A 57,671-nucleotide genomic window follows, 5' to 3' on the forward strand; every position below is an offset into this window, starting at 1 on the left:
GAAAATCACCAGCCTGCCAACCAACGGCACCCTGCTGTTCAACGGCGTGGCCGTGACTCAAGGCCAGCTGATCAGCAAGGCCGACATCGACGCCAACAAGCTGACCTTCAAGCCGGCCGACAACGCCAATGGCGACCACTACGCAACCATCGGCTTCCAGCCAAGCGATGGCGGCGCGACCCTGGGCAACGCGGCCAGCGTCGTGATCAACGTCAACCCGGTCAACGATGCGCCGACCGCAGTCGGCGGCAGCAGCACTGGCGACGAAGACACCACCCAGACCCTGAACTGGAGCAAATTCGGTGTCACCGACATCGACTCGCCAGACAGCGCCCTGGGTGTGAAGATCACCAGCCTGCCAACCAACGGCACCCTGCTGTTCAACGGCGTGGCCGTGACTCAAGGCCAGCTGATCAGCAAGGCTGACATCGACGCCAACAAGCTGACCTTCAAGCCGGCTGACGACGCAAACGGCAACAACTACGCAACCATCGGCTTCCAGCCAAGCGATGGCGGCGCGACCCTGGGCAACACCGCCAACGTCGTGATCAACGTCAACCCGGTCAACGATGCACCCGTTGCCGTGAACGACAACCCCGTAGCAGTCATCGGCTCCTTGCAGGGCAACTACTACGGCTACGTGGAAGGCACCAATGGTGGCAACCTCGGCACCGTTGACCAGGCGCTGAAGTTCATCGCCTCGCACACGGCCGATGCAACGTTCACCTCGAGTTCCATCAACTACGGCGGCACCAGTCTGTTCAGCGACGACCTGGGCAAATCGGGCAACTTGACCAAGTTCCTGGGCAGCGACGACAGCAAAACGCTGAGCTGGGCTTCCGGCAACAAGCAGACCACCACCTCCGACGCCATCGTCGAGCTGGCGGGCAAGGTCAGCATGGCGGCTGGTAACTACACGCTGCGCGTCACCGCGGACGATGGTTACATTGTGTTCATCGATGGCAAGCAAGTAGCAGTCGTCAACCAGAACCAGTCGACCACCACCAACACGTTCAACTTCTCGGTAGCCGGTTCCGACGCCCACGACATCCAGGTGGTGTACTGGGATCAGGGCGGTTACGCTCAGCTGAAGATCGAAGTGGCGGCCGCTGGCAGCAACACGTACTCGGTGTTGGGCACTGCCGGTTCGACATTCGCCCACAGCACCCTGACCACTCTGGAAGACCAGCCTCTGGTCATCAAGGCTGCAGCGCTGCTGGCCAACGACTCTGACGTCGACACCGACCACTCGCTGCTGAGCATCAAAAACGTGCAGATGAGCGACGGCACCAAAGGCACCGTGTCGCTGGACAGCTTTGGTAACGTGGTCTTCACCCCGGCCAAGGACTTCAACGGCCAGGCGACGTTCACCTACACCATCACCGACGGCAAGCTGGACTCCAACCCGGCGACCGTGACGGTCAACGTCACGCCGGTCAACGATGCTCCGGTCGCGGCCGACAGCAGCAAGACGGTCGCAGAGGACGCAACGACGAACAACGGCGGCCAGCTGACGGCGACCGACGTCGATACCGGCGACACCCTGACCTACGCCGTGACCGGCACCACTGCCAGCACCAGCGGCGCAACCACCGGCAACGTGCCGACCGGTTTCGTCCTGAACCCGGCTACCGGCGCATGGACCATCGACACCAGCAGCCAGGTTTATCAGAAGCTCGCCGTTGGCCAGTCGATCACCTTCGACGTCGCCTTCAACGCGACCGACAAGGCAGGTGCGGTCAGCAACACCGGTCACCTGACGCTGACCATCACCGGCACCAACGATGCACCGGTGGTCACCAACAGCTCGCAGACCGTCGCTGAAGACGACGTTGCACCGAAAAACAGCGGCCAACTGCTGGCGACCGACATCGACAATGGCGACGTGTTGACCTACGCCGTGACCGGCACCAAGACCACGGCCTCGGACGCTGTCTCCGGCAACGCCCCGACCGGCTTCGTACTGGATCCGAACACCGGCAAGTGGACCATCGACACCAGCAGCGCGGTTTACCAGAAACTCGGGGCTGGCGATTCGATCTACTTCGACATCACCTTCACCGCAACCGACAAGGCTGGCGTCGCCACCCCCGGCCACCTGACCCTGACCGTCACCGGCACCAACGATGCTCCGGTCGTCGGCAACGCTGCCGCCACCGGCACCGAGGACACCCCACTGGTGTTCAAGTGGGCTGACTTCGGCATCAGCGACGTCGATACCGCAACGTCGGCACTGGGTATCAAGATCACCGCACTGCCAGCAGGCGGCGACCTGAAGTACCTGGCCGCCAATGGCACCTGGGTCACCATGACCAGCAGCGACATCGGCAAGACCTTCACCTACGACGACATCAAGGCAGGCAAGCTGGAGTTCGTACCGGACGCCAACAAGTCCGGCAGCAGCGACTACAGCAGCACAGGCGTGGGCGATCAGAAGTCCGTCTACAGCCAGCTGCAATTCAGCGCCACTGACGGCGGCACCGTTGCCACCCCGGGCACCCTGAACATCAGCATCCGTCCTGTGGTCGACCAGCCGACTGTTTCCCTGGGCAACAGCGTGGTCACCTCGACCGGCCTGAACAAGGACGTGTGGGTCGGTACGCTGACCGGCATGGGCACCGACGGCAATGGCGCCAGCGAGTCGACGATCAAGAATGGCTTCAACACCACGACTGCGCCGACCAGCCACAGCACCGCAACCGATGCCCAGAACACTGACGTAGCCGCGGGCACCGGTACCAAGCTGTCTGGCCTGATCTACCTGGAAGCGGGTCATACCTACAACTTCGCGGGCAAGGGCGACGACAGCCTGCTGATCACCATCGGCGGCACCACCGTGGCCAAGGCCACCTACGGCAGCAACGGCGGTACCATTTCGTCGACTGGCTACACCCCGTCGGTGTCTGGCTACTACACGCTGGACATCTACCACTACAACCAGGCAGGTCCGGGCAACTACAACATCAGCCTGACCGATACCGTAGGCGGCAAGACCACGACCACTGCGCTCAACAGCACCAACGAGCAGCTGTACACCTCGGTCGATGATCTGAAAGCCTCGGGCCTGAACGGCGTGGAGTTGCATCAGACCTCCGGCGCGGCTACCGGCGAGGGCTACTACACTGCGTACGACCTGAACCACGGCACCGAAAACAACCCGATCAAGCTCAGCTCGATCAACGCGGTCTACACCGACAACGACGGTTCGGAAACCCACGTCACCACCATCAGTGGTGCACCGGCGGGCTCCATCCTGACTGACGGTTCGGGCCACAGCGTGACCATCGCCGCCTCCGGCACCCCGGTGGACGTGAGCAACTTCGACCTGACCAGCCTGGTCATCAAGACGCCTCAGTACTACTCGGGCAACTTCAGCCTGACCGTCACCGCAACAAGCACGGAAACGGCGCTGATTGGCAAGGCGGGTGCTACCGCGACGGCGACCACCTCGATTCCGGTCGTGGTCGATGCGGGCACCTACAAGGCCAGCGAAGGCACGGCGGGCGACAGCACCGTTACCGGTACAGCGTCCAACGACGTGGTGGTGGCTGACGTAACGGCGATGAAGCTGGTTGCCGGTCAGAACTACGACATCGCCTTCATGATCGACACTTCGGGCAGCATGAAGAACCAGTTGGCCGAGATGAAAAATCAACTGATCTCCACGCTGCAGGACCTTGCCAGCGCGGCCAGCTCCGAGCACTCGGGCGCGGTGAAGGTCTACCTGACCAGCTTCGGTAGCAACGCCAATGCGGGCAACGCCTACGACATCTCCACCACGACCGGCCTGGCAAACGCCATCGCCTTCGTGAAGGGGCTGAGCACTGGCGGCAACACCAACTATGAGTCGGTGTTCAACCAGACCGCAGGCTGGTTCAACGGCAGCACCATCGCCTCCGATGGTGCCCAGAAGCTGTCGTTCTTCATCACCGACGGTGAGCCGAACCGCTTCGACTCCAGCATCAAAGGTGTCGGCACCACGCTCGAATCGCACACCACTGCCGCTTACAACAAGCTGGCGGCACTGACTGCGATCGAAGCGATCGGTATCAACACCTCGGCGCTGGACCAGTACGACACCAACGGCCACTCGCAGAACGTGATCAACGTCAGCACGCTGAAACAGGCGATCCTGAGCACCGAAACCCTCGTCGGCCCAGGCAGCGACACGGTGAGCGGTGGTGACGGCAACGACATCCTGTTCGGCGACATGATCAGCTACGGCAGCTACGAAGGCACCGCAGCACTGAAGGCATTCGCTGCCGACACGCTGAAAGTCAACGTCTCGACCATCGACGACAAGACGCTGCACTCGTTCATCAGCAGCCATGTCGACGACGTCGCTCACCTGGCCAATGCATCGAACACCTACGAGGCCAAGTACACCCTGCTGCAGGACGGTAACGACAGCCTGCTGGGCGGCAATGGCGATGACATCCTGTTCGGTCAGGGTGGCAACGACATCCTCAACGGTGGCAACGGCAACGATCTGCTGATCGGTGGTAAAGGCAACGACACCCTCTTCGGGGGCGCCGGCGCCGATACCTTCGCCTGGAAAGCAGGCGACACCAACAGCGGCGGCTTCGACGTGATCAAGGACTTCAATGCGAAGGAAGGCGACAAGATCGATCTGAGCGACCTGCTGCAAGGCGAGAACGGCAACGATCTGTCGAACATCGCCAAGTACCTGCAGATCTCCACCGATGGCAAGGACACCACCCTGGAGATCAGCAGCACCGGCAAGTTCACCACTTCGACCACCGCAGCGAATGCCAACAGCACCGCTGATGTTCACATCAAGGTGGAAGGTGTGCAGTGGAACAACGACATGCTCAAGTCGCTGATCATCGACACTCACACCATCAAGGTCGATTCGCACTGATAGCTCCATCGCGTGAGCTGATGTACTGTGCTGGCAACCGTTAACTGCGGTTGCCAGCCGTTGCATTCAATGAGGAATGAGCCATGTTTTACGTTCAGCGCGATGCAGAAGGAGTGCTTGTTCGTGTGGAGGCGGCCGCGTTCGCCGAAGCGACCGACCAGCTACCGGCTGACGATCACGAGATCCAGGCCTGGTACGCCAATGAAATAGTGGAAAAGAGCCTGAACCGGCTGAAGTTGAGCGACACGGACATGATCCGGGTACTCGACGACCTGATTCAGGTGCTGACCAGCAAAGGCATCCTCAACATCACCGACCTGCCCCCGGCAGCCCAGGCGAAGTTGATGGACCGCACCCAGGCCCGTGAAAGCCTGGGTGGCCTGAGCGATCTGATCAATGATGATGAAACGCGGTTGATCTGACTTCAAATCCGCGATCAGGTCATACGCAACACCGTGAACAACCCAAACCCGTAGCAGCACGGCTTGCCGGCAGGGGCGCTCTTGAATACGCCCCCGCCGGCAAGCCGTGCTGCTACGGGTTTGTTGTTTTCATCGCGCCGTAGTTGCCACGACGCCGCCTCCCAATCCTGCAATCGACGCCTCCACCAGCGCCTTCGCCGCTTCGATCTGATGCACGACCGCTCTGGCCAGCGGCCGGAATTCGGCGGTGCTGTTGTCCGCCGATTCGTACGCCGTGGCGACGGCGCAGGTCAGGTACTCGCAAGCCAGAACGAGCGCGTCTTCAACCCGGACTTCGGGCTGGACGCGGAAGATGTCCAGGTTGCCCAGACTCACGCCAAACGGTGTGGCATGGGTGACGGGTATTTCTGGCGGATGGGGTGTGGATCGGATCATGGTGACGCTCCTGACGTGATGGAGCCGACACGCTTCGCGACTAAACGAACGGGTGGCGGCTGTACGCGGGTTAGTCGACCGGGACGTCAGGCACCCGGCGCACACGAATGTGCCCCAACGTACAGCCACCATAACGAGACCAGCCAGCGTCGAAGACGTCGGCATGGGTTATGAGGGCGCTACGCACCTGACATTGCTCGGGCGACTAAACCCGGTCGTTCATTCCAACGACAAGCGGCACGTTAGTCGCGGCATCAGGTGCCTTCAAGCGGTCGGGGAGCATATCGGCAAAATTCGGAAAGGTCCTACACGACAGTCTTCAACTTTGTGCAGGGATGTGTCGGAAAACAACAAACCCGTAGCAGCACGGCTTGCCGGCGGGGCGTACTCAAGATCGCCCCGCCGGCAAGCCGTGCTGCTACGGGTTTGTTGTTTTCGCCATGCCCGGTGCCGAACCGATCGTATGAACGCTCGCTCAAAGACGCTTCTGCCCGCAGGGCGTGGGAGCCCAGCTTGCTGGCGATCTGCCGCGCAGCGGCAGCAAATCCAGACGACCTGGCCGTGTCAGAAAAACCGCGGACACAGGTCTTACTGCCGCTTCGCGCCAGATCGTCAGCAAGCTGGACTCCCACGGCCTGCGGCCAGAATCAAAACCTGACCAACACCACACCCCCCGTAGCAGCACGGCTTGCCGGCGGGGCGTTCTCAAGATCGCCACCGCCGACAAGCCGTGCTGTTACGGGTTTGTGTCGTTTATCCGTGTGTTACTTCCAAGGCGCCGGATCACCCACCAGCCGCCCCTGCACCCCTTCAATGCCCATCTCGACAATCACCTGACGCTCGCCCTCGGTCTCGACCCGTTCGGCGATCAACGGCAAATCGATACTGTGCGCCGCGCGCTGCACCGCCTCGATGAACAGGCGCTTGTGGCTTTCTTCGTCGATGGCGCGGATGTAGCTGCCGTCGATCTTCAGGTACGCCAGGCCCAGGTGCGCCAGGTTGCCGATCATGCTGAACCGCCCGCCGAACCGCTGCAGCGCCAGGGAGAACCCGGCCGACTTGAGCCGGCGCGCGAGTTTTTCCAGCACGGCCTGCTCCGGCAGCTGCTCCTCGCCGATCTCGAAGGTCAAGCGCGAGCCGACTTTCGGATGCTGACGCAACTGCTCGAAGATCAGATCCAGCGCCTGCGCATCGGCCAGCGTCGGTGCCGAGAGGTTCAGCGCCAGAGACTGAACGTGCGTCTCCAGATGCGCCAACACCAGCCTGAGCATCATCCGGTCCAGCCGGGTCGCCCAGCCAAAACGCTCGATCCACGGCAGGAAACGCCCCGCCGCCACCGCCTCGCCCTGCTCGTTGAGCAGCCGCGACAGCACCTTGTAATGCAGCACCTGGCCCGAATCCCGGGCATCGACCACCGGCTGGAAGAACAGCTCGAAACGCCCTTCGCTCAGCGCCTGATCCAGCACGCGATGCCAGGTGTGCTGATCGTCGCCCACGCTTTCCACATGGCCATTCTCGGCGTAACTCCAGGTCTGCTCGCCCTGGGTCTCAGCCAGCGACAGCGCCTGGTCCGCCAGCCCCAGCAGGGTCAAGGGCGCTTCACCCGGGGTGTAGGCTGCCATGCCCATATGGGCCACCGGCGACAGATCCGAAGCACCCGACGCGCCCAGCACCTTGAGCGCCTGCTCGACGTCATGCACCAGCGCCAGCGCCTCTTCGCGCTCCATGCCCGGTGCGAGCACGGCAAACTCGCCACCGCGGGAGCGGCTGATGAGGTTGCGGATTTTCGGGTACTTGTCGCACAGATTGACCAACACCTGCCCCACCGCGATCAGCAAGGCGTCGGTGCGCTTGCCGCCCAGACGCAGGTTCAGGCCGGCCAGATCCTGCACCCGCAGCAACAGCAAATGCCCGGCGCGATGCTCTTCCTGGCTGCTGACATGGGCCTTGAGCTGCATGTCGAAATACCGCCGGTTGTGCAGGCCGGTCAGGCTGTCCTGATACGACTCCACCCGCAGCTTCTCGCTGCGTTCGGTGCTTTCCTTGAACAGCGCCTTGAGCTTCTCGACCATCTGGTTCATCGCCTGCACCACCCGGCGCAGCTCAGGCGTACGCGGCAGATCAGGCAAGGTCAGAAACTCCCGGCGACCAATGGCCTGGGACTGCTCGACCATGTAATCCAGCGGCTTGAGCTGGCGACGCAGCAACATCGCCCCGAGAATCGCACTGACGATCCCGCACAGCACCAGCCAGCCCAGGCTGCCCAGCGCGCTCTGCCACAGCTTGGCCAGGGCGAACATCGGATGGCTGACCACCTCGACCCGCGCCGCCTGCTCCCAGCCGCGGCTGACAATCGCCTCGCCGCCCGCCGGCTCAAGGCCAATGGCATTGATGAACCACTGCGGCACGCCCTGGTTGTCCGGCGTGGCGCTGCGCTCGACGATGGTCGCGTTGGTCGCCAGGTCCACCACGCGGATGCTCGCGTAATAGCCGCTGTCGAAAATCGACGTGGTCATCAGCTCGACCATCGCCGGATCATCGACATGCGCCGTCAGCGACAGGGCCAGCGAAGTCGCCGCGTCCTGCGCATGGGAGCGCAACTGATTGACGTACTGGGCCCGCGAGCTTTCCAGGCTGACAACGAAGCTGCCCGCGAACGCGACCACCAGAAACAGACAGATAGCGATCAACAGCTGTTTGAACAGAGACATCAGAGCTCCTAATTCTCAGGCTCGGCCGGGAAGCCTTCGGCGGCCATCTTCTTCAACACGTCCTGCCAGCGGGACAGACGCTTGGTATCGCTGACTTTCTTGTTGCCTTGCGCACCCGGCAGCCACAGACCTTCAGCATTGAAGGAATACACAGGCAACAGATCCTGGCGCTGGTTGGCGGGTTTGATTTCATCGATCAGGCTGTCGAGCACCAACGGCATCGCATTGGGGCTCGAATAATAGGTCAGCACCATGTGCGCCCGGTTCAGACGCAGCGCTTTAACGTACGTGATCAGCAGCTTCTCGCTGGGCACACCCAGGCGGCGCAGGCTGAAATACTTGGCAATGGCATAGTCTTCACAGTCACCCGCGCCCTTGATCAGCGACTCCACGGGCGTGGCCCAGTAATCGACCTCGTGCCACAGATCGATGTCCTCTTCATAGCGCATCTGCTTGTTGAAGAACTGGTTGACCACCTTCAGCTTGTCCATCTCGCTGATCTGCTTCTCGGTCGACAGCAGATTCTGCCAGGCATCGATCCGCTGCTTGCCAGCCCCCAACGGCCCATACAACGCCTCGGCCCGCCGGCTGATCAGCGAAAAGTCCCAATCGGCACTCAAATAGCTCGCACACGCCGTGCACGTCAGTGCAAGCGCAAGCAATAGCCAGAACCCGGGACGCTGGTGAGCGGAACGTAAGGCCAATTCGTCTAGTCCATTAGGCAAATGGATAACTGGGTAGAGATGGTGAGGGGTTGGCGCGGGAAAGGCAATGGCGTGGTGAGATCATCTGCTTTCACAGTACTCCCGCCCAAAAAAAATGAGCCGAACCCGGCGCCGCCTTAATAAAGCACAATGCGAAGCCGGATTTGATTGACTGAAGCTCGACAGCCTAATCGATATGTCACATAACCCCGGCGCGTAGCAAGTCTTGGAGGTTAAAGGCCCCAACTGGGCGATCATTCTCGTCGACCACAATCAACGAACTAATCTTGTAGTCCTCCATGATTTTCAACGCTTCGGCAGCGAGCATATCAGTGCGCACTGTTTTTGCGCACGTGGTCATCACGTCATCAATAATAGCTGAACGGATATCAATTGGACGGTCAAGCGTGCGTCGCAAATCGCCGTCGGTGAAAATCCCTGCCAGATATCCATCAATACTGGTCACTACTGTCATACCCAGTCCTTTACGGGTCATTTCCACTAGCGAATTACGCAATGGAGTACCGACGGTGACTAATGGTAGCTCATTCTCACAATGCATCACATTCTCCACCTTCAAAAGCAAACGACGGCCCAGCGCGCCGCCTGGATGAGAAAATGCGAAGTCCTCAGCTGTGAAGCCTCTAGCGTCGAGTAAGGCGACCGCCAATGCATCCCCCATCACTAGCGCCGCAGTAGTTGAAGCTGTCGGAGCCAGATTGAGCGGGCAAGCCTCATGCTCGACTTTTACGTTGAGATTAAAATCAGCTGCATTCGCCAGCGGTGATTTTGGATTGCCGGTCAAACTAATTACCTTGATGCCCAAGCGTTTGATGAGCGGAAGCAAGGTCACGATTTCAGATGTAGTGCCAGAGTTAGAAAGCGCCAGCATGATGTCATTAGACGTGATCATTCCCATATCACCGTGACTGGCTTCAGCAGGATGTACAAAGAATGCTGGCGTACCAGTGCTCGCTAGAGTCGCGGCAATCTTCCTGCCAATATGCCCCGACTTCCCCATTCCTACCACCACCACGCGGCCCTTGCTTTCAAGGATCATCTTGCAGGCAGCGACGAAGTCAGCATCGATATTCGCAAGCAGATCTGAAACTGCTTCCACTTCATGGCGGATTGTGCGTTGTGCTGATTGAATCAGGTTATTCGCGAGAGTCATGTCTAGAATTTCGGTCCATGGAAAGACGGGAATTATAACGGCAATGAAGATTTTTTTTCAAAGCCTCGCTCTAGAGGATTGTGCCGAGCCCATCCAAACGCTACGGTAACCCTCGCAACAGTCAACCATCGCATATAGTCTCAAACTGTAACTTATACCGGACCGCAAGACGATCTGATGGATGGAATAAAAAACCCGCACACCCAATAGCAAAATGGAAGCACACAAAAACTATGATAAGAATTTAAACGCGACCAAAATCAACGACCATTAATCCTTACTGAATCCCGGACGGTATTTTAGCACCTTAGCTGGTACTCCACCAACTATAGCACCACACCCCACTGATTTATTAACGACAGCGCCAGCAGCAAGAATTGCGCCATCATCAACTTTAACTCCATCTAAGATGCGGCATCCGGCCCCAACCCAAATATCGCTGCCTAGTTCGATTCCGAGTCGGCTAAGTCCCTGCTTTGCGATGACGACGTTTGGGTCTTCGTAAATGTGGTTGGCAGGAATAATCACCGTATGAGCAGCGATGCGCACATAATCTCCAGTTTTTAATCCCCCATGCCCATAAATAACACAGTATGGATTTACCGAGTTGGACCTTCCCAACTCAATCCGACCGCCGGGGCCGGTTTCAAGGATAGCACCATACTGAATTATACTCCCATCACCGATCACAATGCGCGAACTGGAGTTGGTGCATATTAAACGCGCACCTGGCTTAATAACAACTCGTTTACCAATTACAATATTTTCAACGCACCCCTCGAAGGAGGCGTCTGTAGCGATCTGAGCCCCTTCACCCTGCGAGAAAGTAGGCACCTGCGGCCGGGTTGAAAACAGTACAAACAAACGACGAATTGCCGAAGTGAAGGCCATGATTAATATTTCACTATGTACGCTTTAGTCCTATTGGGGGCGTCATCTCCATAGCGAAGCTGCGCAAGCTTTTCCGGCTTATCATTAAAAAAAAGATCAATAGACTTTCCAGCCATTGGGAAGTTTACCGAATTATAGTCATCAAAAAATATAACCCCTCCCTTAACCATGCGCGGATAAAAATACTCAAGACACTCAATGTGAGGTTCGAAGAGATCACAGTCTATGTTGACAAAATGGTATTTCTGTTCCTTAAGAAGAGGTATCGAGTCACTAAAAAGCCCCTGTTTAAGCACGACGCTGGATCCAAGTCCACTCTCATCTACTCGTGCCTGCACACCCGCTAGCGATGTATCCGTGAACAAGGTCTCATTGAGATAAGGAGCGTCCGCAGGCGCAAAAAGCTTATCCTGTTCAGAGAGAGCGGGCAGGCCGCTAAAGGTATCCAATCCAAACATATTAAGCGCTATCCCGCTCTCCTTAGCATACTTACCACATGCAACAAGGCTACTCCCTGTAAAGACACCACACTCGACAGCGTTGAAGCTAGACATTTTGTGAAAGCCCAAACGCCCTAACAACCTGCCTATCGATGTGGCTCTTCCCCGCGTTCGCTCATCACGAAGATAGTTAGCAATCGCAATCTGAAAGCAGTGCAAAACAGGAACGCGCTCAAAGAAAACATCAGAAAAAGGTGGAATGTGCGAAAACTCAAGTGACGCATTAAATTTAAGCTTTTTTGACTTGACTGATTTATTCTGAGACATATTTAAACCTTTGAACTTGAAAGGGCCAAGCCGAGATTGACGATGCCTGTCTGCCCCGCAATTGAAGCGACGTCAAAATTGAAAAAATTTTGCGACATTTCTAGAGGAATTGAAGCATCACCAACGACCTCATTGATGATATAGCTCAAAAAATAGCGTCCACCCAGCAAGTGATGATCGAACGAGAAAGTTAAATTATACTCTTCCCCCTCAAGCACATCATTGATGTAAGGTCCCACCTCGCCTCCATTTATGGCACAAACAGTGATTCCTGAACTATTCCTGATACCAAAATTGAAAGCAATACAGCGGAAAGCTTTAGGCGCCCGAAACACTCCACCAAACATATACTTATTAACCTTTGCGTCATAAACCAACGAAAAGTTTGAAATCATGCGCACATCAAGGGAGGGATCTTCGGGAGCGGATTTTCCAATTTTTTGAGAAGGGGGCTTATGCTCGGTCCGAAGGCTTTTGTAAACTTCAATAGCTTCAAATACTGAGCCATCGTGAATCTTCTTTCCGCCTTCGATAACTATCGCTCGCGTGCAGAAATTTGCTAGCAAATTCTGGTTATGAGTAACTAAAAGAAAGGTCTGCCCCGAATCGCGCATATCTCTGATACGATCGTAACATTTCATACGGAAGCTCGCATCACCTACCGCAAGCGTCTCATCAATAATAATGAGATCCGCATCCACATGTACGGCACAGGCGAACGCGAGGCGAGACTGCATACCCGACGAGTAAGTACGCAGTGGCTGATCGAAGTACTCACCTAGGTCAGCAAAGTTTATAATGTCGGCCATCCTAAGATCGGCGCCCGCTTTGTCAATGCCTTGAATACTGCAAAACAAATAAGCATTTTCCCGCCCAGTGAAACTCATATTGAAGCCTGCAGTCAGACCCAACAATGTAGCGATGCGTCCAAACCGACTAACCTTTCCATCAGTCGGTTCAATAACATTGCCCAGAATCCCCAAAAGCGTCGACTTACCAGCACCGTTTCGTCCGATGATCCCTACCGTCTCGCCACTTCGAACGTGCAAGTCGACACCATCCAGCACTTTTTTAGTACCAATTGCTGCTGTTGGACGCTTAAATAGTGCGTTCAAGAAAATCCTAGCAGGTCGTAGTGAACTCGAGTAACGCTTGCTGATACCAGAAGCCTCGAGAAGCACGTGTTCTGGTTTCAAGTCAGACGACATCAGCAACGACCCCCTTCACTCGATTGAATAACCACACGGCAATTACACTTAAGAGAATTGTAATACTCAACAGCGCACCAACCACAATTAGCGACGGACCTTTTCCAAAAACCAATGCTTCCCTGAGCGGCTCTACTATCAGTGTGAGAGGATTTAACCATAACAGAAAACGGTAGGATTCGGGAGCGAGGCTAACCGGATATGAGATAGGGGCTGCGTAAAATAAAACTCTCATCGATAACCGCACAGCCTCAGAAACATCACCAATGAAGGGTCCAATGACAGAAAGCATTAATGACAGCGATGAAATCAGCGCCAAGGAAACCCCCAAAATTAGCCCCCCCCACAAGGCGCCGCCGACGCTTAAAGCCGAAAACCAAAAACAAAGAGCCACAATCATAATCAAATATATAAAGCCATGGACATAACCTCTCATTAAATTAGCAAGCCACAACACCCACAATGGAAAAGGAGACTTCACAACATAAGTTCGCTTACTAGAATACAACACGGTTGAAGAATTAACGACATCCGACACTAGCAAATAGACAGACAAACCAATAAAAAAAGGCAATACAAACCCTACCGCCACTCCAGATCCCGGTTCATGCCAACTGACTTTCAATATCCCGCCAAAAACTACTGTATAGACACACAACAAACACAGCGGTGTCAGCAGCATCCAAAAAGCTCCCAACAGAGATCGCTTATACTTCGCCTGCAAATCGCGCCTAGCCAAATCCCACGCCAGCCTGAAACATTCAGTGACTTTCATATCCACCCCAAATCGTATTATAAGCAGTCACTTAGATACCTTAAGGCGTCGGATTATAGGGATACAGCGTCAGAAAAGCGAGCTATGCCTCCACCACCCTAGCTGTTTCATTGTGTGTCTTAGCGCTTTGCCCACTCTACTCACCATCAGAAGGATCGGGCACAGGCCAAAGCAGCGCCTGTGAAACCACGCATTCTGGCACAGAAGGTCGCCGGGGCTTATCTAGTCTTAGAAACGAATGTCATCGAAGGGACGCTCAGCGTACAGCTGAACGCTCAACTCGCGACCGCGAAGGCGGCCAGGCGCGGCTTCCCCGACCCAGTCGTAACGTATCGAACGTTCATCTGCGTGATGCCGAAATGCCAGTGATGATATTTTTGCTTACGTCGTCCAATGCGTTGTTATACGATCACGTAAAATCCGGCTGAGATACCGTCTCAGACGTGAACGAAAGAGCCAGCAAGCAACGCCCTAGACCCAAAAGGCTTTAGATATGAATTTATTTGATATGGCTAGCCGTAAAGATCCTGCTCTGACTACGTCTGGTCAAGTGAGCCTCGCGAAGCTCAAACTATCCAATGGGGAACAATGGCGTACGCTTCGGATACAGCATGAACACACTCCACAACTATTGATTTCAGAAATAACAAGCTACTACCCATTTTCTACTCGCCCAGAGACGGTCGGCTGGTATGCGCGAACTCATAAAGGTGAGGCCAGGGTCAAAATTCAACTAACGTCTGGGGTAAGCATTGTCAGCGAAGTCAAAATATCAATTGACCAAACACCAAAGCCCATATCAATCCCGTGGCCTCTGTTACGAACAAACTTCACCCCGGACATAACCCTGAGCATCCACTTCGAGCTTGCAAAAGACCAGCTTGCGGATCTAATGATCAACCGAAGCCTCGACCGCACTGAACTTATAGCATTAGCGCGCGGAAATGGGATAGAAGTAGGACCCGGCCCGAAGCCACAAATAATTAACAGCCAGGACGTCCGTGTCAAATATGTAGAAGAGATGTCGGCTGGCGAATGGAAGAATCTTTACGATAAAGATGGGCAATACGAATCCGAACAATCGGACTGGTCAAATCACCTCGTGGGGAAAGCATGTAGCCTCCCCTGCGAGGACGAATCTCTTGACTTTATTTTTTCAAGCCACGTTTTTGAACACTTGTCGAACCCCATCGGCCATTTAGAACACTGGGCGTCCAAGCTGAAGTCTGGGGGCACCATATTAGCTGTGATACCGGACATCGCAGGAACTAAGGACTATCGTCACAAGCCGAGTACTCTCGACGAAATGCGTGAGGAGTATGTAAATGAGACTTGGCATCCAACTCCGGCACACTACAGGCGATGGGCCAGCACTCGCCGCGGATGGGCAGACAAAGTAGACGAAGCTATTGCCGAGAAACGCTCCATTCATGTCCATTTCTACACTCGTGAGAACATGGCTAGCCTGCTGGAATACGCAATCTGCCATCTGCCGTTCACGTCCTACCATTTAAGACACACACCAAATCACCGGGACTTTTATTGCGTGCTTATAAAAAGATGACACCTCCCTTTTCTCCTGTTGCGTCGCAGTACTGACTGTGACGCCGAGAGAAATGAAGCCGAAAGGCCCAGCACGCGCTCGTGAGGTTGAGATTTATTAGGTGAAGGACGGGCGCGGAAAATATATGCCGAGAAAGGTGATTCATTGCATTTTTGGAGCTTGCGCCCGCTCGGGTGCTACCTTCACCGGCTTGCACCCCACAGGTTGATGCCCAGGTGAAAATTCTTGATCTAGGGCAAAGCACGAGCGTATGGACTGAGAGGACAATTGTACGGAACGGGTAGAATGAGGCACGTTTGGGGAAAACAGCGATTTTTTTGTGGGATGCTAAGCTGGCCAATCGACATCCCTCATTGTAGCGCCCCCTTCGAGTCAGAGTAATCGGTGATCGTCCTCTGGTACTATGGCGTCGATCGCAAACGACCTCTCGCGACCAATGAAGAAGCATAGCCACGAATCTAATAGAAATGAAGACAGACACTGAAGGCAGGAATAATACAAGGATGGATAACCTTCTCAATGAGAGGCCGCTGGTCTTAGGTTGGTGCGTATCATCCCTATCTCTCAATGTGGCAAGCGTGAGGTACCGCGCGCTATTGCCAATCAATGCACTGGAGGCAGCGGGCCATACATGCCACATATTTACTAGTTCCACACCTATCGACCTTCAGCTTCTAGATGCACTAATCGTTGTTAAAGATTTCAGCATTGAAACGTATCGACTTGTTCAACAAGCAAAGTCATCAGGAATTCCGGTAATATTCGATCTATGCGACAACATATTCGTTAAAGGATACGGTAAAAACTCCACAAACATTCCCAGCGAAATATTGTTGGCCATGTCATCACTTCTCGACGGAGTTGTCGTAACGACTAGCCCATTGGCCGAAGTTGTTGGAAGCAAAGCTCCCAACGTCAATATAAAAGTTATTCCGGATGGGGTCATAAATGACGACTGCCAAATCAAACTGGAAAAACGTCTAGCGATCGCTCTTGAAAGAGTGAAGTTGATACCACGCAACCCGCTTAACGCCAAGATAAAGCAAATCAGGCATATAGTTCGGGTATACAGCAGCGCCTCATCAATCGGCTTAGCAAAAAAACTTGCGGGCAAAATAATAAGACTCCTTAAAAAGTCTGCAACCAAAGCTTCTCGACTGTTTACATTGGGATTTTGGCAGCGACGTGCAATCAAGTTACGTAGTATTATTTCATCAACAGCACCAAATAATGCTCGACATAGTCAACCGGCGCCTCTCATCCTTGCCACTAATCCAGAGGATGATCAGCCGACAACCAGCGCCGCTAAGTTGCTTTGGTTTGGAAACCATGGAGCTGAGTATGCCGACTTCGGCATACTAGATTTATTAATAATAAAAGACGCTTTGGAGACAATTGCCAATAGCTTTGAAGTTGAACTAGTAATCGTTAGCAACAATCGCCAAAAGTATCAAAAATTCATACAACCTCTTGCAATCACCTCACGATATGTGGAGTGGTCACCTTCATCTCTTGAGCAAGAGATGCGAAGAGCCACAATGGTATTAATTCCGAATTCGCTGGATCCTTTTAGCATTTGCAAATCAGCCAATCGATCTGTACATGCCTTAATTCATAACTTACCAGTGGTAGCAACTAACACTCCAAGCTTGGCTCCCCTTCTAACTAGCTTATCGGTTGACAACTTTGCTGACGGCATTAGACGTTATCTTTTATCACCACAAGATGCTGCTGAAGACGTGATCACAGGTAAATCCTTGGCTACGACGCATTTTGGCCCTGAGGTCATCTGCCGCGAATGGCTAAGCTTCATAAATACGACAGTATGCAAATCAAGTGTCGAAAAGAAAATTTCTCCTACAATAATAGTCGTCCTAAATCTGATCCAAGATTTTGAACTCGCACTTCCAATTATAGCTGAAGCACAGCGACGCAATCTTCACATAGAAGTATGGGGGAGCTCTGCACTCTTCAAGAAGCACCCACATCTTATTACCACTTTTAAAGAAATTAACATTTCTCCGGTCGTCATCCTCGAAAGTGAAGCGTATCGCGCACCTGCATTTAAGACCGACACGCAAGCACTGCTCACGGTCACTGAAACGAACCTGGCTCCTCATTCAATCACTCGTACCTTGACTGAGCGCGCTAATAAGGCAGGCTTGATAACAGCGACCTTACAACATGGCTTTGACAACGTTGGATTAACCTACAGCGACGACATTCACCACATTCGCAAAGTAAACTTTGCTTCGCAAAGAATTTATATATGGGGACCTACTGATACGCTGCACCCTCAAGTACGCGCCAGTACAGTATCCAAGTGCATTTCCGTGGGATGCACAAAGTTAGTCGCTAACGACATGGTCAATCTGGATCATTTGATCCCCTCGGCGGCGACTGTTATCGGCATTTTTGAAAATCTCCATTGGCACCGTTACAGCGAAGAATACCGAAGTTTTTTCATTCAAGGCGTCAAAAAACTCGCTAAAAATTTTCCGGATCTCGTATTCTTGATCAAACCACATAATGCTGGTCTCTGGTTGACAAAGCGCTATCAGGGTGAAAAGCCGATGGCGCCAAATTTGATGATCGTGGATCCCGATAATGCTGCTTGGCGGAAGTTTACAACAGACCAATTGCTCAGCAGACTCTCTGCAGTGATTACGTCACCGTCGACGGTCGCACTTGATGCTGCACGCAAGGGTCTTAGCGTTGCAGTAGTCGCCCATGACCTCGAGCTAGACCGGTACGCCCCCCTCTCCATTATCCGAGAATCTGACGATTGGTCGGATTTCGTCAATCTAGTGGGGGCAGGCTCTGGATTTCACGAACAATCGCTTAGCTTTGTCAGACGCAACGTGGTAGATGGGTCTGCTGCTTCTAATATTTTGAACAATTTGATTACGTAACTGCAGACGTCAGAGTAGTAACTTAGTTGGCAACATGTAGAGCGGACTAAGCCTGACGCTATAAAGGCGCATCGCCCGCCTCACCATACGGTACGATACGCTAAGATACTTGCTAGAGGAGAAATGGAATGTCCAATAACGAAATCATCCGGGTCTACGTAGGCGTTGATCGGTCCCAACTGTTGGCTGTTCCCGTGCTGGAGTATTCCATTAAACGCCATACGACGGCCCGCGTTGAAGTAATCCCGATGCTGGATTTGCCGGTACCTGTCCCCGCAGACCCTCGGAACGGCCAACGAACAGGTTTTTCTTTCAGTCGATTCTGCATCCCCAAACTTAATGGCTATAAGGGAAAAGCTATTTACATGGATGCCGATATGCTGGTACTTCGCGATATTAGAGAACTATGGAACCTTCCTTTTGATGGTGCAAAAATCATCATCCAACAGGAGGTAAAACATAGTACCGATGCCACCCAGAAGATCGGGGCGCCCAAAACTCGCAAAAAGCAATGCGCAGTCATGCTTTTGGATTGCGAAAACTTAGACTGGGATATCGATGAGATCGTCAGAGGCCTGGACGAAGGGCAATACAACTACGACCAACTCATGTTTGAACTTTGCATACTCAACGAAGAGCATGTCAAATATGGAGTACCTTTTGAATGGAATAGTTTGGAGCACTGGGACTCCGAAACAAGGCTAATTCATTACACTGATGTTTACACCCAGCCCTGGTCAGCGTGTGGTAACAAATTCGCTTGGTTATGGTTTGAAGAAGTTCGCCGTATGCTTTCAGACAAAACCCTCAAAGAATCAGCCATTAAGGAAGAAATCGATCTGGGGTATTTCCGTCCCTCACTGATCAGAGACATTAAGTATCGCCACATAGTTCCTAAGTTTCTTCATAGGCTGTGGGACGCAAAAAACTCCGCGTCCGATAAATTAGCTGGCTACATCCCCCACAAAGCAGTCTACGAAGCCAAGCGCGAGCGGCAACGCGTGATTAAAGAGTACGAATCAAACTTGGGTAGCCAATCGACAACGAAGTCTTCGCCTGCAGGGGAGAAGCAAAACTAATGCTCCCTAATCTGAGATCTCTGTTCAAAAAAAAATCAAAACTCGAGACTTGTGGCTTCGATATCTACAACTCGAACAACTCAAACGCGCGAAACATCTTGATTTTTACAGAGCACGTCAATGCGACTTACTACATATGCTTTGACATCCCCCTTAAAGAACTCCATAAAAAAGGCGAAGTAAATTTCGCAGTTGCATCACAAAATGTCGTTAAGAAAGCTGGCTACGGCTGCTGGAAGCGTTGGCATTCAACTTTTCGCCCTGACGTGGTAATTATGACTCGTTACGGCGTGCCATTTGGAAAAGACATACTATCTTATTTCAAGCAGCAGGAAATTCCGGTAATTTATCACATTGATGATAACTTGCTGGAAATCCCTGAATCGTTAGGTGCTGAAATTCAGAAAGTCCAAGGGGCGGAGCAAGTCATAGATGAACGCGCCTATATGCTCAAAAACGCGAGTCTTATTTATACCTCTACTCAACATTTAGCAAATCACCTGAAAAGGCTATTCCCCCACCAAGATGTATATTGCGGGATGCATACTCCCTATATGGGATTGCACATGGACACGCCAGTCATTGCAGCAGGCAAACGTCGCACATTCGGCTACATGGGGTCTAAAGGACACAGTCAGGACTTGAGACTAGCTGTTCCAGCTATTGCGAGACTGCTTGACGAAAACCCTGATCTACATTTTGAAGTATTCGGCACTATACAAATGCCTGCCGATCTGTTGCGGTTTGGAAATCGCGTGCGTAGCCATAGAGTCAATCAATCATACACTGGTTTTTTGAAAACCCTTACTGAACTGAACTGGGAACTCGGCATAGCTCCCCTCGCAAATGAACCATTCAATTTATGCAAATCGGCGACGAAATTTGTCGAATACACAGCGGCGGGCATACCTGTAATCGCTTCCGACATCTCTGTTTACAATTTAGTCATTCCTAACGGCGGAGGCATTCTCGTCAAAGAAAATTGGTACGACGCTATAAATAATCTGTTAGCAGACAAAGCCCTTAGATCCGAAACACTTAAAACCGCACAACATTTTTGTGAAGTTAATTTTTCAGAGGCAAGACTGCAGCAGCAGGTGCAGAATGTCGTAGCCAAGGTATTAAAACAGACACACCTATAACCATATTCGCTATATTCTCATCGATCGCCTGGGAAATTGCATGACGGACACACAAGGATTAAGATACGTATGCTTTTCAACTCTCTAGAATATGTGGCCCTATTGTCTGCAACTCTAGCGTGCTACTGGTTGTGCCCATGGCTAAGGGGCAGGCAATGGGTTGTACTGATCTCCAGTCTCTACTTTTATTTCAGCTGGAGCAAGGCATTTGGACTAATGCTGACCTGTATCATCGCAATAAACTGGTTGATCGCCTCACGCATCGCTTCGACCCGCGGCCGAACATGGATTATCGCCGCCTGCGTGTTGAACCTCTTGTTGCTGTGTTACTTTAAATACATGAACTTTTTCCTGGAAAACATCCAGGCAATAGGGCAACTGTATGACCCAAATTATGAAATTGGCTTACTGAAAATTATTCTGCCTCTAGGCATTTCGTTCTACGTGTTCGAACTGATTTCATATCACGTTGATATCTATACTGGTAAGTTTCAGCATGAGCGGGACCCTGTCGTCTTCGCGATCTTTGTGTTGTTCTTCCCTCACCTAATCGCCGGCCCCATTTGTCGGGCCGCGCAATTCATGCCGCAGATCAAAATCAGGCAGGTGCTCGACCTCTCTCTTATTTACAACGGCCTGTACTACTTCGTTGCGGGTTTGGCACTCAAGTGTGGGATCGCGGATGGCCTGGCTCCCTTTATTAATGTGATATTCAAAGATCCGGCACACTATTCTGGGCTAGACAACCTGATGTCGGTCATCGGATTCGGTGTGCAGATTCTTTGCGACTTTTGGGGCTATTCTCTAATGGCCCTAGGCGCAGCCCTGCTTTTTGGCTACGTGCTGCCGTATAACTTCAACGCCCCCTATTCTTCTTTGTCGATCAGGGATTTCTGGCGTCGTTGGCACATCACGCTGAGCAGTTGGTTACGAGACTACCTATATATCGCATTGGGAGGTTCAAGAACGGCTGCGGAATGGAGAACGCTTCGCAACCTTTTCCTTACCATGCTGCTCGGCGGACTGTGGCACGGTGCCAGCTGGAATTTTATCATCTGGGGCGCCATTCACGGCGCGGCACTGGCTGTACAGCGCCTTTTCGACAAGCTATCTTCGCAGAATGCTGTCAAGAAGCTCTTCGCACTACCCGGCGTTTCCTGGTTATTGACAATGACGGTAGTATTTTCTGCTTGGATTTTTTTCCGTGCATCAGACACGCATTCAGCCTTTATCACCATCAGTACAATTCTTACTGTCGCGTCAGGTTGGGGCCAGACCCGAATCGCGCCGGTTTTCTATGAGCTATTACTGATCTACCTGCCACTACAGTGGCTGGTACACCGGACCACGTACCACTTCGATATCACAAACCTGAGGGCCGCCTATTGTGCGATGACGTTCATGGTACTGGCTGTGTTCTCTTACATCTATTATGTAGACGGCAATGACTTCATATATTTTCAATTCTAAGAGCGACAAGCTTACCCGTCGGAAGCTAGTAAAACTCTACGCCTTGACGTTGGGCTTGATCGGCGTAGGCTTTCTGGGTGCTGAAATGGCAGTTCGAAACCATTTCAACAAGGAAGAAAGTTATAACGAATCCGTACCTGAACTCATGGCTCAATTGCCAGACTTGGCAATTTCTGATCGCGAGCTGGGTAACCAGATGATCGCCCAGAACGTTGCGCTATTCAGCCACTATCCAACACCGAACGAGGTTGTTGCGGGCTATGTGGGGACCTCTCGCAGCAAAATTCTTCAACCTAGCCATCTCGGGATTGAGGGCAGGGTTGTGGGAGCCGGAAACAGCTACAACGAAATATCCTACGGTCTGGTCTTGCAGGCGGAAATTCTTCGCTTGCGCTTCCCCAACCTGAAAACTATGTACGTAGAGACGTCACTGTTACTCAGAAGACCTGGGCGCTTCATCGTAGAAGCGGATCACTTGAAGTATCTCCCCCTGTTGCTGTCACTGGAACCTCTGTGCGCCGAAAAAGACGACACCCCTGGATGTGCTGACGTCTTTGCCGGTGCCGAGAAACGATTGACTCAGAAGAAAACGAGCTGGAAGCCAGTAATGATGCAATACCGCAGCCATCTGCGGTTCTCATCGTTGATTTCCGACTCAGACAAGGTAGTACAAGCAAAGAACGATCCCTTCTTGAAAACGCTTAACTCGCGAGGAGAGCGAGCAGATACGCTTCCATTTACGACACCCGCGAACCGATTGCTTCCGGAAATCAAAAATGACCACATCAAGGTCCAGCGCTTACGCGATATTCCAGCCAACGCGCCGTGGGACGGACTTTTCGATGTTTTTGCAAAATGGGGTCAGGCCCACGGCATCCAAGTCGTGTTCTATCAGCCCCCCGTACGCTCTGATCTCTACAACTTTCAGAAGCAGTTCGGACTCGCCGAACACGTACGGGATCTGAAGCGCATTTCAGAAAAGTACAGTATTCCGTTCATCGACCTGGATACACCCGAGACTGGCCTCATGCAGGATTGGTCGCTGTTCAGTGATGAGGACCACCTGGGCACCTGCAAAGGCAGTACGCTGATGATGCTCGCGCTGGAGCAAGGCACCGCCGAGGTCAAGAACGGCAATGTGCTGGAACCCGTGATCCGGCGTGCGACACTGGATCAAAAACTGGAGGCCTCCGGTGTCTGCAACCAGAACTGATGCCTCGGAATGACCGTTATGGAAGAGACAATGCCAGATACATCCAATCACCAGGATCCGGTTCGCATCTTCGTGGCGGCCACGCCCGCCGAATGGCTGCCGATGAAGGTTCTGGAATTCTCGATTCGCGAGCAGACCGAACTGCCGGTGGAGTTATCGGCCATCTATACCCACTCGCGCACTATCCCTGTTCCCAAAGACCCGGCAAACCGGGCACGAACGCCATTTTCCTTCCAGCGTTTCCTGATTCCTGAACTCTGCGGCTTCCGAGGCAAGGCGATCTATATGGACGCCGATATGCAGGTGTTCCAAGACATCAATGGTCTCTGGAATAGTCCGTTCAACGGCAGCGACTTGCAGACCGTGGGCAGCGCCGCGGGGGAACGGCGTTCGCAGTTCAGCGTTGTGCTGCTCGACTGCGCTCAACTGCACTGGAAAATCGAGGACATCGTGGGCCAACTGGACAGCGGTGCTCTCAACTATCAGACGCTCATGTTTGACATGAAAGTTGCTCGATCCGTCTCCTATTCCCTTCCCGAGAAATGGAACTCACTTGAGCACTTCGAGCGCGATCACACGTGCCTGCTGCATTACACCGACATGAATACCCAGCCTTGGGTTTCGTTACAGAATCCAAACGGGCATCTCTGGATCGCTTGCCTCGGGCGAGCGCTTGAACGAGGCTTCATTACCAAAGAGCAACTGAAGCGTGAGGTTGAGCAGGGTCATGTCCGCCCCTCTCTCATCAGCCAACTTTCCAGCACCTCATTGGAGAACTGGAAACCAACGCTCACTGAAATCTGGCAAGACGTACGCTTCTCACCCCCGTTCTACGCAATCACCGCGTCAAGTAAAGGCACGCTGCGCAATGGGCTATCCAAAATTTCGAGAGCCCTGCAACTACTCAAACTGGCCGTTGGCAGACAGCCTATGAGTCATTGATGCGCCACCGAATGGCTTAAACGAAAACGGCCCGCATCGATGAGATGCAGGCCGCAAGACGGGTGATTACAGGTCGGATCAGTCGAAGACTTCTGCGTCACGCAAGATCATCCCTAGCGCGTCTTTAGGCGAAAGAATTGGGTCGCGCGAGGCCGGCCAATCGATCCCAAGCTCCTCATCGTTCCACACAATGCACCGCTCGTACGCGGGGGCGTAATAATCGGTGGTCTTATACAAAAACTCTGCCGTTTCAGACAATACGATAAAACCATGGGCGAACCCTGCCGGCACCCAGAGCTGCTTCTTGTTTTCAGCGCTTAAATGAATCCCCACCCATTTTTTGTATGTCGGAGAGCTCTTGCGGATATCGACGGCAACATCAAACACCTCCCCCTGCACGACACGTACAAGCTTTCCCTGTGGTTGTTTGATCTGATAATGGAGGCCGCGAAGTACGTTCTGAGAGGAGACCGAATGGTTATCCTGAACGAAGCTCACTTCATACCCGACCACTTCTTCGAAATGGCGCTGGTTGAAACTTTCAAAAAAAGAACCTCTGGCGTCACCAAAAACTTTCGGTTCAAAAATCACGACTTCTGGAATGGCGGTACGGGTATAGCTCACAACATCACCTCTAATACTGAAATATCACGCACTCTAAGTAGGTAGCGCTTCACGGCTCGCAGGCCTCATCACCATCGCCCACGCTGATGTACTTCTGGCCAGGCAGGCAGCCGTACAAAAAATTGCTGGCTTGCCTGAAACCGATGATTGTCGGGCAGTTTATCACGCTCAGCCTCGACCGGCACCGATACGGCGACGACTTTGACACACCGGTGAAACGGCGCAAAGGTCGTCACTTCCATTTATTCGACGCCTTGATATACTCAGCGCTGTTTTCGAAAAACTTAGCTCTACAGAAGACCGACTGGCAACATAAAAATGACTGAACAGCGAACAGAATGTATGGATGCAACCACTGGAGCTAAAACAGACAATTTCAACGTTGCAATATTGCTGTGCTCTTATAACGGCGAAAAACATCTACTTCAGCAATTAGAGTCCCTCCAACGCCAAACACACAAAAACTGGACACTTTACATCTCTGATGATGGATCGTCAGACAGCACGCTAACGCTGATTAGTGAATTTCAAAAAACTTCGCCCGTAGGCAAAGTTCAGATTTTCGAGGGACCGAGACGCGGTTTTGCCAAGAATTTTATTTCATTACTAACGCGACCTGACATTCAGGCAGACTATTACGCTTTTTGCGATCAGGATGATATTTGGCATGACGACAAGCTTGCTCGAAGCTTGGCTCGCCTCGCCACAGCACCTTCAGACCGTGCCGCCATGTACTGCTCCCGGACTCGCCTGATCAATGAAACAGGAGGCACCCTCGGGCAATCACCTCTTTACAGGATGCCGTTTGGATTTTCAAACTCACTGGTTCAAAGTATCGCTGGCGCAAACACGATGGTTATTAACCAACGAACGCGGGAACTGCTGAATATTGATTACCACAACTTATCAATTGTCGCTCATGACTGGCTGATCTATATGATAGTGACCGGATCGGAGGGTTTTGTACATTATGACCCAACACCAACGCTGGATTATCGTCAGCATGCCCACAACTTGATCGGTAGCCAATCCGGATTCCGATTAAAGATAACAAGATTACAACGTGGGTTCTCTGGGCGTTTCAGAGCCTGGACCGATCAAAACATTAACGTCCTGAGCACGCTTAAAAACAAGCTGTCCGCACAAAACCAGACAAAACTTGATAATTTCATTCGAGCCCGTTCCAGCCCCTTTTTTACCAGACTGCCCCTCATGAAACGCACTGGCATTTACCGCCAAACATTGATCGGCAACATTGGACTGTTTATTGCCATCGTACTCAACAAAATATAACGTCGGTCTTACACACACCTTGACGTTTAATGGCCGGTACCCATTTTCACAATACAGATTACGATGAGCGCAAAACGGTCACGCCATCGGCGTCTCAATTTGAACGACATCAGCGCCAGCCTCAACGTTGCCAGCCGGCCCAAGGAAGGCGCTTGTAGAAAGGTCATTTTCCTTATATTCAGCAGCGACGATATCAAGCGAATCTGGTCGAACCACCACCCATCGGCAATTCGTGCCCACCGGGCCTTCGCAGATGACCTACCCGCATTCACGCCTATCTGATTATTGGCGTGCTGCCTGTAGTCCATGCTCGGCGCAGGATCAATAAACCAGCGGAATCCCTGACTGCGCGCAAATGCATAGCAGAGCCAATCATGGAGCGAAACGTTTTGTACCCTTCCCCACTCACGCAACAAGAACAACTTGAACGACTCGGCAAGCACCGTGTTTAAAACATAAGTACATCCAGGCCCAGCGGCCTCAAACAGATAGTCCCACTTCACCTGAGGCTGAGCTTTGTCGACAAGCATCCGCCTACCATTGGGCCAGAAGGCAATAACATTGCTTGAGTAACCGTCAATGTCATCCGAACGCAGCTTGGCGACAGCGCGTTGCAGCTTGTCGGGGTACCAGATGTCATCCTGGTCGGAAAAAGACACGAAGTCGTAGGTGCTGAAGTCGACATCGCGGATGAGGCGGAAAAAGTTGCGTGCAGCGCCTTTGAAAGGGCCGGCAGGGGGTAACAGAACCACGTTTGCATGACGCAGTGCGTATTCCGCACACAAGGCTTCGGTGCCATCGGTCGAAGGGTCGACGCTGATATAGATGCTCAGGTTAACGCCGGTTTGCGCGAGGATAGAGGCTAGCTGCTCCTCTATCCAGGCCTTGCCGTTGTAGGCCGCCAACAACACGGCAACCTTGGGAAAATCGGATGACATGTTGTCGGTGATCCTGACTGGCGTGCGGGGCTGAATCAGACGTGACCCTGGTCCAGCATTTTCTGCAGATACTGGCCGTAGCTGGTTTTCTTCAGTTTTTCAGCCTGCGAAGCCACCTGTTCTGCAGTGATCCACTTGTTGACGTACGCGATCTCTTCCAGGCACGCCACCTTCCAACCCTGACGCTGCTCGATGGTGTGTACGAACTGGCTGGCTTCGAGCAGCGATTCGTGGGTTCCGCTGTCCAGCCAGGCGAAGCCGCGGCCCAGCATCTGAACGGTCAGGTTCTTCTGCTCGAGGTAGACGCGGTTCACATCGGTGATTTCCAGTTCGCCACGGGCCGATGGCTTGATGTTTTTTGCGATCTCGACGACCTGGTTGTCGTAGAAGTACAAACCGGTCACGGCGTAGCTGGACTTCGGTTTGGCGGGCTTTTCTTCGATGCTCAGGGCGCGACCTTGGGCATCGAATTCGACGACGCCGAAACGCTCGGGATCGTTGACGTGGTAGCCGAAAACGGTGGCGCCTTCAGTCTGGTTGCACGCCGCGCGCAGGTTATCGGAGAAGTGCTGACCATAGAAAATGTTGTCGCCCAGGATCAGACAGCAAGGGTCGTTGCCAATGAACTCTTCACCAATGATGAACGCCTGCGCCAGGCCATCCGGGCTTGGTTGTTCGGCGTAGCTCAGTTGGATGCCGTACTGGCTTCCATCGCCTAGCAACTTGCGGAATGCCGGCAGGTCGTCCGGGGTGGAGATGATCAGGATTTCGCGCATGCCGGCGAGCATCAATACCGACAGCGGGTAGAAAATCATCGGCTTGTCGTAGATCGGCAGCATTTGCTTGGAGACGCCGAGTGTCAGCGGGTGCAGACGCGTCCCGGAACCGCCAGCCAGAATGATTCCCTTGCGATTGGTCGTGTTCACTTGTTCAGAGCTTCCATAAGCATTCGGGTTACACCACTTTGCCAATCCGGCAAGTGTACAGCGAAGGCGCGACGCAGCTTTTGCGTCGCAAGGCGAGAGTTCAGCGGGCGGCTGGCAGGTGTCGGGTAGTCGGTGGTGGGGATCGGGTTAATCGTTTCCACGGCCAACGCCTCGCCTTTCGCCTTCGCGAACTCGATGACGTAGCTGGCATAGGCATGCCAGGAGGTTTCGCCGGCGGGTGCCAGGTGGTAGATCCCGCACTTGCGAGGGTCGACCAGCGTTTGCTGCAGGGCAGCGACCGCGACGTCGGCCAGCAGGTCGGCGCCAGTGGGTACGCCGATCTGGTCAGCGATCACGCTCAGGGTCTGGCGATCACGGGCCAGGCGCACCATGGTCTTGGCAAAGTTGTTGCCGCGCGCTGCGTACACCCAGCTGGTGCGGAAGATCAGGTGCTTGCAGCCGGAGGCCACGATCAGCTGCTCGCCTTCCAGCTTGGTGGCGCCGTAATAGTTGACCGGGGCGACCTGATCGGTCTCTTTCCAGGGCTCGGTACCTGTGCCGTCGAACACGTAATCGGTCGAGTAATGGACCAACAGCGCATCGAGGGCCTTGGCCTCTTCGGCCATGACGCCACTGGCCAGTGCATTGACCCGGTGCGCCAGTTCGCGCTCGGTCTCGGCCTTGTCGACGGCCGTGTAGGCCGCAGCGTTAACGATGACGGCTGGCGCGACGGCCCGAATGGCATCGCGCAGGCCGTCCAGGTTCGAGAGGTCGCCTGCCAGCGTGCCGTAGGCGGTGTCGGCAGGATGACGATCGAGGGCAATGACTTCGCCCACTACGCTGAGCGCGCGCTGCAGCTCCCAGCCGACCTGGCCGTTTTTCCCAAGCAGAAGGATTTTCATGCTTTGTCCGCGCGGGCTGCGTAGTTCTTGTCGATCCACTGCTGGTAGCTGCCGCTTTTGACGTGAGCGACCCACTCAGGGTTGTCGAGGTACCACTGCACGGTCTTGCGGATGCCGGATTCGAAGGTCTCTTCTGGCACCCAGCCCAGTTCGCGCTGGATCTTGCTGGCGTCGATGGCGTAGCGCAGGTCATGGCCCGGGCGATCCTGCACGTAGGTCAGTAATTCAACGTGAGGACGGAATTTCGAATCAGGGCGCAGCTCGTCGAGCAACGCACACACCGTGCGCACCACTTCGATGTTCTGTTTCTCGTTGTGGCCGCCGATGTTGTAGGTCTCGCCCACCACGCCTTCAGTCACGACCTTGTACAGCGCCCGGGCGTGGTCCTCGACGAACAGCCAGTCGCGGATCTGGTCGCCCTTGCCGTAGATCGGCAGCGGCTTGCCTTCCAGCGCGTTGAGGATCACCAGCGGGATCAGCTTCTCGGGGAAGTGGAACGGGCCGTAGTTGTTCGAGCAGTTGGTCACCAGCGTCGGCAGGCCGTAGGTGCGGGCCCAGGCGCGAACCAGGTGATCGGAGCTGGCCTTGCTGGCCGAGTACGGCGAGCTTGGCTGGTAGGGCGTGGTTTCGGTGAAGAGGTCTTCCGGGCCTTCGAGGTCGCCATACACTTCGTCGGTGGAAATGTGATGGAAGCGGAAGGCGGCCTTGCGCGAGTCGTCCAGCGACGACCAGTAGCCACGGGCGGCTTCGAGCAGCGCGTAGGTGCCGATGATGTTGGTCTGGATGAACTCCGACGGGCCACTGATGGAGCGGTCGACGTGGGATTCGGCTGCCAGGTGCATCACGGCGTCGGGCTGGTGCTCGCGGAACACGCGGTCGAGCGCTTCGCGGTCGCAGATGTCGACGTGTTCGAACGCGTAGCGCTCGCTTTGCGCGACGCTCTGCAGCGACTCGAGGTTGCCTGCGTAGGTCAGTTTGTCGACGTTGACCACCGCGTCAGCGGTGTTGGAAATGATGTGACGTACTACTGCAGAACCAATGAAACCCGCACCGCCTGTAACTAGAATCTTCACAAGAGTTTTCTACCTTGAAGGGCCTGACGAGGCATTGCTGACACCGTCCGATCCATGAGAACAATGGTCGATCTGTAGCGCCAAATAACGACATTATTTTGCCACCATTTAAGGTGGCAGATCATTTCTGACCGCCAAAACACCGATTTTACATAGAAAGTTTGTGCGCCCGATAAAATAATTACTTCTCCCGACCCAACCCGGGCCCGCGCATTCTCTGGGGTCCACAGGTTGTCGCAACAAAACAAACGATCGTTTTAATTATTCTTCGCCATCTTCGCCCCGCTCACGGGATCAATTCTTGCTTGGCTGGTCCAACTCACTGCGTGCCTGCGGCAACCCCCTCAAAGCACGCTAAAGTACACAGGCTTCGGTCGCGGTAATGACTTTCAGCTGTAGTTATTTCAACTGCCCGTGCTGCAACGACACTTGAGAAAACTTCAGAGGCTTCCCCATGAAAGCAATTGTTACCGGCATCACTGGACAGGATGGTGCTTACCTCTCGGCGCTGCTGCTTGCAAAGGGCTACACCGTATACGGCACCTATCGGCGTACCAGCTCAGTGAATTTCTGGCGTATCGAGGAGCTGGGCGTTGCCAATCACCCCAATCTGCACTTGGTCGAGTATGACCTGACCGACCTCGCCGCGACCATTCGTCTGCTGCAGAACACCGAGGCCGGGGAGATCTACAACCTAGCGGCGCAGAGTTTTGTCGGTGTGTCGTTCGACCAACCCATCACCACGGCGCAAATCACCGGCATCGGCGCGGTCAACCTGCTGGAAGCGATTCGCATCGTCGACCCGAAGATCCGCTATTACCAGGCCTCCACGTCCGAGATGTTCGGCAAGGTGCAGGCGGTGCCGCAGGATGAAGACACGCCGTTCTACCCTCGCAGCCCCTATGGCGTGGCCAAGCTGTACGCGCACTGGATGACCATCAACTACCGTGAGTCGTACGGGATCTTTGCCGCCAGCGGGATCCTGTTCAATCACGAGTCGCCCCTGCGCGGGCGCGAATTCGTGACGCGGAAGATCACCGATTCGGTGGTGAAGATCCAGATGGGCCGGCTCGACCGGCTCGAACTCGGCAACCTCGACGCACGCCGAGACTGGGGCTTTGCCAAGGAGTACGTCGAAGGCATGTGGAGCATGTTGCAGATCGACACCCCGGACACCTTCGTGCTGGCCACCAATCGCACCGAAACCGTTCGCGACTTCGTGACCATGGCGTTCAGGGCGGTGGACATCGCCATCGAATGGCGCGGCAAGGGTGAGGCCGAACAGGGTTTTGACGCGGCAACCGGCAAGGCGCTGGTGGGGATCAACCCGAAATTCTACCGCCCCAGCGAAGTCGACCTGCTGATCGGCAACCCTGAAAAAGCCAAGCGCGTGCTGAACTGGGAAGCCCGCACCCCCCTCGAAGAACTCTGCCGCATGATGGTGCAAGCGGACATCCAACGTAACGAAAAGGGTTTCTCATTCTGATGGGCATTGCCGGCAAGCGGGTTCTGATTACTGGCGTTCAGGGGTTCACGGGCCGCTATATGGCTGCCGAGCTGAGCGGGCATGGCGCCGAGGTGGTGGGCATCGGCAGCCAGCCCGGCGATGGGGCCAATTATCATCAGGCCGATCTGCTCGACCGCGCGCGCCTGAACGCTGTCCTGCGCCAGCTGCAACCGGACATCGTCGTGCATCTGGCGGCGGTGGCCTTTGTCGGGCATGGCGGGGCCGATGCGTTTTATCAGGTCAACCTGATGGGCACCCGCCATCTGCTGGAAGCCATCGAACAGAGCGGGAAAACACCCGAGTGCGTGTTGCTCGCCAGCAGCGCCAACGTTTACGGGAATGGCTCGTCGGGGTTGTTGAACGAGGACACGCCGCCCGCGCCAGCCAATGATTACGCGGTGAGCAAGTACTCGATGGAGCTGATGGCGCGGCTGTGGTTCGACCGCCTGCCCATCGTGATCACCCGCCCCTTCAACTACACCGGCGTCGGCCAGGCAGAGAACTTCCTGCTGCCCAAGATCGTCAGCCACTTCCGGCGCAAGGCCGCAACCATCGAGCTGGGCAATCTGGATGTGTGGCGGGATTTCAGTGACGTGCGCGCGCTGGTGGCCGCGTACCGGGGCCTGCTCGACGCGCATCCCGTGGGGCAAGTGGTGAACATCAGTTCGGGCGAGGCGCATTCGTTGCGCGAAGTGCTGGGGTTGTGCGGCGACATTACCGGGCACGATGTGCTGATCCAAGTTAACCCGGCGTTCGTGCGCAAGAACGAGGTCCGCAGTTTGTGTGGCGACAATTCCCGCCTGCGCGCGCTAGTGCCCGGGTGGCAGACGCCATCGCTGCGGGAGACGCTGGAATGGATGTTGACAACGTCGAGCCCGCTTTGACCCATGAAATCGGCCCGAACCGAGAACCTGTAGGAGCGAATTCATTCGCGAATGGCCGGTACATCCGACGCATTTGCATCAACTGAACGATTTTTCGCGAATGAATTCGCTCCTACAGGGGGATTGGGGTCTGGATCAGCAATCGCGTCGGGCACAAAGCCTGTGGGATTGGCGGTTGAATCCGCAATTACGTCGAGCATCAATCCTGTAGGAGCGAATTCATTCGCGAATGGCCGGTACATCCGACGCATTTGCATCAGCTGAACGATTTTTCGCGAATGAATTCGCTCCTACAGGGGGATTGGGGTCTGGATCAGCAATCGCGTCGGGCACAAAGCCGGTGGGATTGGCGGTTGAATCCGCAATTACGTCGAGCATCAATCCTGTAGGAGCGATTTCATTCGCGAATGGCCGGTACATCCGATGCATTTGCATCAGCTGAACGATTTTCGCGAATGAATTCGCTCCTACAGGGGGATTGGGGTCTGGATCAGCAATCGCGTCGGGCACAAAGCCTATGGGATCGGCGGTTGAATCCGCAATCGCGTCGGGCACAAAGCCTGTTGGATCGGCGGTTGAATCCGCAATTACGTCGAGCATCAATCCTGTAGGAGCGAATTCATTCGCGAATGGCCGGTACATCCGATGCATTTTCATCAGCTGAACGATTTTCGCGAATGAATTCGCTCCTACAGAGGGATCGGCGTCTGAATCCGCAATCGCGTCGGGCACATAGCCTATGGGATCGGCGCGCGAATCCTTAATGGTGTCGCGCGCCGTGCCTGGGATCTGTTACGGCTTACGCTTCCTCGGCCCCGTATTGAACGCTGGCACCTTGCGTACAGGCTTGGCCGCTGGCGCCTCGGGCGCGCTGTCGCCGCTGTCGACCCATTTGCCCAGGTTGCGCTTGCCACCGCCGCCACCACTTACCTTGGGTTTCTTCGGCTTCTTCGGCTTCTTGTGGATCTGCCCGCTGGCGTCGGTGACCGGGACGCGGTGTTCCGGGATGAAGTCCGGTTCTTCCTTGCGTTGCAGGGTCTGGCGGGTCAGGACTTCGATGGCGCTGAGCAGTTCGACTTCGTCGGCGCAGACCAGGGAGATGGCTTCGCCGGTCTGCCCGGCGCGGCCGGTGCGGCCGATGCGGTGGACGTAGTCTTCGGCGACGATCGGCAGGTCGAGGTTCACCACGGTGGGCAGATCGTCGATGTCCAGGCCGCGGGCGGCGACGTCGGTGGCGACGAGGATCTGCACTTCATTGCTCTTGAAGCGGTCCAGCGCGCGCTGGCGGGTGGCTTGCGGTTTGTCGCCATGAATGCCGTCGGCGTTGATGCCCAAGCCCTGCAGGCGGTCGACCAGTTGATCGACGCCGACGCGGGTCTTGGCGAACACCAGCACCTGGCCCCAACGCTGCTTTTTCAGCAGGTGGATGAACAGCTCGCTCTTGCGCTTCTTGTCGACGGTGACCACCCATTGTTTGACCGAGGACGCCGCGACGTTGCGCGGGCTGACTTCGATGCTCAGCGGGTTGGTCAGCATTTTGCCGGCCAGCTCGCGAATCGGGTCGGAGAAGGTGGCCGAGAACAGCAACGTCTGGCGGCGTTTGGGCAATGCGGCGTAGATGTCACGCAGTTCCTGGGAGAAGCCCAGGTCGAGCATGCGGTCGGCTTCGTCCAGCACCAGGGTTTGCACCTGGGTGAATTTCACCGCGTTCTGGCGATGCAGGTCGAGCAGGCGACCAGGCGTGGCCACCAGCACGTCGACGCCGCGGCGTAGTTTCATCATTTGCGGGTTGATGCTGACGCCGCCGTAGACCGCGTAGGTGGTCAACGGCAGGTGTTCGGCGTACTGGCGAATCGCTTCATGCACCTGCTCGGCCAGCTCGCGGGTCGGTACCAGCACCAGCGCACGCACCGAGTTGGAGTCGACTTTCGGGCCTTCCATGGTCAGGCGCTGCAGCAGCGGCAGGGCGAAACCTGCGGTCTTGCCGGTGCCGGTCTGGGCGGCGGCCATCAGGTCGCGGCCTTCGAGCACAGGCGCGATGGCCTTGGCCTGAACGGGGGTGGGCGTCTGGTAGCCGAGTGCCTCGAGGGCACGCAGCAGGGGTTCGATCAGGCCGAGGGAGGCGAATGTCATGGTGATTCCGTTGCGCATTTCGTGATGGCGCGCAGTTTACCCTGTCTGGACTGCAGTCTGCTTGCGCCACTGCGGCAAACCGATCAGCACCACCGCGCTGATGATCACGCACATGGCCGCGGCTTCCGCCGGGCCGATGTGCTCATCGGCGAACAGCACGCCCAGCATCACCGCTACCGCCGGGTTGACGTAGGCGTAGCTGGTGGCGGCGGCAGGACGCACGTTTTTCAGCAGGTACATGTAGGAGCTGAACGCGACGATGGAGCCGAACACCACCAGATAGGCCATCACCAGCCAGCCGGAGGTGCCGGGGGATTGGGTCATGCGTTCGCCGCTGACGTAGCTGCCGATCAGCATCATGGCGCCGGCGGTGAGCATTTCGCAGCCGCTGGCCATGGCGCCGGGAGGCAGTGGCAGGTAGCGGCTCCAGATCGAGCCGAATGACCAGGTGGCGGCGGCGAAGATCACCAGCGCGGCGCCCAGAGGGCTGGCTTGCAGGTTGGAGCCGAGATTGAGCAGGCCGATGCCGATCAGCCCCAGTACGATGCCCGCCCACTCCAGGCCCGTGTTGCGATGGCCCCAGAGCAGGCCGAACAGCAAGGTGAACAGCGGCACCACGGCCACCGCCAACGCGGCCACGCCGGATGCCACGCCGTTGTGCTCAGCCAGGGTCACTGCGCCATTACCGCAAGCCAGCAGCAGGAAACCGATCATCGCCGAGGCTTTCCACTGTTGCCAGGTGGGCATCGGCGCACCGCGAAAGCGCATGAAGGCGAACAGGATGGAGCCGGCGATGGTGAAGCGCACGCCGGCCATCATCAAAGGTGGCCAGGTTTCGATACCGATGCGGATGGCGAGGTAGGTCGAGCCCCAGATCACGTAAAGCGCGAAAAAGGCCCCGATGAGCAGCAGGGGGAAGCGGCGGGTGGCAGGCATGGGAGGCTCAATCTTTTATTCGGTGAGTACCCCATCAGGGATTCACCGGAGTGTTTTTTGAATGATCATTCTAGGGAGGCTGTGATTACACGTTCAGTAACAACTGAAGATTTTTCGACCCGTACACTTTTTTGCGGCGCTTCGTACGTAGCAGCACGGCTTGCCGGTGGGGGGATCTTGCGGGCGCTTTCGTGAGCAAGCTCACTCCTACAAGGGGGCGAGGAACACGTTATGTGGTGGCATGGATTGGCGGCAGGGGCGATCTGGCGGGCGCTGTCGCGGGCAAGCGCGCTCCTACAAGGGTCGGCGAAAATACGCCCCGTAGCAGCACGGCTTGCCGGCGGGGCGATCTTGAGGACGTCCCCGCCGGCAAGCCGTGCTGCTACGGGGCCGGGTGATGTTTTCAAATCGTGCGGTGTTTGCTGATGGCTTCGGCCATTTTCTTCGCCGGGACTTTCTGCAATGTGCAGAACAGCTGGTGGGAAACTGCGGCGATCCCGTGGGTATTGCGCAGCTCAAAGCTCAGGTGGGCGGTGAGGTTGGCGGCCATTTCGGCGTCGGCCATGGCCCGGTGCGCCTTGCCGGTGTGCGGCAAGCCGGCCCAGGAGGTCAGCGTGCCGAGCTTGTGGTTCGGCGCGCTCGGCATCAGGCGCCGAGCCAGCAGCATCGAGCAGGCGAAGCTCTGTTCGCGGGTGCGCTTGATGCGCGACAGCTCGTAGTCCCAGAACTTCTGGTCGAAGGAGGCGTTGTGCGCCACCAGCGGGGTGAGGCCGACGAACTCGGCGACTTCGTTCATCACCCGCTCGGCCGGTGGCGCGGTGCGCAGCATGGCGTTACTGATGCCGGTCAGCGATTCGATGAAGGCAGGAATGCGCACGCCGGCGTTCATCAGGCTCTGATAACGCTCGACGATGACGCCCTGCTCCATGATCACCACGGCGATCTCGGTGGCCCGGCAACTGCCGCTCGGGGAAATGCCGGTGGTTTCGAAGTCGATGACGGCGATGCGTTCTTGCATGGAGTAGCCTTTACGATAAGCGATGTAGGAGCGAATTCATTCGCGAATGGATGGTACATCCGACACATGGATGTCGCCTGAAACACCTTCGCGAATAAATTCGCTCCTACAGGGTTTCGGTGAAAACGTCCCACGAGGGTGGGGAGCATTCAGCTTTTGAGCAACAACCCGCCTTCAATTGGCACATAGCGGCTGGCCGCGCGGATCAGCGAATTGGCGGTCAGGCCCGGAACGCCGTAGGCCACCGCCTGCACGCCGTGCTTGCTGATGATGCGTTCGAGCAACAGATCGAAATCGCCATCACCCGAGGCCAGTACCACTTCGTCGACGTTGGGCGCCACGTCCATGATGTCGATGGTGATGCCCACGTCCCAGTCGCCCTTGGCCGAGCCGTCGCTGCGCTGGATGTAGGGCTTGAGTTTGACGGTAAAACCCAGGTTGCGCAGGATTTGCTGGAATTGCTGCTGTTTGCTGTCGCCGCGGTCGATGGCGTAGGCATAGGCCTCGACGATCTGCCCGCGTTTGCTGATGTCCGCCCAGAGCGCGGCATAGTTGAAATGGCAACCATGGGCCTGACGCACCGTGTAATACAGGTTCTGTACGTCGGCAAACACCGCGATTCTTCTCACCGGAACTCCTCGATGCGCTGACAGGCGACAAGGGCCCGACAACCGGACCGGCGCTCAGTATGCCAGTTTGGGGAGGGGATTGAAGGGTTCATAGAGGACCGTGGCGCGGGCTCGAACCTGTAGGAGCGAATTTATTCGCGAAAATGGCCCGGTCGACATAGATGCATCGTCGGACCCGGCCTATCGCGAATGAATTCGCTCCTACAGTTCGATCAGCGTTGTGCCCGAGAGACCGCGAAAGCCTCTGAGGATGAAACGTCAGACGTACGAATCGTCATCATCACCGCCGAAAAAGCCGCCATCGTCGCTGCCGTAGTCGTTATCGGCGAAACCACCGGAATCATTGCCCCAGCCATCGTTGCTGGTCACGCGCTGCTGGTCGTCGCCCCAACCGCCGCCGTTGCCGAAATCCTGGTCGCTGGCGGGCTGCGCAGGCCGCTCTTCGATGATCTCGACGATCTCCTGCGGCTGGCTGTTGTGGTGGAACAGGCTGCTGATGCCTTCTGCCAGCATCACGCCACCGGCCACGCCCGCTGCGGTTTTCAGCGCGCCGCCCAGGAAACCACTGCCGAACGGCGCGGCTGGCGCCTGTTGCTGCGGCTGGGCGTAATTGCCTTGTGGCGGCGGGCTGAAGTTGCCCTGCTGCGGCGGTGGGCTGGCCGGGCCATCACGCCAGCCGCCCGAAGAAGGTGGCGGGCTGGACGGACGCGAGAACGACGCCGCCGGTTGCTGCGGCTGCTGCTGTTCGCGCGAGCCACTGCCAAAGATGCTCGACAGGAAACCGCCGCTTTGCTGCGCCGGGGCCTGGGCCTTGGCGCGCTGCAGTTCGGCCTGCAATTGCTGGATCTGTTCGTCGCGCTGGCGGCTCTGGGCCTCCAGCTGCTTGATCGCAACTTCCTGCACCAGGATCGCCTGCGCCATGTAGTAAGGCGCGGCGGGCTGCCGGGTCAGGTGCTCCTTGATCAGCGCCTCGGCCTGGGCGTCTCGGGGGGCCGAATCGGTTTCCGCTTGCTTGAGTTTGGTAAACAAGCCATCGATCAGGGTTTGCTCTTCGCTGTGCATGGCGACCTCGTTAGATTGCCGTAGGAATTCTGTGGCTGACGCAAGTGTCAGACACAAACAGTAATGGGGCGTTTCAAGGGGCTTTCAATAGGGTGTAGAAAAAGTTAAGAAAACCGCGCTCGCCTTACACAGAGCCCGCCCATCCGATTGGCCCGCGCACCGGCCCTACGTTAAAGTGTCGGCCTGCTTTTGCCTGTGATCCTTTCATGAATCCGCTGACCATCGTTCAAGACTCGCTGTACTTTTTCCGGCGCAATTTCGCCAGCATCCTGTCGCTGTGCCTGCCGCTGGTGATCCTCGAAGCCCTGACCAAACAGGTCCTGGGCAGCTCGGCCCCGGACGGCTCGGCGAGCTGGCAGTTGCTCATCGGCCTGGCGTTCTACCCGCTGTACACCGGCGCGCTGATCCTGTTTCTGGACGCCAAGACCCGTGGCGAGCAGCCCGCCAAGCGCGACCTGCTCGCCGCCACCCTGCGCCTGTGGCCGACCTTCGCCGTGCTCACGGCGCTGAGCACGATGCTGATCATGGCCGGCCTGTCGCTGTTCATCGTTCCCGGGGTGTGGGTGATGATCAAGCTGGTGTTCTCCGAGTACCTGCTGGTGCTGCGCGGCATGGGCCCGCTGGAGGCGATGCGCGAAAGCTTCAAGATGACCCGCGGCCATCTGGTGCGGATTCTGGTCTGCGTGCTGTTCGTCTACATTCCGCTGTCGGTCCTCGAAGGCCTGAGTTTCTATGTGCTGCCTGAACAGCAGAGCCCGATGCTGTCGCTGGCGGTGGACTCCATTTCCAGTTTTCTGCAGCTGTTCATCAGCGTGGTGATGTTTCGTCTGTTCATGTTGATCGACGAGCCCGCCAGGCCGAACTGAGGAGCGTCGATGGGTCGCCTTTCGCGTTACGGGTTGTGTCTGGCGCTGTTGTTCGCGCTGATCGCGGGGCTGATTTACAACGTGACCTGGCACCCGGCCCGCCACGAGCGCATGCCGGTTTCCTGCAACGCCAAGGACGCCGCGCCGCCTGCGCTGGTGCCGGGCCAGGCGCTCAAGGTCATGACCTGGAACATCCAGTACTTGGCCGGCAAGCGCTACGTGTTCTGGTACGACCTGGCCGACGGCAGCGGCCCGGACACCCGCCCGACGATTCAGGACATCGCCTATAACCTCGACGAAGTGGCGCGCATCCTTCGTGACGAACAGCCGGATATCGTGCTGTTGCAGGAGGTGAACGACGGCGCCAAGAACACTGACTACACCAACCAACTGGCGCTGCTGCAGGAGCGGGTCACCGACCTCTATCCGTGCAGCACCGAGGCGTTTTACTGGAAGTCGGATTTTGTCCCCGATCCGCACATCTTCGGCAGTGTCGGCATGAAGCTCGCGACCCTCAGCCGCTTTCGCATGGACAAGGCCGAGCGCCTGCAACTGCCCTCCCCTGATGGCAACCTGATCGGCCGCCAGTTCGAGCCGCGCCGCGCGCTGTTGGTCAGCTACCTGCCTCTGGGTGAGGGCACTCGTTTGGCTGTAGTTAACACTCATTTGGGTGACTTTTCCGAAGGCGATGACACCTTGCAGCGCCAGGTGTCGGCCACCACGCAGTTGCTGGACAGCTTCGAGAAAAGCGGCACGCCCTGGATCGCTGGCGGCGATTTCAACCTGCTGCCTCAGGGCCAGTACCAGCGTTTGCCAGCCGAACAGCGCAAGCAATATGCGCCGGAAAGCCAGCTGCACGCGCTGTGGGAAAAGTACCCGATGATCCCCAGCAACGACGACGCCAATGGCGAGGATCGGCGCAAGTGGTACACCCGCTTTCCCAACGATCCGCGGGTCAGCGGGCCGGACCGGACCCTCGATTACCTGTTCTACAGCCATACCCTCAAACGAGTGAATGCCCAGGTGCGGCAGGCAGACACCTTGCTGATCTCCGACCACCTGCCGGTGATTGGCCGCTTTTTGCTGCCCGCCGCGCGATAGTCCCTTCTTGCTGGCGATAACAATGCTCAGGACGCCGCCACCTGTAGGAGCGAATTCATTCGCGAATGGCCCGAACCGGCGATACATCCCTGTCGCCTGACCGATCTTTCGCGAATGAATTCGCTCCTACAGGGGAATGCGTCGGGCCATGCAACATTGTGGTGACTGACCTGACGCATTCGCCTGCAAGCCGGACTGCTACGGCCAGGATCAGAAGCCTGATCACCCGCCGTCGTAGCCGTCAGTTGCCCGCAGCCGCCTTCTCGATCAACCGCGCCACGGCTTCGGGGTGGGAAACCATGACCACGTGGGAGGCGCCCTTGATCACGTCCGCCTCCTTGGCATTGGCGCGTTTGGCCATGAATGCCATGGCCTGGGGCGGGATGTTCTTGTCCTGGTCGCCGTAGATGTACCAGGAGGCGATGTGCTTCCACGCAGGATTGCCGGCCTTTTCATTCAGGGCGGCTTCGGTGACCGGGCGCTGGGTGGCTGCCATCAGCGCTGCCTGGGGCGCCGGGACGTCGGCGGCGAACTGGTCGTGGAACTTGTCCTGCTGGATGTACAGGTCCTTGCCGCCATCGGCCAGCGGCACCGGCGGGGCGAGGGTCGGGCCCAGGGTGCTGCCGGGGAACTTGCCCGCCAGCCCCGCGACTGTCTCGCCCGCCTCGGGGGCAAAGGCGCTGACGTAGACCAGCGCCTTGACGTTGGGCCGGTCGTTGGCTGCTTCGCTGATCACGTTGCCGCCGTAGGAGTGGCCGACCAGCACCACCGGATGCGCGATGCTGGCGATCAGGTTCGAGATCGCCGTGCCGTCGCTTTTCACGCCCCGCAGCGGGTTGGCAGCGGCCACCACCGGGTAGCCATCCTTTTCCAGAATCTGCACCACGCCGTTCCAGCTCGACGCATCGGCAAAGGCGCCGTGCACCAGCACGACCGTGGGTTTCTCAGCTTGCGCGGACGCATTGGCGCCCGCCAGCAGGCTGGCCGCCAAGGTCAGTGCGACAAAAAGCTTGTTCATTGCTAACTCCTGAGAACAGGGCCTTGAAGTGGCCTTGATGAGTGCCGTTATGGCGCGAATCGGGTGAACACGTAATCGTGGTTCTGCACGCGGGCCTGGTGGCAGGCGAAGCAAGTCTGGTGCTGCGCCTCATCCACCGGCTTGCCACCGATGAAACGGCCGAATCCCCAGCCGCCGGTCGCGGCGTACTTCTTCGAGTCCTTGACCATCACCTGCACGGTGGTGGCCGCGCCGGGAATCGACGCAGGCTCGAATTCGGTCGACTGAACGTGCTTCCACGCCAGCTTGACCAGCACCGTGCCATCAGGGAATGGCAATGTGCCGTTCTCGTAGGCCTTGATTGCCACGTCATTGCCGACCACTGTGCGCAATTCGTCCAGAGGAGGCGCTTCCTGGGCAGGCGCGATCAGCTCCCACTTGCGGTAGCCGTCGGGCAGCTTGACGCCGTAAATCGGTGACGCCAGGCCATCACCGGAATCGCCGAGGGCGATCCCGGTGGCCAGCAGCGCAACCGCACCGGCAATGACGCCAACGGCCGTCAAATGCTTGAATTTCATCGGTGCATGACTCCCGTGGGCAGCCTTAAAGATGATCGGCATCGACAATCGCCTGGGCGAAGGCCTGCGGCGCTTCCTGTGGCAGGTTGTGGCCGATGCCGCCGGAGATCAGCCGGTACTCGTACTTGCCGGTGAAGCGCTTGGCGTAGGCCTCGGCGGGCGGGTGCGGGGCGCCGTTGGCGTCGCCTTCCATGGTGATGGTCGGCACGCTGATGCTCGGGAACGCCGCGAGTTTTTTCTCGAGGGCGTCGTACCGCGCCTCGCCCTTCTCCAACCCCAGGCGCCAGCGATAGTTGTAGATCGAGACCGCGACGTGGTCGGGGTTCTGCAAGGCGGCAGCACTGCGATCATAGGTCGCGTCGTCGAACTCCCATTTGGGCGAGGCGAGTTTCCAGATCAGCTTGGCGAAGTCGTGGGTGTTCTTTTCATAGCCCAGACGCCCGCGCTCGGTAGCGAAGTAGAACTGGTACCACCACTGCAGCTCGGCGGCCGGCGGCAGCGGCGCCTTGCCCGCTTCCTGGCTGCCGATCAGGTAGCCGCTGACCGCCACCAGCGCCTTGACCCGCTCCGGCCACAACGCGGCAACGATATCGGCGGTGCGCGCGCCCCAGTCGTAGCCGCCGATCACGGCCTGTTTGATTTTCAGGGCGTCCATGAAATCGATCAGGTCCACCGCCAGCGCGGCGGGCTGGCCGTTGCGCAGGGTCTTGGCTGAAAGAAAACGGGTGTCGCCGTAACCGCGCTCGTACGGGATCAGCACGCGATAGCCTTTGGCGGCGAGGGCCGGCGCCACGTCCACGTAGCTGTGGATATCGTAGGGCCAGCCGTGCATCAGGATCACCGGCGGGCCATCTGCCGGGCCGACTTCGGCGTAGGCCACGTCCAGCAGCCCGGCCTTCACATGCTTGAGCGGGCCAAACGAAGTGTTGCTGCCTGCGGTGATCGGGCCGATCGTGGTTGCCGCCACTTCAGCGGCATTGGCCTGCGACCCGGCTGCGCCGAACAGCACGGCAGCGGCCAGGATCGAGGAAGCCAGCAGGCGCCGACGCTGTGGCTCGGCGCTCTGATTCGCGGTGTTCAGTTGCATGATGTACCTCCAGTACGAGCCGCCTGCAGACGGCTCAGATCGTGATCACGGATCGGTTATTGGCCCGTCTTGCCGGCGTCGCTTTTGGCGTTGGCGCGCAGAGGCCGGAACGCCTTGCGCAGCTCTTCGCTGAACAGTTGCGGCTGCTCCCACGCGGCGAAGTGGCCGCCCTTGTTCACTTCGTTGAAGTAGGAAAGCGAAGGATAGGCGCGCTGTGCCCAACTTTTCGGCGCGCGGTAGATTTCGTGAGGGAATACCGTGATGGCCACCGGCACCTTGATCGTGTCGGTCTTCTGCGCGGCGGCGCTGAAGTTATTGTTGTTGTTTTCCCAGTAGAACCGGGAGGAGGACGCGCCCGTGTTGGTCAGCCAGTAGAGGCTGATGTCGTCGAGCATTTCATCGCGGCTGAGCACGCGCTCGGGCACGCCGTCGCTGTCGCTCCAGGCGGCGAATTTCTCGTACATGAACGCGGCGCTGCCGGCCGGCGAGTCGGCCAGCAGATAGCCGATGGTCTGCGGCCGGGTGACCATCATCGCGCCGTAGGCGGCATTGCGGCCGAAGAAGGTTTTCAGCGCGTCATAGGCGCGCAGTTCCGAATCGCCCAGGCCGGTAGGCGCCGACTCGCCACTGTTGATGCCCTTGGTCAGCTCCGGCGGCACAGTGGCCGGCATGTTCAGGTGGATGCCCAGCAAACCGGGTGGCGCCAGGCGCCCCAACGCATCGGAAATCACCGAGCCATGATCGCCGCCCTGAGACACGTAATGGGTATAACCCAGCCGCTTCATCAGCACATCCCAGGCCTTGGCCACGCGATCCGGGCCCCAGCCCAGCTCAGTCGGCTTGCCGGAAAAGCCGTGGCCGGGAATCGACGGAATCACCACGTCGAACGAGTCCTCCACGCGGCCGCCATAGGCTACAGGGTCGGTCAGCGGGCCGATGGTCTTGAGGAATTCGAACTGCGAACCCGGCCAACCGTGGGTCAGGATCAGCGGCATGGCGTGGGGGTTGCGCGAGCGCACGTGGATGAACTGGATGTCGACGCCGTCGATGGTGGTGATGAACTCCGGCAGCGCATTGAGCTTCGCCTCGGCCTTGCGCCAGTCGTAGCCGGTGCCCCAGTACTTCACCAGCGCCTGAACCTGCGCCAGTTGCACGCCCTGGGAGGTGTCGTTGACCGTTTCCTTGTCCGGCCAGCGGGTGTTGGCGATGCGCTGTTTCAGATCGGCCAGCTTCGCTTCGTCGACATGAATCGTGTAAGGGCGAATCGCGTCGCTGGCCGGATCGGCTGCATAGGCGCCGGGCAAGCCCGCGGCGAACAACGCAAGGCCCAGCGCAGCGCCAGCCAGGCGACGAGGACGAGTGGTGAGGGGTGTTGCGGCATGCATGATCGATCTCCCTGCCAATGTGGCGAATCAGATGCGATCGATGACACCACTGCCGCCATGCCCTGGGCGATTACACCAAGGTGTCGGTGCATACCTATGTATGAGCCCCGCCCGGCTAACGGCGCCTATCAACAAATAACCGCGGCGCCCGCTGCGCCGTTTTACCCTTGCGACACCTAAGTACGATGTCAAGAACAAGGCCCGTGGCGCATCCTCGACCACCGGCGACAACGAGAACACGACCGCCATGGACAACGAATTCGAGCGAGTCAGTGCCTCCGAAGAAAGCCTGCGCAGCCTGATCAACGCCGTGCCGGGTTTCGTCTGGAGCGCTGCGCCCGATGGCAATGTCACCTTCCTCAACCAGCGCTGGGCGGACTACACCGGCATGACATTAAGCGAGGCGCGGGGCACCGGCTGGACCCAGTCGCTGCACCCCGAAGACGCCCCCGCACTGGCGGCCTACTGGGGTGCGCTGTTGCAGTCGGGCGAGAGTGGTGAATACGAGGCGCGGCTGCGTCGCTTCGACGGCACCTATCGCTGGTTTTTGATCCGCGCCGTGCCGCAGCGCGACGAATCCGGTGCCATCCTGCGCTGGTATGGCGAGAACACCGACATCGAAGACCGCAAGCGTGCAGAAGCCGCGCTGGACAAGATGCGCTCGGAGCTGGCGCACCTGGCCCGGGTCGCGAGCCTCGGCGCGCTGACGGCCTCCATCGCCCACGAGGTCAACCAGCCGCTGGCGGGCATCATCACCAACGCCAGCACCTGCCTGCGCATGCTCGGCGCCGACCCGCCGAATGTCACCGGCGCCCTGGAAACCGCGCGCCGCACCATTCGCGACGGCAACCGCGCCGCCGATGTGATCAACCGACTGCGCGCGCTGTTCTCGAAGAAAAGCATCACCATCGAAAGCGTCGACATCAACGAAGCCGCCCGGGAAGTCATCGCCATGCTGCTGGGCGAACTGCAGCGCAACGGCGTGCTGCTGCACCCCGATTTCGCCGGCAACCTGCCTCAGGTGATGGGCGATCGCGTGCAGTTGCAACAGGTCATCCTCAACCTGATCCTCAATGCCCTTGAGGCCATGAACAAAATCACCAGCCGTTCGCGACATCTGCGCATCAGCACCCACACCTGCGATGGCGGGCGCGTCAGCCTGACGGTGCGGGACAACGGCAGCGGCTTCGACCCACAGGATTCGGAACGGCTGTTCACCGCCTTCTACACCACCAAGAGCTCGGGCATGGGCATTGGTCTGTCGGTAAGCCGCTCGATCATCGAACACCACGATGGCACGCTGTGGGCCACGCTCAACAGCGACGGCCCCGGTGCCAGCTTTCGCATCGACCTGCCGACCACATCGCCAGGCGCGCAGGCCTGCGACAGCGGCCCGACCCAGGAGGCGTGCTGATGGACACGCCCTTGCTGATCACCGTCGTTGACGATGACGAATCCGTGCGTGAGTCGTTGCCCGACCTGCTGCGCGAGTTCGGCTTTCGTGTGCAGGCGTTCTCTTCGGCGGTGGATTTTCTGGCGTCCGATTACCTGGATCAGACCCGCTGCCTGATCCTCGACATCGCCATGCCGGGCATGTCGGGCCTGGAGCTGCAACGGGAACTGACGCGGCGGCGCTACAACATTCCGATCATTTTCATCACCGCCCACGGCGATCCCGCCGAGCGCCTGCGCCTGATGAACCACGGCGCCGTGGAGTGCCTGATGAAACCCTTCAGTGAGGCCGCGCTGCTCAAGGCTTTGAGCGCCGCGCTGCCAGTCAGCTGAGTGCGGCATCGAGCCCGTGAGGAGGTGGCTTTTGATGAATGACAACGCGCTTGCGCAAGGACGCAAGGCCGTGCCGAACGACACCCGGCCTGTGGTGTTCGTGGTCGACGACGATGTTTCGGTGCGCGAGTCGCTGGAGCTTTTGATCGGCGTCGCCCAGTGGCGGCCCCGGCTGTTCGAGTCGGCACAGGCCTTTCTCGAACAGCCGCCGTCGCCGGTGCCCAGTTGCCTGGTGCTGGACATCAACCTGCCGGACCTGAACGGGCTGGATCTGCAGAACAGGATCGGCAGCGAGCGGCCGGACCTGCCGATCATCTTCCTGACCGGCTACGGCGACGTGCCCCTGACCGTGCGCGCCATGAAGGCCGGGGCCTTGGAGTTCCTGACCAAGCCATTCGATGACGAGGTGTTGTTGCAGGCCATCGCCGATGCCCTCGAACACAGCCGTGCGGCGCTGGCCCGTGAAGACGGCCTGCGTTCTCTGCGCGATGCCCACGCCAGCCTTACCCCGCGTGAGCATGAGGTGCTGACGATGGTGGTCGCCGGCCGTCTGAACAAAGTGATCGCGTCGGACTTGGGCATCAGCGAGATTACGGTCAAGGCCCATCGCGGCAAGGTGATGCGCAAGATGAAGGCGCGCTCGGTGGCTGATCTGGTCAAGATGGCCGGGCAGTTGGGCCTGCGCTGAATCAGGCCTGCAGGCTTTGCCAGAGGGCCTGAAGCTTACGCAGATCCAGCGTGTCGAAGCCTTCGGTGAACTGCTCCCGACACAGGCCGATCAGGGCCCGCGCTTCACTGCGCCGTTCGCGGGCCAGCCACAATGCGGCCAGGTCCATTGAGGTTCTCAGCGCCCAGGCGCGGGCGCCTTGCTTGCGCGCCAGGTCCAGCGATTCGGTCAGGGCGATTTCGACCCGGGCGTGATCGTCCGGCCACAGTATTGCCAGAATCTGCGCCTTGATCCGCAGCAACTCCGGCAAGGCAAAGGCGTCGGCGCTGCTGCGGCAATGCTCGATGCTGCGCTCGACCTGCGTCAGCGCCTGCTCGTGGCGCCCGGCCAGAATCAGCCCTTCGACCAGCGAGATTTCGAACGAGGTGGTCAGCAGCTCGTAACGCATGCCGTGCAGCCGCGCGAGGCTTTCTTCGAGCATCGCCACCGCTTCCCCCGGCTCACCGGCACGGATCGCAATGGCCGCGCGAATGCCCATGGCCGCCGCGATATAGGGGCCAAACGCGTTGGCGTGGGCGATGCCGGCGAAGGTTTCGATGCGCTCGGCGGCCTTGTCCAGATCGCCGGTCCAGAGGTAGATGCACAGCGTCCAGATCAGCGCGATGCAGTAGGTGATCGAGTGATCCAGCGCTGCCGCTTCGTCCTCGACCTGCTCGGCCCACTCCCGCGCCTGATCGGCGTAGCCCATCAACCACAGCGTGCGCGCCAGGCCCAGGCCGGTGCGGTTGCGGTGATCGAAACCGTAATGAATGGTGCTGCTGCGCTCGGAGGGCAGGCTGTTGCGCAGGGACAGCTCAAGCTCCTCGCGGGCCAGAATCTGGTTGCCCAACAGATGGTGGGAAATCCCCGCCAGCGATGCGGCCACCGAGATGGCTTCAGGCTTGCCGATATCATGCCCGACCTCCACCGCCTGCTCAGCCCAGGCCAGCGAAGACGGGAAATCGCCGATGCGCTCGTAGAAAATCTGCAAGCGGCCCAGCACGCGCAAACGCGACCACTGATCGCCCAGGGCGATGGCAATATCCAGCGCCCTGAGCAGGGATTTTTCGGCGGACTCGCTGTTGCCCTGCGTGAACATCAACGTCAGGCCCAGCGCGGCCTGCAGCTCCATCTCGGTCGGCGTGCCGAAGTAGCCCAGCTCCAGCAACTCGATGGCCCGGGCGCACCAGGTGCGGCACTCGACCATCAATGAATAATGTAAAAACAACTGCGAACTGGCCGCCGCCAACGGCAGCGCCAGCCCCGGGTCGCCATGGGGGCCGAAGCTCCACTCCAGCGCGCTGCGCACGTTGCCCAACTGGCTGGCCAGGCGCGCCGAGCGCTCGTAGATTTCCCCCGGCGAGACGCCCAGATGCCCGAGCAGATCCATGTAGAACGCCGCGTGCCGGAACGCCAGCAGATGCACCTGGGCCTCGCCCTGGGCCACCAGTTTTTCCCGAGCATAGGCGCGGGTCATTTCCAGCAGCCGGTAAGCGCCCATCGGGTCGGTCAGCTCGACGGCCACCAGCCCTTTGGCCGCCAGTTCATCGAGCATCGCGGCGGCGGTCACCGAGTCGATCTGCGCATCGGCGACCACCTGTGAGGCAGCCTCCTGCGAGAACGGGCCGACGAAAATCGCCAGCCGGGCGAACACCAGGCACTCGTCCGCCGACAGCAGGTTATAGCTCCAGTCGAGCATCGCGCGCAGGGTCTGATGCCGCGGTTGAGCGGTGCGGCGTCCCGACCAACCCAAAGAAAACCGCTCGCCGAGCAACGCGTGAGTCGCACGCACGCCATAGGCCCCCACGCGCACGGCCGCCAGCTCGATCGGCAGCGCCATGCCTTCGAGGCGACGGCACATGTCGGCGATCATCCGCGCATCGTCGGCGTCGATCACTAACGCGGCATTGCCCGAAGACGCACGCTCAACGAACAGCTCGATGGCCGGATACGCCAGCAGCTCATCCACCGACAAATCCTGGGCCTCACCCGGAAACTCCAGCGGGTTGAGCCAGTGCACGTGCTCACCGCGGGCACGCAGCGGTTCGCGGCTGGTGGTCAGCAGGCTGACCCGCGGCGCGGCTTCGCGGATCTGCTCGGCGATGGTGGAAACCACATCGATCAGGTGCTCGCAGTTGTCGATAACCAGCAGTAACTCCTGAGGCTGCAAATGCGCCAGCAGCACAACCATCGGGTCGTCTACCTGCACCGGAATGTCCAGCGAGCCAGCCAGCGCCGAGGGCACCAGCAAGGGGTCTTCGACCTGCGCCAGATCGACGAAACGAACGCGGCCAGGGCGCGTGGCATGCAGCCGGTGGCCGACCTCGACCGCCAGGCTGGTCTTGCCGACGCCACCGGCGCCGACGATGGTGAACAACTTGGGCGCCTGCAGGCGCTCGGCGACCATCTGCACATCGGTTTCACGGCCGATCAGGCGCGTACGCGGCGGCAGGCTGCCCACTGCCGTCGAGAACCGCCGCACCGGCACTGGCGCAACGGCCTGTTCGAGAGGGTCCGGCCCGCCCTGCACCCGTTCGATAGGCGCGACAAAGGCGTAACCGACACCCACTTGGGTGGCGATGTAACGCGCGCCCTGCTCGCCATCGCCAAGAATGCGGCGCAGCCCGGTCATGTGAAAACGCAGGCTGCCTTCTTCGACCACTACGTCCGGCCAGACCTTGTCGATCAGTTCGCGCTTGGACAGCACCCGGCCCGGCCGCTCGATCAGCGCGATCAGCAGGTCCAGCGCCCGGCCGCCGATCTCCACGGCCACACCGTCGCGGCTGAGCAGGCGCTTGCTCGGCGTCACGCAGAACGGGCCGAAGGCAAAGCGCAGGGCGAATGATTCGTGCAGGTCGTCCAGGGCTGACTCCACGGGGGTCGGTGTCCGAAAATTCAGGGTTATGCCGGCCGATGCAGCACGATGGGCGCAGGCTTGAGCATGATAGGCGTTTTGTAACACCGTTCAAGGGATGCGCCCGGGTGCTGCATGGGACTTAAACCAGGGTCACGGCCATTTCCAGGCCGCCGCGCATGGCCTTGGAATACGGACAGTTGTGCCGGGCCGCTTCGATCAGCTCAGTGGCCAGATCGTCCGCAAGCCCGGGCAGCGACACCGCCAGCCGTGCGCGCAGGAAAAAACCCTGTTCGCCATGCACCAGATCCACCTGAGCATCGACCGCGGTATCGCTGGGGAAGCCGATCCGGCGCGCATTGCAGCCATGGCGCAACGCCCCGATAAAGCTGGCCGACCAGCCGATGGCGAACAACTGCTCGGGGTTGGTCCCGCTTCCGGGCGCCCCCGGCGGGGAGAGTTTCAGGTCGAGCCGGCCATCGTGGCTGCGCCCCGCACCATCACGGCCGCCTGTGGTGTAGGTGTGGCCGGTGTACAAAATCTTTTCAATGCTGATCATCAGGGGATCCGACAGAAAACAGGCAAATCGCAACAGTGTTCAGACTGCGCGCATGACGTGGCGTGGAGCGCAGGCAGCCGGTGCCCGCGAGGCGTCGACAGGACGGGCATCGAGATTGAGCAGATAATCACGCAACGTGCTGCGCGCCACCTCGATCAACCAGGCGCGAAACGGGTAGGCGCTGTCGTAACCCTCGCGATGCCGACACAGCGCCGCGAACGCCTGATCCACCAGCGCCTGCAGATCCTCCCGCCGCGCCCGCCCGGCCTGCACCTGCCCTTCATAAAAAGCCGTGAGCAACGGCGCCACCGCCGCGAACAACTGCGAGCCGCCCTGGCCGTCCGCGACGACCCGGGCGATCAACGCACCCAGCTCATCGTTACTGGGCCTGTCGTCCCCGCACACGCAGCTCTGGCGAAATTCTTCGGACATGATCGGCACTCTCGAAATGGACAACCGTGACAGCGCTGTTCGCAGGGCGTTCACGCTGTTGATGGCGAGGCTACAGAGTGAGGGGTGGGGGTGGTGGGGGCCAGTTATGCGGTGTTAGCGGGTGTTAGAAAGGCAAGGATCCTTTGCTTGCCTGTCCCGAAAGCGGGAACAGATGAACGAATGCTGACACTGTCGAGCCAACGCCTGGGTCCCGCCGGAGCAGGCTACTCGGATTGCAAAGTGCAGATTATCTCGGGCTCACCACCGAGCGCGAGCCTTGCAACTTCATTGTGACGGGTCACGGCTTGGGCAACCCTCACCAGCGTATCCATGCTGTCGATGTCATGGGCCGCCAACTGATACTTGAATCTTGTAATTTCCGCTACGGAGCACGCTCTGCGAGCATTCTTCACAGTGCCACTCTTGGTGAGCAGATCAGCCTTTTCCGGTGAGATCCAGACTATCAGCTCCATCAGCTTGTCGATTTTTTCGTGCAGATGGATCACCGCATGCTGCTCGTTGGTAACGCCGAAGCGTTTCCATGCAGGTTCGTGATGGAAAATCCTGTTGCGGAATCGTCGAACCAGAGAAACTCGTTCTCGACACCGTGCGAGCATGTCCGAGCCCTGATGCGTCGGCCAGGAGCCTCTGAACACCCGTCCAAGGTGCTTGGGCCAGATCAGGTTATCGCCCATGTATTCGCTTTCCAGAAGAAACTCCCAGGTTGAAAAGTCGGTTTTGGCGATGATCTCCTGATGATCCGGAACACCACTGAATCGCCGCCCCAAGCGCATCGATCTATCTTTTTGCGCGGCCTTGTACGCCGACAGGAAATTATGGGTCAGGTACTCGACCGGCCAGGGCAATTTGGCTGCCCCCGGAGTGAAACTCCTGTACTGCAAGGTGCCTTTTTTCCACCAGAACCGGCCCAGGTCAGCCGTCAGAACAGCGTCGATAGAATTGCGGAGCGTGACCTCCACCGCTGCGAGCAATGGATACAAGGCAGCACAGACATGAGAATTCCAGAGATACGCGCCTACCAACTGCGCATCATCGTGCGTAGCAAAAACCTTGCTGTAGCTGGCAATCCTGTGCGAACTGATGAGTTCATCGATCAACGAGGGCCGGTACTTCACGGTATGCGGCATCCTGAATGCTTCCTTGGCAGTGAGGCTCTCCGAAGCGGGGTTGACACCTCTGCCAGCCGCTCGTAGGATCGTCCGCAGGTTGGTGACGAGTTCCAATGAGCGCAAGCTTACGACTCATCGCGAAGACCACGAAACACCCACCCCGGCCCAGAGCCGGGGTTTTCGTTTCCGGGTGTTGCGCCTTTCTCACTGTCGCAAGCGTCTACTCACGTCCCCCTCGGCTTCGCCCTCGCCGTCGGCTCGGCCACCAACGGGTCTTCCGGCCAATAATGCTTGGGGTATCGCCCCTTCAGATCCTTCTTCACATCCTGATAGGTGTTCTTCCAGAAGCTGGCCAGATCCTGGGTCACCTGCACCGGGCGCCGGGCCGGGGACAGCAGGTGCAGCTTGACGATCTGCCGACCGCCGGCGATGCGTGGGGTGTCAGCCAGGCCGAAGAGTTCCTGCAGACGCACGGCGAGGATCGGCGGGTGTTCGCTGTAATCCAGGCGCACTGACGAGCCGGATGGCACGCTCAGGTGATGCGGCGCCTGTTCTTCCAGGCGCTGTGGCAGCGGCCAGGGCAGCAGGGTGTACAGCATCGACGGCAGGTCCAGGTTGGCGAAGTGACTGAGGCGGGTGACCTTGCCCAGATACGGCAGCAGCCAGTGCTCCAGCTGGTCGAGCAGCGCCTGATTGCTCACGTCTGGCCATTCGCTGGCGGCGTTTTTCTCAAGATCCAGTTGCCGCAGCAACGCGACGCGGGCCTGCCACTGGCGCAGTTCCGGCGTCCAGGGCAGCAGCTCCAGGCCCTTGCGGCGCACCAGCGCGAGCAATGCCTGACCACGGGCCGAGTCGTCGAGGCCGGTCAGCGGCTCGCGGCTGAGGATCAATTCCCCGACCTTGCGCTGACGTTCGGCGCGGAACACACCTTCACGCTCGTCCCAGTCCAGTTGGTCCGCCTGGCTGACCTGCTCGGCCAGCACCGAATCGAACAAGCCAGGGTCCAGATCCGCTGCCAGGTAAATGCGTTCCTCGCGCTGGCCCTGACGACTGCCCAGGTCGGCAATCACCAGCCACGGCTCTTTCATCAGCGCATCGGGCTCTGTGAACAACGCCGCCCGACCATTGGCCAGCCGGTATTCCGCACCACCGGACCGGCGTTGCTGGGCCACGCGGTCCGGATAGGCCAGCGCCAGCAACGCGCCCAGCCAGCGTGGATGATCGGGATCGGCGACCGTCTTTTTCGAGTTGCCTCGCAGATAACCACGGTACTGACGGGACAACTGCCTGGCGCGCTGAACGCCGCCCTGAGCACCACGGGCCGCGCGTTCTGCGCCGGCCAGCAAAGTCAGACGGCTGTGCAGATCGGCACCGGCGCCGCGCAAGATGTCGCGCTCGCCCAGCAGCGCCGCGACATCACAGGCCAGCGGCCCCAGCCCCAGTTCCTGGCCGCGCAACAACAGATGGCCGATACGCGGGTGCGCAGGCAACTCGGCCATGGCCTGACCGTGAGGCGTGATCTTCCAGCCCTCGCCCGCCTGACGACTCAAGGCACCGAGCCGCCCGAGCAAGTCCTGCGCCTGCGCATAAGCGGCCGCTGGAGGCGTGTCGAGCCACGCCAGTTGCGCAGGTTCGACACCCCAACGGGCCAGCTGCAAGGCAAGGCCGGCAAGATCGGCCTGGAGGATTTCCGCCGTGCCATAGGCCGCCAGTTGCTCATGCTGCGCCTCGGACCACAGGCGATAACACACACCCGGTTCCAGGCGCCCTGCTCGCCCGGCTCGTTGGGTGGCGCTGGCGCGGGAAATGCGCTGAGTGTCCAGCCGGGTCATGCCGCTGCCCGGGTCGAAACGCGGCACCCGCGCCAGCCCCGCATCGACCACCACGCGCACGCCATCGATGGTCAGGCTGGTCTCGGCGATGTTGGTGGCCAGCACGACTTTGCGTTTGCCGCTGGGCGCCGGGTCGATGGCAGCACGCTGAGCATTCAGATCCAACTCGCCGTGCAGCGGGCATAGCAGCACATCGCTGCGCTCGCCCAAGGCGTCGGCCAGTTGCTGGTGAACGCGGCGAATCTCGGCCTGCCCCGGCAGAAACACCAACAGACTGCCAGTTTCATTACCCAATGCATCGAGCACGGTCTGCACCACGCGCGGCTCGATGAACTCACCCGGCTGGAATGGCCGCCCCCACTGCGTCGCCACCGGGAACATGCGCCCCTGGCTGCTGATCACCGGCGCGTCATCGAGCAGGCTCGACAGCCGCTCGCCTTCCAGCGTCGCCGACATCAGCAGGATTTTCAGCGGCTGCTCATCGCGAAACAGCGCCCGGCCATTGAGGCTGAGCGCCAGGGCCAGATCGGCGTCGAGGCTTCTTTCGTGGAATTCATCGAAAATCAGCAGCCCCACGCCTTCCAGCGACGGATCCTCCTGCAAGCGGCGGGTGAGAATGCCCTCGGTCACCACCTCGATGCGGGTATTCGGCCCGACCTTGCTGTCCAGCCGGATGCGGTAACCCACGGTCTCGCCGACCTTCTCCCCCAGCTCCGACGCCAGCCGCTCCGCCGCCGCCCGCGCGGCCAGCCGCCGAGGCTCGAGCATCAGAATGCTCTGCCCGGCCAGCCACGCCTCGTTCAGCAACGCCAGCGGCACGCGCGTGGTCTTGCCCGCACCGGGCGGCGCTTCGAGCACCGCTTCGTCACGGTCGGCAAGGGCTTGGCGCAGGGCAGGCAGAACGGCATCGATGGGTAGGGAATTCATGAGGGCTCCAGAAACAGACCGCCGATTATACGGCGCGCCGCACGGCTTTGTTTGCCCCGACACAGAACCGTCCCACATCTGAGATAGTCTTATTGGTTAGGCATTTGCCTTGTATAGTTGCGACTTCCTCTGAGGAGATTTCCATGCGCATTCCTTCGCGTTTGATCGGCACTGTCCTGATCGGCAGCCTGCTGGCTCAGCTGACTGCCTGCGGCAGTATTTTCTACCCTGATCGTCGCGGCCAGATTCAGGGCAGCGGCAGGATGGACCCGGCGATCGTGGTGCTCGACGCCATCGGTCTGTTGTTCTACATCATCCCCGGCGTGATCGCGTTCGGCGTCGACTTCGCCACCGGTGCGATCTACCTGCCCAATGGCAACCAGGCGCAGATCGATCCGCAGAAGCTGCAGCCTGCCGTGCGCACCGACGGCACGGTGGACAACGCCAAGCTGCAGGCCATCATCCAGACCGAGCTGGGCCGTACCCTGCCGCTGGACGATCCTCGCCTGATCCAGCACAAGGGCAGCACGCAGCAGCTGGCTTCCCTGGGCCTGGCGCCGTCCGCCTGATCTTTTCGCCGTTGTCACGCAAGGAAGTGCCATGAGCAGCAGCCCTGAACATGCCCGGTTATTGCGTCTGGCGACGCGGGCGTCACTGGCGGTGGCCAGTATTCTGATCATCGCCAAGGCGGTGGCCTGGTGGATCAGTGGCTCGGTCAGCCTGCTGGCGGGGCTGACCGACTCGCTGCTCGACGGCGCGGCGTCCTTCCTCAATCTGCTGGCGGTGCATTACGCGCTACGCCCGGCCGATGAGGACCACCGCTACGGCCATGGCAAGGCCGAAGCGCTGTCGGGCATGGCGCAGGCGTTGTTCATTGCGGTCAGTGCGTTTCTGATCGGCTTTCAGGCCATCGAACGGATTCAGCACTCTCAGGCCTTGAGCGCACCGGGCCTGGGCATGCTGGTGATGGTGCTGTCGATTGCGCTGACCGTCGGCCTGCTGATGCTGCAGCACAAGGTGGTCAAGGAAACCGGCTCGGCGGCCATCCGCGCCGACTCGCTGCATTACCGTTCGGACTTGCTGCTCAATGTCAGCATCATGCTCGCGCTGGGCCTGGCGTATTTGGGCTACGACCAGCTCGATGCGTATTTCGGTCTGGCGATCGCGTTCTACATCCTGTGGAGCGCGATTTCCATTGCCCGGGAGACGGTGTCGGTGCTGATGGATGAAGAGCTTGAGCCAGGTGTCAGCGCGCGCATGCTGGAACTGGCGCAGGCGGTGCCCGGGGTGCTCGGCGCGCACGATCTGCGGACCCGGGTTTCAGGCAATCACTGGTTCGTGCAATTGCATCTGGAGTTGCCGGGGGCGCTGACGCTGTCGGTGGCCCATGACCTGTGCGAGCAGGTCGAGCGGGCGATCATGAAGGAATTCCCGAAGGCCGAAGTGCTGGTGCACGCCGACCCTCAGGAAGTGGTGAAGCGGGCGAACAGTCCGGCGGTTAACTAACCGGATCCTGTAGGAGCGAATTTATTCGCGAAAATGGCACGGGCGATAGAGATGTTTCGGTCTCTCAGGCCATTCGCGAATGAATTCGCTCCTACAGATCATCATCCATCCATCACTGCTGAACGCTATACCCACGACTCGCATAACAGCCCGCCATCGCCTGGCGATAAATCCCCACCACTTCTGGCGCAGGCTGGTACGTCGCCGCTGCCGGATCGAAATTGCTCTGCTGCACCGCATAGCGGTAGCAGTCATAGCGGTCCTGCTCGATCTGCTGCTGGGTCTGGCCGTTGGCCGGGTAGGAGATCACGTCGTACGGGTTGTCAGGTTGTTGCGGCGGTTGCGGCAGCGACTCGGGGCTGTACACCGGCTCGACGCCCTGCGGCGGCTCGGCGACGACGTATTCCTGAGTGCTCTGCTCGTAGGTGTAATAGGTACCCGCCGCCAGGAAGAACAGCGCGCTGCCCAACCAGACCTGCTGCGCGTAATCCGGCAGGTAGCGCACACGCACCCCGCGCGGCGGCGCAACTACCACGTACCGCGGACCTTGCGGGCGATACCAGTAGCCACCGGAATAGAAGTAGTCGTTGCCGCGATACGGCACGCGCGAATAGCCGCCCGGCATGCGGTCGATCTCGTAGCCCGGACGATAACGCGGGCCTGAACCCCAGCCATCGCCGTGGGGTGGACGGCCGCCCTGCCAGTTGCCATTGCCGGGACGGTTATCGCCGCCACGCCACGGGTTGTCCCGCGGCTGGTCACGGTAGAAGCCCTGACGCGGCTGTTGGGTCTGCATCACGGTGTCGGGACGGCTCTGGATGGGCAGGTTTTTCTGGCGCTCCTGCAACTGGCGCTGTTGCAACTGTTGTTGCTGCTGGCGCTGTTGTTGCTCGAGCTGCTGCTGGCGCTGATCCTGCTGCGCCTGATTCATACGCTGCTGATTGCGCTCGCGCTCCTGCTGCTGACGCTGCTGGTCGAAGCGTTGCTGTTGTTGCTGCTGGATCTGCCGTTGTTGCTGCAGCTGTTCCTGCTGGCGCTGTTGCTGATACTGCTGCTGTTGTTGCTCGCGCTGTTGATCGCGCTGTCTATCCTCATTGAAGCTGCGTTGCTGATTCTGTTGCTGCTGACGCTGCATGTCGAAGCTGCGTTGCTGTTGCTGACGCTGTTCATTGCGCTGCTGCTGTTGCTGCTGATTGTTATCGTCGGCCAACACCTGAGCACTGACGCTCAAGGCCAAGAGACTGACACCTGCCAAACGCCAGATGCGCGTGTTCATGCTTTCCTCACTGCGGCGCGGATACCTGTTGATAGGACTGCATTCTGGGTGCGCCGTTCGCCGCACTCTATCAGCAGGCACGAATCGCAGGCATAAAAAAAGAGGGCTCGATGGCCCTCTCTTGAATGCTTCGTCCTGGCACGACGCTTTTGACGCCGGCTCACCTCGCATCGTCTGCTGGACAGTGCGTAGCCCGGTGGCCTGGTCAACCCTGTTGGGCTGGAGGCCGCGGCTGGCCTGATTCGGCGGGCCGCGCTGGACGCTGTGTCCGGGCAGTGATTCTGGGTAAAAGAATAGGCTCGGCGGCGCGACACAGGATTGCGAATGTTGCTGATGAAAACACCACTTGCGCAATTTTTCGCTTCGGATGAATAATTCGGCGCAATCGATCCATTAAAGGGGCCAGACATGAGCAAGCTCGACAGATACGACCT

At 58.2% G+C, this 57,671-nt stretch carries 51 protein-coding genes (1 of these 51 running past the window's edge); 21 read left to right on the plus strand and 30 right to left on the minus strand.

Annotation, left to right across the window (positions count from 1 at the left end; all coding sequences use genetic code 11):
• Nucleotides 1–4,882, plus strand: a 4,882-nt coding sequence (locus AC1MEK_RS28380) for a beta strand repeat-containing protein (protein ID WP_480399573.1), incomplete at its 5' end; no start/stop codon positions are given.
• A gap of 83 nt (nucleotides 4,883–4,965) precedes the next feature.
• The gene (locus AC1MEK_RS28385) at nucleotides 4,966–5,304 is read left to right on the plus strand and encodes a tryptophan synthase subunit beta (protein ID WP_480399574.1); all 339 of its coding nucleotides are present in this window, start codon (nucleotides 4,966–4,968) and stop codon (nucleotides 5,302–5,304) included.
• 129 nt (nucleotides 5,305–5,433) lie between these two features.
• Here the strand turns inward: AC1MEK_RS28385 and AC1MEK_RS28390 are convergent, their stop codons facing one another.
• The 8 genes from AC1MEK_RS28390 to AC1MEK_RS28425 form a co-directional block, all read right to left on the minus strand.
• Nucleotides 5,434–5,739 carry a DUF6124 family protein gene (locus AC1MEK_RS28390; protein WP_480399575.1) on the minus strand — a complete coding sequence of 102 codons (306 nt, stop codon included), beginning with the start codon at nucleotides 5,737–5,739 and terminating at the stop codon, nucleotides 5,434–5,436.
• A 764-nt stretch (nucleotides 5,740–6,503) separates the two neighbouring features.
• Complete coding sequence (gene lapD / locus AC1MEK_RS28395; protein ID WP_480399576.1) at nucleotides 6,504–8,450, minus strand: cyclic di-GMP receptor LapD; 1,947 nt, start codon at nucleotides 8,448–8,450, stop codon at nucleotides 6,504–6,506.
• Between the two features lie 8 nt (nucleotides 8,451–8,458).
• A complete protein-coding gene (gene lapG / locus AC1MEK_RS28400) occupies nucleotides 8,459–9,154 on the minus strand; it encodes a cysteine protease LapG (protein ID WP_480399577.1) in 696 nt (231 codons plus the stop codon).
• Between the two features lie 199 nt (nucleotides 9,155–9,353).
• Nucleotides 9,354–10,328 carry a KpsF/GutQ family sugar-phosphate isomerase gene (locus AC1MEK_RS28405; RefSeq protein ID WP_480399578.1) on the minus strand — a complete coding sequence of 325 codons (975 nt, stop codon included), beginning with the start codon at nucleotides 10,326–10,328 and terminating at the stop codon, nucleotides 9,354–9,356.
• Nucleotides 10,329–10,598: 270 nt separating this feature from the next.
• Complete coding sequence (locus AC1MEK_RS28410; RefSeq protein ID WP_480399579.1) at nucleotides 10,599–11,219, minus strand: acyltransferase; 621 nt, start codon at nucleotides 11,217–11,219, stop codon at nucleotides 10,599–10,601.
• A gap of 2 nt (nucleotides 11,220–11,221) precedes the next feature.
• On the minus strand, nucleotides 11,222–11,986 hold the full coding sequence (locus AC1MEK_RS28415; protein ID WP_480399580.1) for a TylF/MycF/NovP-related O-methyltransferase: 765 nt from the start codon (nucleotides 11,984–11,986) through the stop codon (nucleotides 11,222–11,224).
• A gap of 2 nt (nucleotides 11,987–11,988) precedes the next feature.
• On the minus strand, nucleotides 11,989–13,101 hold the full coding sequence (locus tag AC1MEK_RS28420; RefSeq protein WP_480399581.1) for an ABC transporter ATP-binding protein: 1,113 nt from the start codon (nucleotides 13,099–13,101) through the stop codon (nucleotides 11,989–11,991).
• A gap of 82 nt (nucleotides 13,102–13,183) precedes the next feature.
• Nucleotides 13,184–13,969 carry an ABC transporter permease gene (locus AC1MEK_RS28425; protein ID WP_480399582.1) on the minus strand — a complete coding sequence of 262 codons (786 nt, stop codon included), beginning with the start codon at nucleotides 13,967–13,969 and terminating at the stop codon, nucleotides 13,184–13,186.
• 493 nt (nucleotides 13,970–14,462) lie between these two features.
• Between AC1MEK_RS28425 and AC1MEK_RS28430 the strand changes: the two genes are divergently transcribed.
• From AC1MEK_RS28430 to AC1MEK_RS28460, 7 genes are all read left to right on the plus strand, one after another.
• Entirely contained in the window at nucleotides 14,463–15,533 is a 1,071-nt protein-coding gene (locus AC1MEK_RS28430) for a methyltransferase domain-containing protein (RefSeq protein WP_480399583.1), read from the plus strand.
• Nucleotides 15,534–16,036: 503 nt separating this feature from the next.
• On the plus strand, nucleotides 16,037–18,445 hold the full coding sequence (locus AC1MEK_RS28435) for a glycosyltransferase family protein (RefSeq protein ID WP_480399584.1): 2,409 nt from the start codon (nucleotides 16,037–16,039) through the stop codon (nucleotides 18,443–18,445).
• Nucleotides 18,446–18,573: 128 nt separating this feature from the next.
• Nucleotides 18,574–19,524, plus strand: coding sequence for a glycosyltransferase (locus AC1MEK_RS28440; protein WP_480399585.1), 951 nt, complete (start codon nucleotides 18,574–18,576; stop codon nucleotides 19,522–19,524).
• Nucleotides 19,524–20,666 (plus strand): glycosyltransferase family 4 protein, encoded by a 1,143-nt coding sequence (locus AC1MEK_RS28445; protein ID WP_480399586.1) that lies wholly within the window; start codon nucleotides 19,524–19,526, stop codon nucleotides 20,664–20,666. The genes AC1MEK_RS28440 and AC1MEK_RS28445 overlap by 1 nt, the downstream gene beginning before the upstream one ends.
• 216 nt (nucleotides 20,667–20,882) lie before the next feature.
• Nucleotides 20,883–22,136: an MBOAT family O-acyltransferase gene (locus AC1MEK_RS28450; protein ID WP_480399587.1), complete on the plus strand. Its 1,254-nt coding sequence runs from the start codon at nucleotides 20,883–20,885 to the stop codon at nucleotides 22,134–22,136.
• Nucleotides 22,111–23,349 (plus strand): hypothetical protein, encoded by a 1,239-nt coding sequence (locus AC1MEK_RS28455; RefSeq protein WP_480399588.1) that lies wholly within the window; start codon nucleotides 22,111–22,113, stop codon nucleotides 23,347–23,349. The genes AC1MEK_RS28450 and AC1MEK_RS28455 overlap by 26 nt, the downstream gene beginning before the upstream one ends.
• 30 nt (nucleotides 23,350–23,379) lie before the next feature.
• A complete protein-coding gene (locus tag AC1MEK_RS28460; RefSeq protein WP_480399589.1) occupies nucleotides 23,380–24,291 on the plus strand; it encodes a glycosyltransferase in 912 nt (303 codons plus the stop codon).
• 78 nt (nucleotides 24,292–24,369) lie between these two features.
• Here AC1MEK_RS28460 and rfbC read toward each other — a convergent pair whose 3' ends face one another.
• Together rfbC and AC1MEK_RS28470 are read right to left on the minus strand one after the other, a co-directional pair.
• Entirely contained in the window at nucleotides 24,370–24,915 is a 546-nt protein-coding gene (rfbC, locus tag AC1MEK_RS28465; protein ID WP_480399590.1) for a dTDP-4-dehydrorhamnose 3,5-epimerase, read from the minus strand.
• Nucleotides 24,916–24,983: 68 nt separating this feature from the next.
• The gene (locus tag AC1MEK_RS28470) at nucleotides 24,984–25,157 is read right to left on the minus strand and encodes a hypothetical protein (RefSeq protein WP_480399591.1); all 174 of its coding nucleotides are present in this window, start codon (nucleotides 25,155–25,157) and stop codon (nucleotides 24,984–24,986) included.
• A 100-nt stretch (nucleotides 25,158–25,257) separates the two neighbouring features.
• On the opposite strand from AC1MEK_RS28470, the gene AC1MEK_RS28475 reads away from it, so the two are divergent.
• Entirely contained in the window at nucleotides 25,258–26,208 is a 951-nt protein-coding gene (locus tag AC1MEK_RS28475) for a glycosyltransferase family 2 protein (RefSeq protein WP_480399592.1), read from the plus strand.
• Nucleotides 26,209–26,234: 26 nt separating this feature from the next.
• Here AC1MEK_RS28475 and AC1MEK_RS28480 read toward each other — a convergent pair whose 3' ends face one another.
• The 4 genes from AC1MEK_RS28480 to rfbB are packed head-to-tail and all read right to left on the minus strand — an operon-like array spanning nucleotide 26,235 to nucleotide 30,047.
• Nucleotides 26,235–27,146, minus strand: a complete 912-nt coding sequence (locus AC1MEK_RS28480) for a glycosyltransferase family 2 protein (protein WP_480399593.1) — start codon at nucleotides 27,144–27,146, stop codon at nucleotides 26,235–26,237.
• A gap of 35 nt (nucleotides 27,147–27,181) precedes the next feature.
• Nucleotides 27,182–28,072, minus strand: a complete 891-nt coding sequence (rfbA, locus tag AC1MEK_RS28485) for a glucose-1-phosphate thymidylyltransferase RfbA (protein WP_480399594.1) — start codon at nucleotides 28,070–28,072, stop codon at nucleotides 27,182–27,184.
• A complete protein-coding gene (gene rfbD / locus AC1MEK_RS28490; protein WP_480399595.1) occupies nucleotides 28,069–28,974 on the minus strand; it encodes a dTDP-4-dehydrorhamnose reductase in 906 nt (301 codons plus the stop codon). Before rfbD ends, rfbA begins: the two co-directional genes overlap by 4 nt.
• Nucleotides 28,971–30,047, minus strand: coding sequence for a dTDP-glucose 4,6-dehydratase (gene rfbB, locus AC1MEK_RS28495; RefSeq protein ID WP_480399596.1), 1,077 nt, complete (start codon nucleotides 30,045–30,047; stop codon nucleotides 28,971–28,973). Before rfbB ends, rfbD begins: the two co-directional genes overlap by 4 nt.
• A gap of 454 nt (nucleotides 30,048–30,501) precedes the next feature.
• Here rfbB and gmd point away from each other — a divergent pair, with 454 nt between their 5' ends.
• Nucleotides 30,502–31,533 carry a GDP-mannose 4,6-dehydratase gene (gmd, locus tag AC1MEK_RS28500; protein WP_480399597.1) on the plus strand — a complete coding sequence of 344 codons (1,032 nt, stop codon included), beginning with the start codon at nucleotides 30,502–30,504 and terminating at the stop codon, nucleotides 31,531–31,533.
• Complete coding sequence (locus tag AC1MEK_RS28505; RefSeq protein ID WP_480399598.1) at nucleotides 31,533–32,438, plus strand: GDP-mannose 4,6-dehydratase; 906 nt, start codon at nucleotides 31,533–31,535, stop codon at nucleotides 32,436–32,438. Before gmd ends, AC1MEK_RS28505 begins: the two co-directional genes overlap by 1 nt.
• 219 nt (nucleotides 32,439–32,657) lie before the next feature.
• Here the strand turns inward: AC1MEK_RS28505 and AC1MEK_RS28510 are convergent, their stop codons facing one another.
• From AC1MEK_RS28510 to AC1MEK_RS28535, 6 genes are all read right to left on the minus strand, one after another.
• Nucleotides 32,658–33,170, minus strand: a complete 513-nt coding sequence (locus tag AC1MEK_RS28510; protein ID WP_480399599.1) for a hypothetical protein — start codon at nucleotides 33,168–33,170, stop codon at nucleotides 32,658–32,660.
• A 60-nt stretch (nucleotides 33,171–33,230) separates the two neighbouring features.
• The gene (gene rhlE1, locus AC1MEK_RS28515) at nucleotides 33,231–34,571 is read right to left on the minus strand and encodes an RNA helicase RhlE1 (RefSeq protein WP_480399600.1); all 1,341 of its coding nucleotides are present in this window, start codon (nucleotides 34,569–34,571) and stop codon (nucleotides 33,231–33,233) included.
• Between the two features lie 36 nt (nucleotides 34,572–34,607).
• Nucleotides 34,608–35,507, minus strand: coding sequence for a drug/metabolite exporter YedA (gene yedA, locus AC1MEK_RS28520; protein WP_480399601.1), 900 nt, complete (start codon nucleotides 35,505–35,507; stop codon nucleotides 34,608–34,610).
• 403 nt (nucleotides 35,508–35,910) lie between these two features.
• Nucleotides 35,911–36,525, minus strand: coding sequence for a 3'-5' exonuclease (locus AC1MEK_RS28525; protein ID WP_480399602.1), 615 nt, complete (start codon nucleotides 36,523–36,525; stop codon nucleotides 35,911–35,913).
• Nucleotides 36,526–36,674: 149 nt separating this feature from the next.
• Complete coding sequence (locus tag AC1MEK_RS28530) at nucleotides 36,675–37,154, minus strand: NYN domain-containing protein (protein WP_480399603.1); 480 nt, start codon at nucleotides 37,152–37,154, stop codon at nucleotides 36,675–36,677.
• 258 nt (nucleotides 37,155–37,412) lie between these two features.
• A complete protein-coding gene (locus tag AC1MEK_RS28535; protein WP_480399604.1) occupies nucleotides 37,413–38,216 on the minus strand; it encodes a DUF2076 domain-containing protein in 804 nt (267 codons plus the stop codon).
• Between the two features lie 206 nt (nucleotides 38,217–38,422).
• Between AC1MEK_RS28535 and AC1MEK_RS28540 the strand changes: the two genes are divergently transcribed.
• Nucleotides 38,423–39,082 (plus strand): YciC family protein, encoded by a 660-nt coding sequence (locus AC1MEK_RS28540; protein ID WP_480399605.1) that lies wholly within the window; start codon nucleotides 38,423–38,425, stop codon nucleotides 39,080–39,082.
• A gap of 9 nt (nucleotides 39,083–39,091) precedes the next feature.
• Complete coding sequence (locus AC1MEK_RS28545) at nucleotides 39,092–40,183, plus strand: endonuclease/exonuclease/phosphatase family protein (RefSeq protein WP_480399606.1); 1,092 nt, start codon at nucleotides 39,092–39,094, stop codon at nucleotides 40,181–40,183.
• A gap of 241 nt (nucleotides 40,184–40,424) precedes the next feature.
• Here the strand turns inward: AC1MEK_RS28545 and AC1MEK_RS28550 are convergent, their stop codons facing one another.
• The 4 genes from AC1MEK_RS28550 to AC1MEK_RS28565 are packed head-to-tail and all read right to left on the minus strand — an operon-like array spanning nucleotide 40,425 to nucleotide 44,230.
• On the minus strand, nucleotides 40,425–41,201 hold the full coding sequence (locus AC1MEK_RS28550) for an alpha/beta fold hydrolase (protein WP_480399607.1): 777 nt from the start codon (nucleotides 41,199–41,201) through the stop codon (nucleotides 40,425–40,427).
• A gap of 47 nt (nucleotides 41,202–41,248) precedes the next feature.
• Nucleotides 41,249–41,758: a cytochrome P460 family protein gene (locus AC1MEK_RS28555; protein WP_480399608.1), complete on the minus strand. Its 510-nt coding sequence runs from the start codon at nucleotides 41,756–41,758 to the stop codon at nucleotides 41,249–41,251.
• Between the two features lie 25 nt (nucleotides 41,759–41,783).
• Entirely contained in the window at nucleotides 41,784–42,845 is a 1,062-nt protein-coding gene (locus tag AC1MEK_RS28560) for an alpha/beta fold hydrolase (RefSeq protein WP_480399609.1), read from the minus strand.
• A gap of 56 nt (nucleotides 42,846–42,901) precedes the next feature.
• On the minus strand, nucleotides 42,902–44,230 hold the full coding sequence (locus AC1MEK_RS28565; RefSeq protein WP_480399610.1) for an epoxide hydrolase family protein: 1,329 nt from the start codon (nucleotides 44,228–44,230) through the stop codon (nucleotides 42,902–42,904).
• Nucleotides 44,231–44,477: 247 nt separating this feature from the next.
• Here AC1MEK_RS28565 and AC1MEK_RS28570 point away from each other — a divergent pair, with 247 nt between their 5' ends.
• The 3 genes from AC1MEK_RS28570 to AC1MEK_RS28580 are packed head-to-tail and all read left to right on the plus strand — an operon-like array spanning nucleotide 44,478 to nucleotide 46,703.
• Complete coding sequence (locus tag AC1MEK_RS28570; protein ID WP_480399611.1) at nucleotides 44,478–45,644, plus strand: PAS domain-containing sensor histidine kinase; 1,167 nt, start codon at nucleotides 44,478–44,480, stop codon at nucleotides 45,642–45,644.
• Nucleotides 45,644–46,015 (plus strand): response regulator, encoded by a 372-nt coding sequence (locus AC1MEK_RS28575; protein WP_480399612.1) that lies wholly within the window; start codon nucleotides 45,644–45,646, stop codon nucleotides 46,013–46,015. The genes AC1MEK_RS28570 and AC1MEK_RS28575 overlap by 1 nt, the downstream gene beginning before the upstream one ends.
• A 34-nt stretch (nucleotides 46,016–46,049) precedes the next feature.
• Entirely contained in the window at nucleotides 46,050–46,703 is a 654-nt protein-coding gene (locus AC1MEK_RS28580) for a response regulator transcription factor (protein ID WP_480399613.1), read from the plus strand.
• 1 nt (nucleotide 46,704) lies between these two features.
• On the opposite strand, the gene AC1MEK_RS28585 is transcribed toward AC1MEK_RS28580, so the two are convergent.
• From AC1MEK_RS28585 to hrpB, 5 genes are all read right to left on the minus strand, one after another.
• Nucleotides 46,705–49,596 carry an ATP-binding protein gene (locus AC1MEK_RS28585; RefSeq protein ID WP_480399614.1) on the minus strand — a complete coding sequence of 964 codons (2,892 nt, stop codon included), beginning with the start codon at nucleotides 49,594–49,596 and terminating at the stop codon, nucleotides 46,705–46,707.
• 121 nt (nucleotides 49,597–49,717) lie between these two features.
• Entirely contained in the window at nucleotides 49,718–50,134 is a 417-nt protein-coding gene (locus AC1MEK_RS28590; protein ID WP_480399615.1) for an Ohr family peroxiredoxin, read from the minus strand.
• Between the two features lie 39 nt (nucleotides 50,135–50,173).
• Nucleotides 50,174–50,566: a sigma factor gene (locus AC1MEK_RS28595; protein ID WP_480399616.1), complete on the minus strand. Its 393-nt coding sequence runs from the start codon at nucleotides 50,564–50,566 to the stop codon at nucleotides 50,174–50,176.
• 224 nt (nucleotides 50,567–50,790) lie between these two features.
• The gene (locus AC1MEK_RS28600) at nucleotides 50,791–51,714 is read right to left on the minus strand and encodes a CAAX protease (RefSeq protein WP_480399617.1); all 924 of its coding nucleotides are present in this window, start codon (nucleotides 51,712–51,714) and stop codon (nucleotides 50,791–50,793) included.
• A gap of 206 nt (nucleotides 51,715–51,920) precedes the next feature.
• Nucleotides 51,921–54,455, minus strand: a complete 2,535-nt coding sequence (gene hrpB / locus AC1MEK_RS28605) for an ATP-dependent helicase HrpB (RefSeq protein ID WP_480399618.1) — start codon at nucleotides 54,453–54,455, stop codon at nucleotides 51,921–51,923.
• A 143-nt stretch (nucleotides 54,456–54,598) separates the two neighbouring features.
• Between hrpB and AC1MEK_RS28610 the strand changes: the two genes are divergently transcribed.
• Together AC1MEK_RS28610 and AC1MEK_RS28615 are read left to right on the plus strand one after the other, a co-directional pair.
• Nucleotides 54,599–55,024, plus strand: a complete 426-nt coding sequence (locus tag AC1MEK_RS28610) for a polyribonucleotide nucleotidyltransferase (protein WP_480399619.1) — start codon at nucleotides 54,599–54,601, stop codon at nucleotides 55,022–55,024.
• Nucleotides 55,025–55,055: 31 nt separating this feature from the next.
• Nucleotides 55,056–55,961 (plus strand): cation diffusion facilitator family transporter, encoded by a 906-nt coding sequence (locus AC1MEK_RS28615; RefSeq protein ID WP_480399620.1) that lies wholly within the window; start codon nucleotides 55,056–55,058, stop codon nucleotides 55,959–55,961.
• Between the two features lie 112 nt (nucleotides 55,962–56,073).
• Here AC1MEK_RS28615 and AC1MEK_RS28620 read toward each other — a convergent pair whose 3' ends face one another.
• Nucleotides 56,074–56,892 carry a DUF6515 family protein gene (locus AC1MEK_RS28620; protein WP_480399621.1) on the minus strand — a complete coding sequence of 273 codons (819 nt, stop codon included), beginning with the start codon at nucleotides 56,890–56,892 and terminating at the stop codon, nucleotides 56,074–56,076.
• Between AC1MEK_RS28620 and AC1MEK_RS28625 the strand changes: the two genes are divergently transcribed.
• Both AC1MEK_RS28625 and AC1MEK_RS28630 read left to right on the plus strand, forming a co-directional pair.
• Entirely contained in the window at nucleotides 56,830–57,333 is a 504-nt protein-coding gene (locus tag AC1MEK_RS28625) for a hypothetical protein (RefSeq protein WP_480399622.1), read from the plus strand. The genes AC1MEK_RS28620 and AC1MEK_RS28625 overlap by 63 nt on opposite strands.
• A 312-nt stretch (nucleotides 57,334–57,645) precedes the next feature.
• Nucleotides 57,646–57,671: the 5' end (the start) of an Lrp/AsnC family transcriptional regulator gene (locus AC1MEK_RS28630; protein ID WP_274135417.1), read on the plus strand. Its footprint extends 454 nt past the window's final position; 26 of the gene's 480 nt are visible here — the first part of the coding sequence; the start codon lies at nucleotides 57,646–57,648; its stop codon lies beyond the right edge, outside the window.

The organism is Pseudomonas sp. 2, from assembly GCF_056627435.1.

Excerpts from the sequence above, each read along its gene's own strand:
- AC1MEK_RS28385 (WP_480399574.1), top strand. The coding sequence starts at position 4,966 with ATGTTTTACGTTCAGCGCGATGCAGAAGGAGTGCTTGTTCGTGTGGAG.
- AC1MEK_RS28390 (WP_480399575.1), bottom strand. The coding sequence starts at position 5,739 with ATGATCCGATCCACACCCCATCCGCCAGAAATACCCGTCACCCATGCC.
- lapD (WP_480399576.1), bottom strand. The coding sequence starts at position 8,450 with ATGTCTCTGTTCAAACAGCTGTTGATCGCTATCTGTCTGTTTCTGGTG.
- AC1MEK_RS28405 (WP_480399578.1), bottom strand. The coding sequence starts at position 10,328 with ATGACTCTCGCGAATAACCTGATTCAATCAGCACAACGCACAATCCGC.
- AC1MEK_RS28410 (WP_480399579.1), bottom strand. The coding sequence starts at position 11,219 with ATGGCCTTCACTTCGGCAATTCGTCGTTTGTTTGTACTGTTTTCAACC.
- AC1MEK_RS28415 (WP_480399580.1), bottom strand. The coding sequence starts at position 11,986 with ATGTCTCAGAATAAATCAGTCAAGTCAAAAAAGCTTAAATTTAATGCG.
- AC1MEK_RS28425 (WP_480399582.1), bottom strand. The coding sequence starts at position 13,969 with ATGAAAGTCACTGAATGTTTCAGGCTGGCGTGGGATTTGGCTAGGCGC.
- AC1MEK_RS28430 (WP_480399583.1), top strand. The coding sequence starts at position 14,463 with ATGAATTTATTTGATATGGCTAGCCGTAAAGATCCTGCTCTGACTACG.
- AC1MEK_RS28435 (WP_480399584.1), top strand. The coding sequence starts at position 16,037 with ATGGATAACCTTCTCAATGAGAGGCCGCTGGTCTTAGGTTGGTGCGTA.
- AC1MEK_RS28440 (WP_480399585.1), top strand. The coding sequence starts at position 18,574 with ATGTCCAATAACGAAATCATCCGGGTCTACGTAGGCGTTGATCGGTCC.
- AC1MEK_RS28445 (WP_480399586.1), top strand. The coding sequence starts at position 19,524 with ATGCTCCCTAATCTGAGATCTCTGTTCAAAAAAAAATCAAAACTCGAG.
- AC1MEK_RS28450 (WP_480399587.1), top strand. The coding sequence starts at position 20,883 with ATGCTGACCTGTATCATCGCAATAAACTGGTTGATCGCCTCACGCATC.
- AC1MEK_RS28455 (WP_480399588.1), top strand. The coding sequence starts at position 22,111 with ATGACTTCATATATTTTCAATTCTAAGAGCGACAAGCTTACCCGTCGG.
- AC1MEK_RS28460 (WP_480399589.1), top strand. The coding sequence starts at position 23,380 with ATGCCAGATACATCCAATCACCAGGATCCGGTTCGCATCTTCGTGGCG.
- AC1MEK_RS28470 (WP_480399591.1), bottom strand. The coding sequence starts at position 25,157 with ATGGAAGTGACGACCTTTGCGCCGTTTCACCGGTGTGTCAAAGTCGTC.
- AC1MEK_RS28475 (WP_480399592.1), top strand. The coding sequence starts at position 25,258 with ATGGATGCAACCACTGGAGCTAAAACAGACAATTTCAACGTTGCAATA.
- AC1MEK_RS28480 (WP_480399593.1), bottom strand. The coding sequence starts at position 27,146 with ATGTCATCCGATTTTCCCAAGGTTGCCGTGTTGTTGGCGGCCTACAAC.
- rfbD (WP_480399595.1), bottom strand. The coding sequence starts at position 28,974 with ATGAAAATCCTTCTGCTTGGGAAAAACGGCCAGGTCGGCTGGGAGCTG.
- gmd (WP_480399597.1), top strand. The coding sequence starts at position 30,502 with ATGAAAGCAATTGTTACCGGCATCACTGGACAGGATGGTGCTTACCTC.
- AC1MEK_RS28505 (WP_480399598.1), top strand. The coding sequence starts at position 31,533 with ATGGGCATTGCCGGCAAGCGGGTTCTGATTACTGGCGTTCAGGGGTTC.
- rhlE1 (WP_480399600.1), bottom strand. The coding sequence starts at position 34,571 with ATGACATTCGCCTCCCTCGGCCTGATCGAACCCCTGCTGCGTGCCCTC.
- yedA (WP_480399601.1), bottom strand. The coding sequence starts at position 35,507 with ATGCCTGCCACCCGCCGCTTCCCCCTGCTGCTCATCGGGGCCTTTTTC.
- AC1MEK_RS28525 (WP_480399602.1), bottom strand. The coding sequence starts at position 36,525 with ATGCAAGAACGCATCGCCGTCATCGACTTCGAAACCACCGGCATTTCC.
- AC1MEK_RS28535 (WP_480399604.1), bottom strand. The coding sequence starts at position 38,216 with ATGCACAGCGAAGAGCAAACCCTGATCGATGGCTTGTTTACCAAACTC.
- AC1MEK_RS28540 (WP_480399605.1), top strand. The coding sequence starts at position 38,423 with ATGAATCCGCTGACCATCGTTCAAGACTCGCTGTACTTTTTCCGGCGC.
- AC1MEK_RS28545 (WP_480399606.1), top strand. The coding sequence starts at position 39,092 with ATGGGTCGCCTTTCGCGTTACGGGTTGTGTCTGGCGCTGTTGTTCGCG.
- AC1MEK_RS28550 (WP_480399607.1), bottom strand. The coding sequence starts at position 41,201 with ATGAACAAGCTTTTTGTCGCACTGACCTTGGCGGCCAGCCTGCTGGCG.
- AC1MEK_RS28555 (WP_480399608.1), bottom strand. The coding sequence starts at position 41,758 with ATGAAATTCAAGCATTTGACGGCCGTTGGCGTCATTGCCGGTGCGGTT.
- AC1MEK_RS28560 (WP_480399609.1), bottom strand. The coding sequence starts at position 42,845 with ATGCAACTGAACACCGCGAATCAGAGCGCCGAGCCACAGCGTCGGCGC.
- AC1MEK_RS28565 (WP_480399610.1), bottom strand. The coding sequence starts at position 44,230 with ATGCATGCCGCAACACCCCTCACCACTCGTCCTCGTCGCCTGGCTGGC.
- AC1MEK_RS28570 (WP_480399611.1), top strand. The coding sequence starts at position 44,478 with ATGGACAACGAATTCGAGCGAGTCAGTGCCTCCGAAGAAAGCCTGCGC.
- AC1MEK_RS28575 (WP_480399612.1), top strand. The coding sequence starts at position 45,644 with ATGGACACGCCCTTGCTGATCACCGTCGTTGACGATGACGAATCCGTG.
- AC1MEK_RS28580 (WP_480399613.1), top strand. The coding sequence starts at position 46,050 with ATGAATGACAACGCGCTTGCGCAAGGACGCAAGGCCGTGCCGAACGAC.
- AC1MEK_RS28590 (WP_480399615.1), bottom strand. The coding sequence starts at position 50,134 with ATGATCAGCATTGAAAAGATTTTGTACACCGGCCACACCTACACCACA.
- AC1MEK_RS28595 (WP_480399616.1), bottom strand. The coding sequence starts at position 50,566 with ATGTCCGAAGAATTTCGCCAGAGCTGCGTGTGCGGGGACGACAGGCCC.
- AC1MEK_RS28600 (WP_480399617.1), bottom strand. The coding sequence starts at position 51,714 with ATGCCGCATACCGTGAAGTACCGGCCCTCGTTGATCGATGAACTCATC.
- hrpB (WP_480399618.1), bottom strand. The coding sequence starts at position 54,455 with ATGAATTCCCTACCCATCGATGCCGTTCTGCCTGCCCTGCGCCAAGCC.
- AC1MEK_RS28610 (WP_480399619.1), top strand. The coding sequence starts at position 54,599 with ATGCGCATTCCTTCGCGTTTGATCGGCACTGTCCTGATCGGCAGCCTG.
- AC1MEK_RS28615 (WP_480399620.1), top strand. The coding sequence starts at position 55,056 with ATGAGCAGCAGCCCTGAACATGCCCGGTTATTGCGTCTGGCGACGCGG.
- AC1MEK_RS28620 (WP_480399621.1), bottom strand. The coding sequence starts at position 56,892 with ATGAATCAGGCGCAGCAGGATCAGCGCCAGCAGCAGCTCGAGCAACAA.